Origin of the sequence: Planococcus sp. ISL-110 (assembly GCF_018613575.1) — a bacterium.
In the GTDB taxonomy this organism is placed as follows: Bacteria; Bacillota; Bacilli; order Bacillales_A; family Planococcaceae; genus Planococcus.
Genome location: NZ_JAGGPX010000020.1, coordinates 57,672 through 115,342 on the forward strand (window position 1 = coordinate 57,672; position 57,671 = coordinate 115,342).

At 46.8% G+C, this 57,671-nt stretch carries 57 protein-coding genes, 2 pseudogenes and 1 other annotated feature (1 of these 60 only partly in view); of the genes and pseudogenes, 48 read left to right on the forward strand and 11 right to left on the reverse strand.

The genetic code is table 11. The features are described from left to right. The 9 genes and pseudogenes from dxs to J7I83_RS13810 form a co-directional block, all read left to right on the forward strand. Positions 1 to 133: the 3' end of a 1-deoxy-D-xylulose-5-phosphate synthase gene (dxs, locus tag J7I83_RS13775; protein WP_215101783.1), read on the forward strand. It extends 1,772 nt beyond the left edge of the window; 133 of the gene's 1,905 nt are visible here — the last part of the coding sequence; its start codon lies off the left edge, out of view; it ends in the stop codon at positions 131 to 133. Beyond that, complete coding sequence (locus J7I83_RS13780) at positions 130 to 951, forward strand: TlyA family RNA methyltransferase (protein WP_215101669.1); 822 nt, start codon at positions 130 to 132, stop codon at positions 949 to 951. Before dxs ends, J7I83_RS13780 begins: the two co-directional genes overlap by 4 nt. 359 nt (positions 952 to 1,310) lie before the next feature. Continuing rightward, positions 1,311 to 1,760 carry a transcriptional regulator AhrC/ArgR gene (gene ahrC / locus J7I83_RS13785; RefSeq protein WP_142827854.1) on the forward strand — a complete coding sequence of 150 codons (450 nt, stop codon included), beginning with the start codon at positions 1,311 to 1,313 and terminating at the stop codon, positions 1,758 to 1,760. A 16-nt stretch (positions 1,761 to 1,776) separates the two neighbouring features. Next, entirely contained in the window at positions 1,777 to 3,474 is a 1,698-nt protein-coding gene (gene recN, locus J7I83_RS13790) for a DNA repair protein RecN (protein WP_215101672.1), read from the forward strand. Positions 3,475 to 3,562: 88 nt separating this feature from the next. Then, positions 3,563 to 4,336, forward strand: a complete 774-nt coding sequence (gene spo0A / locus J7I83_RS13795; protein WP_215101674.1) for a sporulation transcription factor Spo0A — start codon at positions 3,563 to 3,565, stop codon at positions 4,334 to 4,336. 288 nt (positions 4,337 to 4,624) lie between these two features. Then, on the forward strand, positions 4,625 to 4,756 hold the full coding sequence (locus J7I83_RS18015; protein WP_285228705.1) for a hypothetical protein: 132 nt from the start codon (positions 4,625 to 4,627) through the stop codon (positions 4,754 to 4,756). Between the two features lie 121 nt (positions 4,757 to 4,877). Then, positions 4,878 to 6,043: pseudogene (locus J7I83_RS13800) on the forward strand (IS3 family transposase). 352 nt (positions 6,044 to 6,395) lie between these two features. Beyond that, on the forward strand, positions 6,396 to 6,905 hold the full coding sequence (locus J7I83_RS13805) for a DUF6241 domain-containing protein (RefSeq protein WP_215101676.1): 510 nt from the start codon (positions 6,396 to 6,398) through the stop codon (positions 6,903 to 6,905). A 240-nt stretch (positions 6,906 to 7,145) separates the two neighbouring features. Beyond that, complete coding sequence (locus J7I83_RS13810; protein WP_251047654.1) at positions 7,146 to 7,880, forward strand: glycerophosphodiester phosphodiesterase; 735 nt, start codon at positions 7,146 to 7,148, stop codon at positions 7,878 to 7,880. Between the two features lie 10 nt (positions 7,881 to 7,890). Here J7I83_RS13810 and J7I83_RS13815 read toward each other — a convergent pair whose 3' ends face one another. Further along, positions 7,891 to 8,124 carry a DUF2627 domain-containing protein gene (locus tag J7I83_RS13815; protein WP_215101680.1) on the reverse strand — a complete coding sequence of 78 codons (234 nt, stop codon included), beginning with the start codon at positions 8,122 to 8,124 and terminating at the stop codon, positions 7,891 to 7,893. Positions 8,125 to 8,249: 125 nt separating this feature from the next. On the opposite strand from J7I83_RS13815, the gene J7I83_RS13820 reads away from it, so the two are divergent. The 14 genes from J7I83_RS13820 to J7I83_RS13885 all read left to right on the forward strand — a co-directional run bounded on the left by J7I83_RS13820 (position 8,250) and on the right by J7I83_RS13885 (position 26,374). After that, positions 8,250 to 10,295, forward strand: a complete 2,046-nt coding sequence (locus J7I83_RS13820) for a sigma-54 interaction domain-containing protein (protein WP_215101682.1) — start codon at positions 8,250 to 8,252, stop codon at positions 10,293 to 10,295. A 134-nt stretch (positions 10,296 to 10,429) separates the two neighbouring features. Next, complete coding sequence (gene yqiS, locus J7I83_RS13825; RefSeq protein WP_215101685.1) at positions 10,430 to 11,362, forward strand: phosphate butyryltransferase; 933 nt, start codon at positions 10,430 to 10,432, stop codon at positions 11,360 to 11,362. A gap of 2 nt (positions 11,363 to 11,364) precedes the next feature. After that, entirely contained in the window at positions 11,365 to 12,459 is a 1,095-nt protein-coding gene (locus tag J7I83_RS13830) for a Leu/Phe/Val dehydrogenase (RefSeq protein WP_215101687.1), read from the forward strand. Between the two features lie 297 nt (positions 12,460 to 12,756). Next, a complete protein-coding gene (gene buk, locus J7I83_RS13835; RefSeq protein WP_215101689.1) occupies positions 12,757 to 13,839 on the forward strand; it encodes a butyrate kinase in 1,083 nt (360 codons plus the stop codon). Between the two features lie 75 nt (positions 13,840 to 13,914). Further along, entirely contained in the window at positions 13,915 to 15,342 is a 1,428-nt protein-coding gene (gene lpdA / locus J7I83_RS13840) for a dihydrolipoyl dehydrogenase (RefSeq protein ID WP_215101691.1), read from the forward strand. A 14-nt stretch (positions 15,343 to 15,356) separates the two neighbouring features. Next, positions 15,357 to 16,361, forward strand: a complete 1,005-nt coding sequence (locus tag J7I83_RS13845) for a thiamine pyrophosphate-dependent dehydrogenase E1 component subunit alpha (RefSeq protein WP_215101693.1) — start codon at positions 15,357 to 15,359, stop codon at positions 16,359 to 16,361. Next, positions 16,361 to 17,344 carry an alpha-ketoacid dehydrogenase subunit beta gene (locus tag J7I83_RS13850; protein ID WP_215101695.1) on the forward strand — a complete coding sequence of 328 codons (984 nt, stop codon included), beginning with the start codon at positions 16,361 to 16,363 and terminating at the stop codon, positions 17,342 to 17,344. Before J7I83_RS13845 ends, J7I83_RS13850 begins: the two co-directional genes overlap by 1 nt. Positions 17,345 to 18,045: 701 nt before the next feature. Next, a complete protein-coding gene (locus J7I83_RS13855; protein WP_215101697.1) occupies positions 18,046 to 19,386 on the forward strand; it encodes a dihydrolipoamide acetyltransferase family protein in 1,341 nt (446 codons plus the stop codon). Between the two features lie 98 nt (positions 19,387 to 19,484). Beyond that, complete coding sequence (locus tag J7I83_RS13860) at positions 19,485 to 21,179, forward strand: methylmalonyl-CoA mutase family protein (protein WP_215101699.1); 1,695 nt, start codon at positions 19,485 to 19,487, stop codon at positions 21,177 to 21,179. Next, positions 21,180 to 23,327: a methylmalonyl-CoA mutase gene (scpA, locus tag J7I83_RS13865; RefSeq protein ID WP_215101701.1), complete on the forward strand. Its 2,148-nt coding sequence runs from the start codon at positions 21,180 to 21,182 to the stop codon at positions 23,325 to 23,327. It begins immediately after the preceding gene. Then, entirely contained in the window at positions 23,327 to 24,394 is a 1,068-nt protein-coding gene (meaB, locus tag J7I83_RS13870) for a methylmalonyl Co-A mutase-associated GTPase MeaB (protein ID WP_215101703.1), read from the forward strand. Before scpA ends, meaB begins: the two co-directional genes overlap by 1 nt. 65 nt (positions 24,395 to 24,459) lie before the next feature. Then, complete coding sequence (locus tag J7I83_RS13875; protein ID WP_142827878.1) at positions 24,460 to 24,900, forward strand: BrxA/BrxB family bacilliredoxin; 441 nt, start codon at positions 24,460 to 24,462, stop codon at positions 24,898 to 24,900. Positions 24,901 to 24,954: 54 nt separating this feature from the next. Beyond that, positions 24,955 to 25,947, forward strand: a complete 993-nt coding sequence (locus J7I83_RS13880; RefSeq protein WP_215101705.1) for an aromatic acid exporter family protein — start codon at positions 24,955 to 24,957, stop codon at positions 25,945 to 25,947. 13 nt (positions 25,948 to 25,960) lie between these two features. After that, positions 25,961 to 26,374: a hypothetical protein gene (locus J7I83_RS13885; RefSeq protein ID WP_215101707.1), complete on the forward strand. Its 414-nt coding sequence runs from the start codon at positions 25,961 to 25,963 to the stop codon at positions 26,372 to 26,374. Here J7I83_RS13885 and prli42 read toward each other — a convergent pair. Continuing rightward, a complete protein-coding gene (gene prli42, locus J7I83_RS13890; RefSeq protein WP_215101710.1) occupies positions 26,357 to 26,452 on the reverse strand; it encodes a stressosome-associated protein Prli42 in 96 nt (31 codons plus the stop codon). The two genes, J7I83_RS13885 and prli42, sit on opposite strands and share 18 nt — an antisense overlap. Positions 26,453 to 26,617: 165 nt before the next feature. Here prli42 and mce point away from each other — a divergent pair, with 165 nt between their 5' ends. The 5 genes from mce to rnz all read left to right on the forward strand — a co-directional run bounded on the left by mce (position 26,618) and on the right by rnz (position 32,009). Next, complete coding sequence (mce, locus tag J7I83_RS13895) at positions 26,618 to 27,016, forward strand: methylmalonyl-CoA epimerase (protein ID WP_215101712.1); 399 nt, start codon at positions 26,618 to 26,620, stop codon at positions 27,014 to 27,016. A gap of 14 nt (positions 27,017 to 27,030) precedes the next feature. Then, a complete protein-coding gene (locus tag J7I83_RS13900) occupies positions 27,031 to 28,572 on the forward strand; it encodes an acyl-CoA carboxylase subunit beta (protein WP_215101714.1) in 1,542 nt (513 codons plus the stop codon). A 20-nt stretch (positions 28,573 to 28,592) separates the two neighbouring features. Continuing rightward, positions 28,593 to 29,711, forward strand: a complete 1,119-nt coding sequence (locus tag J7I83_RS13905) for a M20/M25/M40 family metallo-hydrolase (protein WP_215101716.1) — start codon at positions 28,593 to 28,595, stop codon at positions 29,709 to 29,711. An 89-nt stretch (positions 29,712 to 29,800) separates the two neighbouring features. After that, positions 29,801 to 31,042 (forward strand): DNA polymerase IV, encoded by a 1,242-nt coding sequence (locus J7I83_RS13910; protein WP_215101784.1) that lies wholly within the window; start codon positions 29,801 to 29,803, stop codon positions 31,040 to 31,042. 7 nt (positions 31,043 to 31,049) lie between these two features. Then, positions 31,050 to 32,009 (forward strand): ribonuclease Z, encoded by a 960-nt coding sequence (gene rnz / locus J7I83_RS13915; protein ID WP_215101718.1) that lies wholly within the window; start codon positions 31,050 to 31,052, stop codon positions 32,007 to 32,009. 389 nt (positions 32,010 to 32,398) lie between these two features. Here the strand turns inward: rnz and namA are convergent, their stop codons facing one another. Both namA and proC read right to left on the reverse strand, forming a co-directional pair. Further along, positions 32,399 to 33,415: an NADPH dehydrogenase NamA gene (gene namA, locus J7I83_RS13920; protein ID WP_215101720.1), complete on the reverse strand. Its 1,017-nt coding sequence runs from the start codon at positions 33,413 to 33,415 to the stop codon at positions 32,399 to 32,401. 46 nt (positions 33,416 to 33,461) lie between these two features. Next, a complete protein-coding gene (gene proC / locus J7I83_RS13925) occupies positions 33,462 to 34,265 on the reverse strand; it encodes a pyrroline-5-carboxylate reductase (RefSeq protein ID WP_215101722.1) in 804 nt (267 codons plus the stop codon). Positions 34,266 to 34,314: 49 nt separating this feature from the next. Next, positions 34,315 to 34,520 (reverse strand) — a binding site (T-box leader). A gap of 119 nt (positions 34,521 to 34,639) precedes the next feature. On the opposite strand from proC, the gene J7I83_RS13930 reads away from it, so the two are divergent. The 8 genes and pseudogenes from J7I83_RS13930 to J7I83_RS13965 all read left to right on the forward strand — a co-directional run bounded on the left by J7I83_RS13930 (position 34,640) and on the right by J7I83_RS13965 (position 41,507). Further along, a complete protein-coding gene (locus J7I83_RS13930) occupies positions 34,640 to 35,587 on the forward strand; it encodes an MBL fold metallo-hydrolase (RefSeq protein ID WP_215101724.1) in 948 nt (315 codons plus the stop codon). Positions 35,588 to 35,685: 98 nt separating this feature from the next. Continuing rightward, a complete protein-coding gene (locus J7I83_RS13935) occupies positions 35,686 to 36,237 on the forward strand; it encodes a DUF3221 domain-containing protein (protein ID WP_215101726.1) in 552 nt (183 codons plus the stop codon). Between the two features lie 154 nt (positions 36,238 to 36,391). Continuing rightward, positions 36,392 to 37,627: an argininosuccinate synthase gene (locus tag J7I83_RS13940; RefSeq protein WP_215101785.1), complete on the forward strand. Its 1,236-nt coding sequence runs from the start codon at positions 36,392 to 36,394 to the stop codon at positions 37,625 to 37,627. Beyond that, positions 37,624 to 38,997 carry an argininosuccinate lyase gene (gene argH / locus J7I83_RS13945; protein WP_215101727.1) on the forward strand — a complete coding sequence of 458 codons (1,374 nt, stop codon included), beginning with the start codon at positions 37,624 to 37,626 and terminating at the stop codon, positions 38,995 to 38,997. The genes J7I83_RS13940 and argH overlap by 4 nt, the downstream gene beginning before the upstream one ends. A gap of 133 nt (positions 38,998 to 39,130) precedes the next feature. Further along, positions 39,131 to 39,600: pseudogene (locus J7I83_RS13950) on the forward strand (ATP-binding cassette domain-containing protein); the annotation flags it as partial. A gap of 355 nt (positions 39,601 to 39,955) precedes the next feature. Continuing rightward, positions 39,956 to 40,666 (forward strand): cytochrome c biogenesis CcdA family protein, encoded by a 711-nt coding sequence (locus J7I83_RS13955; protein ID WP_215101729.1) that lies wholly within the window; start codon positions 39,956 to 39,958, stop codon positions 40,664 to 40,666. A gap of 24 nt (positions 40,667 to 40,690) precedes the next feature. Next, on the forward strand, positions 40,691 to 41,014 hold the full coding sequence (locus tag J7I83_RS13960; protein ID WP_215101731.1) for a thioredoxin family protein: 324 nt from the start codon (positions 40,691 to 40,693) through the stop codon (positions 41,012 to 41,014). Next, a complete protein-coding gene (locus J7I83_RS13965) occupies positions 41,007 to 41,507 on the forward strand; it encodes a CcdC family protein (protein ID WP_215101733.1) in 501 nt (166 codons plus the stop codon). Before J7I83_RS13960 ends, J7I83_RS13965 begins: the two co-directional genes overlap by 8 nt. Before the next feature lie 14 nt (positions 41,508 to 41,521). Here the strand turns inward: J7I83_RS13965 and J7I83_RS13970 are convergent, their stop codons facing one another. Further along, positions 41,522 to 41,956 (reverse strand): DUF2621 domain-containing protein, encoded by a 435-nt coding sequence (locus tag J7I83_RS13970; RefSeq protein WP_215101735.1) that lies wholly within the window; start codon positions 41,954 to 41,956, stop codon positions 41,522 to 41,524. 119 nt (positions 41,957 to 42,075) lie between these two features. Here J7I83_RS13970 and J7I83_RS13975 point away from each other — a divergent pair, with 119 nt between their 5' ends. The 4 genes from J7I83_RS13975 (at position 42,076) to J7I83_RS13990 (ending at position 43,406) form a co-directional block, all read left to right on the forward strand. Next, positions 42,076 to 42,294 carry a DUF1659 domain-containing protein gene (locus J7I83_RS13975; protein ID WP_006831432.1) on the forward strand — a complete coding sequence of 73 codons (219 nt, stop codon included), beginning with the start codon at positions 42,076 to 42,078 and terminating at the stop codon, positions 42,292 to 42,294. Between the two features lie 23 nt (positions 42,295 to 42,317). Continuing rightward, positions 42,318 to 42,533: a DUF2922 domain-containing protein gene (locus J7I83_RS13980; RefSeq protein WP_215101737.1), complete on the forward strand. Its 216-nt coding sequence runs from the start codon at positions 42,318 to 42,320 to the stop codon at positions 42,531 to 42,533. 86 nt (positions 42,534 to 42,619) lie between these two features. Next, a complete protein-coding gene (locus J7I83_RS13985; protein WP_215101739.1) occupies positions 42,620 to 42,748 on the forward strand; it encodes a YvrJ family protein in 129 nt (42 codons plus the stop codon). 94 nt (positions 42,749 to 42,842) lie between these two features. After that, a complete protein-coding gene (locus J7I83_RS13990; RefSeq protein WP_215101741.1) occupies positions 42,843 to 43,406 on the forward strand; it encodes an SCO family protein in 564 nt (187 codons plus the stop codon). A gap of 8 nt (positions 43,407 to 43,414) precedes the next feature. Here J7I83_RS13990 and mscL read toward each other — a convergent pair whose 3' ends face one another. Further along, a complete protein-coding gene (gene mscL, locus J7I83_RS13995; protein ID WP_215101743.1) occupies positions 43,415 to 43,804 on the reverse strand; it encodes a large conductance mechanosensitive channel protein MscL in 390 nt (129 codons plus the stop codon). 148 nt (positions 43,805 to 43,952) lie between these two features. Between mscL and J7I83_RS14000 the strand changes: the two genes are divergently transcribed. Continuing rightward, positions 43,953 to 44,591 carry a lytic transglycosylase domain-containing protein gene (locus tag J7I83_RS14000; protein ID WP_215101745.1) on the forward strand — a complete coding sequence of 213 codons (639 nt, stop codon included), beginning with the start codon at positions 43,953 to 43,955 and terminating at the stop codon, positions 44,589 to 44,591. 39 nt (positions 44,592 to 44,630) lie between these two features. Here the strand turns inward: J7I83_RS14000 and J7I83_RS14005 are convergent, their stop codons facing one another. The 3 genes from J7I83_RS14005 to J7I83_RS14015 form a co-directional block, all read right to left on the reverse strand. Beyond that, on the reverse strand, positions 44,631 to 44,891 hold the full coding sequence (locus J7I83_RS14005; RefSeq protein ID WP_006831424.1) for a GlsB/YeaQ/YmgE family stress response membrane protein: 261 nt from the start codon (positions 44,889 to 44,891) through the stop codon (positions 44,631 to 44,633). Positions 44,892 to 44,980: 89 nt separating this feature from the next. Then, complete coding sequence (locus J7I83_RS14010) at positions 44,981 to 45,523, reverse strand: cysteine hydrolase family protein (protein ID WP_215101747.1); 543 nt, start codon at positions 45,521 to 45,523, stop codon at positions 44,981 to 44,983. Positions 45,524 to 45,800: 277 nt separating this feature from the next. Beyond that, positions 45,801 to 46,661: a site-specific integrase gene (locus J7I83_RS14015; RefSeq protein WP_215101749.1), complete on the reverse strand. Its 861-nt coding sequence runs from the start codon at positions 46,659 to 46,661 to the stop codon at positions 45,801 to 45,803. Positions 46,662 to 46,883: 222 nt separating this feature from the next. Between J7I83_RS14015 and J7I83_RS14020 the strand changes: the two genes are divergently transcribed. The 4 genes from J7I83_RS14020 (at position 46,884) to J7I83_RS14035 (ending at position 51,495) form a co-directional block, all read left to right on the forward strand. Beyond that, complete coding sequence (locus tag J7I83_RS14020) at positions 46,884 to 47,375, forward strand: DinB family protein (RefSeq protein ID WP_215101751.1); 492 nt, start codon at positions 46,884 to 46,886, stop codon at positions 47,373 to 47,375. A 141-nt stretch (positions 47,376 to 47,516) separates the two neighbouring features. Beyond that, complete coding sequence (gene acnA / locus J7I83_RS14025; RefSeq protein ID WP_215101754.1) at positions 47,517 to 50,231, forward strand: aconitate hydratase AcnA; 2,715 nt, start codon at positions 47,517 to 47,519, stop codon at positions 50,229 to 50,231. A 531-nt stretch (positions 50,232 to 50,762) separates the two neighbouring features. Continuing rightward, on the forward strand, positions 50,763 to 51,203 hold the full coding sequence (locus J7I83_RS14030; protein ID WP_215101756.1) for an acyl-CoA thioesterase: 441 nt from the start codon (positions 50,763 to 50,765) through the stop codon (positions 51,201 to 51,203). Then, positions 51,187 to 51,495 (forward strand): hypothetical protein, encoded by a 309-nt coding sequence (locus J7I83_RS14035; RefSeq protein WP_215101758.1) that lies wholly within the window; start codon positions 51,187 to 51,189, stop codon positions 51,493 to 51,495. The genes J7I83_RS14030 and J7I83_RS14035 overlap by 17 nt, the downstream gene beginning before the upstream one ends. A gap of 15 nt (positions 51,496 to 51,510) precedes the next feature. On the opposite strand, the gene J7I83_RS14040 is transcribed toward J7I83_RS14035, so the two are convergent. Further along, complete coding sequence (locus J7I83_RS14040) at positions 51,511 to 51,801, reverse strand: HesB/YadR/YfhF family protein (protein WP_215101760.1); 291 nt, start codon at positions 51,799 to 51,801, stop codon at positions 51,511 to 51,513. A gap of 22 nt (positions 51,802 to 51,823) precedes the next feature. Next, positions 51,824 to 52,414 (reverse strand): glycerol-3-phosphate 1-O-acyltransferase PlsY, encoded by a 591-nt coding sequence (gene plsY / locus J7I83_RS14045; RefSeq protein ID WP_215101762.1) that lies wholly within the window; start codon positions 52,412 to 52,414, stop codon positions 51,824 to 51,826. A 130-nt stretch (positions 52,415 to 52,544) separates the two neighbouring features. On the opposite strand from plsY, the gene J7I83_RS14050 reads away from it, so the two are divergent. The 3 genes from J7I83_RS14050 (at position 52,545) to parC (ending at position 57,471) form a co-directional block, all read left to right on the forward strand. Further along, a complete protein-coding gene (locus tag J7I83_RS14050) occupies positions 52,545 to 52,958 on the forward strand; it encodes a CoA-binding protein (protein WP_215101787.1) in 414 nt (137 codons plus the stop codon). 119 nt (positions 52,959 to 53,077) lie between these two features. Further along, positions 53,078 to 55,048 carry a DNA topoisomerase IV subunit B gene (parE, locus tag J7I83_RS14055; protein WP_215101764.1) on the forward strand — a complete coding sequence of 657 codons (1,971 nt, stop codon included), beginning with the start codon at positions 53,078 to 53,080 and terminating at the stop codon, positions 55,046 to 55,048. Then, on the forward strand, positions 55,045 to 57,471 hold the full coding sequence (gene parC / locus J7I83_RS14060) for a DNA topoisomerase IV subunit A (protein ID WP_215101766.1): 2,427 nt from the start codon (positions 55,045 to 55,047) through the stop codon (positions 57,469 to 57,471). The genes parE and parC overlap by 4 nt, the downstream gene beginning before the upstream one ends. Positions 57,472 to 57,671: the final 200 nt, after the last annotated feature.

The following is a 57,671-nucleotide window of genomic DNA, read 5'->3' on the forward strand; positions in this document are numbered from 1 at the left end:
TCCGGATCAATTTATCGAACATGGCGACGTCTCTGAATTGATGGATGAAATTCATTTGAACAGCGATGAAGTTGTCCGTGTCGTTAAAAAATTGACGCAAGCCCAAAAGCAGGCAGGTTCGACTATTCTATGAACAAACCTAAAAAAGAACGTGTAGATGTCCTGTTGGTTGAACAGGGCATCTGTGAAACGCGTGAAAAAGCAAAAAGGGCCATTATGGCCGGGATCATCTATTCGGGTTCCGAACGCATGAACAAGCCAGGTGAAAAAATCCTGGAAGATGCACCACTGCAGATGAAAGGCAACGACTTGAAATATGTCAGCCGCGGCGGCCTGAAGCTTGAAAAAGCCCTTCAGGAATTTGATCTTTCGGTGGACGGCAAACTGATGTTGGACATTGGCTCATCGACAGGCGGCTTTACGGATTGTGCTCTTCAAAACGGCGCTAAGCATTGCTATGCGCTGGATGTCGGCTATAACCAATTAGCCTGGAAGATTCGTCAGGATGAACGCGTGACGGTGATGGAGCGGGTGAATTTCCGCCATTCCAAACCCGAGGATTTTGTTCAAGGGCTGCCGGAATTTGCGACAATCGATGTTTCGTTCATTTCCTTGCGAATCATCTTTCCGGTCTTAAAGCAAGTGTTGGTTCCAGGCGGCGATGTAATTGCGCTGGTCAAGCCTCAGTTTGAAGCCGGTAGGGAAAATGTCGGAAAAAAAGGCATTATCCGCGATCCGAAAATCCATCGCGATGTGCTACTGAAAGTTGGTAAGTTTGCCGTCGATTCCGGCTTTCATGTAAAAAATATGTCGTTCTCACCAATCACTGGTGGAGAAGGCAATATTGAGTTTCTATTCCACCTTCAATCCGCTGCTGAAGGCAGTGAAATAGCCGGTGTCTCTGAGCCGTTGATCAACGAAACAGTAGCATCGGCACACAAAACATTGTAAACACATTCCAACAGGGATGTGTTTTCTTCTAGCTATATAAGTTGAACTAATGATCTTTCATTTCCGATATTCTGCAAAACAGCTGCGCTCCCAGGTCCACAGGGGGTGGTCATGCAGTTGGCGAGTACCAAACCTCCCCATTGTTCTGCTCCTTGCGGGGCCTTATCATGTGAGCCATGCGTGGTGTATAAAATGGTGATTTACGAGTTCAACTCATGGAGTGAACATAGCAATGAGGCCTGTTATTTCTTGATCAGACTCTAGAGCTGCATGAAGTCTTAGGCTTTTCTTGTCTTATGTATGAAATAACTGTAGGATATTAAGTATATGGAATAAATATTCACTCAAGGGGGAACACCATGAATAAGGGACAGCGCCACATTAAAATACGCGATCTCATTTCGAATCGTGAAATTGAAACGCAGGATGAGCTGGTGGACTTGCTGAAGTCGGCTGGGTACGAAGTGACACAAGCCACCGTATCGCGTGATATAAAAGAATTGCATTTGGTGAAAGTTCCACTTCAGGATGGCCGTTATAAATACAGTCTGCCTGCAGACCAACGCTTTAATCCCATGCAGAAATTGCACCGTGCGTTGACGGACGCTTTTGTCAGCATTGACGGAGCGAGCCATTTTCTGGTCATGAAAACATTGCCGGGCAATGCCCACGCCATCGGATCGCTTATCGACCATTTGGACTGGGAAGAGATTCTCGGGACCATTTGCGGAGATGATACGTGCCTGATCATCTGCAGAGACACCGAACATCGTGAAATTCTAAAACAGCGTTTAATTGAAATGCTTTAAGAAGAGGTGAACGGAAATGCTTCGGGAATTGGACATACGCAATTTTGCTATTATCGATGCCTTGACCGTCAGTTTTTCAGAAGGACTGACAGTATTGACAGGAGAAACCGGTGCCGGAAAATCCATCATCATTGACGCTGTCCATCTTTTGGCTGGCGGCCGCGGAAGCCAGGAGTTTATTCGGCATGGTGCCAAAAAGTCGGAAATCGAAGGGCTGTTTTCATTGGAAGACGAGCAGCATCCGGTATTTCGCAAGTTAGAGGAATTCGGCATCACTTGGAGTGATGGCGATATTTTGCTGCGCCGTGAATTGAACGACAAAGGGAAAAATGTTTGCCGCATCAATGGCAAGCTGGTGACCATTTCCATTCTTCGTGAGGTCGGTGCTTCGCTTATCGACATCCACGGCCAGCATGAGACACAGGAATTGATGGATGAAAAACAGCATCTCCATCTGCTGGATCAATTTGCTGGAAAAACCCTGATCAAATCAAAAGACAGCTACAGCCACACATTCGATAAATATACAAAATTAAAACGCGAGTTTTCATCTTATACGGAAAACGAGCAGCAAATTGCGCAACGCATTGATTTGCTGACGTTCCAGCTACAGGAAATCGAAGCAGCAGAATTGGTTATTGGCGAAGAAGAGGAACTAGTACAGGAACGCAAAAAGCTGCAAAATTTCAATAAAATCTATGAATCGATTTCAGCAGCACACGAAGCGATCCAGGGCGAAAGCAAAGGTCTGGATTGGGTAGGCTCGGCTATGTCTGAACTGGAACATGCTGCCGCAGTAGATGAAACCTTTACAGATTCTTCAGAAACCCTGTCGAGTGCTTTTTACCTGATTCAAGACACGGGAACAGAAATCAAGCGGATTTTGGATGATATGGAATTCGATCCTGCCCGGTTAAACGAAATCGAGCAACGCTTGGCCGTCATTCAGTCTTTAAAAAGAAAATATGGTGCTTCTGTTGAAGACATTTTGCTGTATCATGAGAAGCAGACAGATGAGTTGGATAAATTGGTCAACCGTGATCAACGCTATCAGCTGGATCAGGAAAAGCTAAAGGAGTTAACCGCAGATTTGCGAGTTGAAGCGGAAGAGCTGACAATTCTCCGCCGGAAAGCCGCGAAAAGCCTGGGCAAGGCCATCATGGAGCAATTAAAGGAATTACATATGGCTAAAGCATCGTTTGAAGTGAACTTTTCTGTATTGCCGAATGGCCGGTTTGACCGGAATGGCCATGATTCGATTTCCTTCTATATCTCGACAAATCTCGGTGAGCCACTGAAACCATTAACCAAAGTAGCATCAGGCGGAGAATTGTCCCGTATGATGCTGGCGTTGAAAACCATTTTTTCCAAGCACCAAGGCATTACTTCCATTATTTTCGACGAAGTGGATACTGGCGTCAGCGGTAGGGTCGCACAGGCGATTGCTGAGAAGATTGCAGCCATTTCGGTCCATTCCCAAGTGCTGTGCATCTCGCATCTGCCTCAAGTTGCGGCAATGGCCGATCAGCATTTATTCATTGAGAAGAAAGTCGATAAGCAGCGGACAACCACTGCCGTCAACGAACTGGATGGACGTGAACGAACAGAAGAAATGAGCCGAATGCTGTCAGGTGCCGAGATCACGGATCTGACCCTTCAGCACGCGGAAGAATTGCTGTCACTAGCAGCGGACCGGAAACTACTGATGAAATAAGCTGGTAGGCCAGTCTAGGAAAAGTCGATCCTATTGCCTGCCGGCTGCATCGTTATCTACCAGAGTCAGTCACCAAGGAGAGAGTCGAATGGACAAAATAAAAATCGCAATTGCAGATGATAATCGCGAATTGGTCGGACTGATGAAAGATTATTTAAATGCACAGCCTAATATGGAAGTGGTGGATGTTGCTTATAACGGCAAGACCTGCATTGAGATGCTGCAAAATCTGCCCCTCGATATCTTGCTGTTGGACATCATTATGCCTTATCTGGATGGCATTGCCGTGTTGGATGCCATTAAGGAAAACGGTGATTTGCAGGGCATTGACGTCATTATGCTGTCTGCATTCGGTCAAGAATCGATTATGAGCCAGGCAGCCGAATACGGAGCATCCTATTTCATCATGAAGCCTTTTGAAGCTGATCGATTGGTTGTGCAGATCAATCATATTATGAGTACACGGACCAGCATGTCGGGGCAACTGAGCAGCCGGCTGACAAAAGAGGATCGGATTACCAATATGGTCAAAGATATCGGGATACCACCGCATCTGAAGGGCTATAATTATTTGAAGGAAGCGGTCTCGCTCGTATTGGAGCAGCCTGAAATCCTCAATAAAGTCACCAAAGTGCTGTATCCCGGAATTGCCGCCAAATTTGACACGACCCCGACTCGAGTCGAAAGATCGATCCGACATGCAATCGAACAGGTGTGGAATCGCCATGAAACCGTCGATCATATCTCCAAAATCTTCGGTTACAGCGTTGCGCATCTTGAATCAAAACCCACTAATTCTGAATTCATTGCAATGGTCGCGGATAGCCTGCGGCTGGAAATGCGAAATGAAAAAGATCAATAAAATTTCACAAAACTTTCTGATCGCTATAACCGCGAAAAGAAAGTTTTTTTTGCATTCCGAGAAAATATTCAGCCTGAAAAAACAGCATATTCCAAGCTTTTCACAGCCGAATAACCAAATTGAGTTTGCCAGACGAGTGGATTTTCACTTTTAAAAGGAAGGAATATTGTTTAAGGATGGCGAAATAAAGGAAAAGGTTAAGACGCTGTTGTTCTGGTCAAAAGAAAAATAGACAGCAATATTAGTGCAAAACGGCAGATTCAGCATAGTGAAAAGAGGCGAGCGCAATTGCAATTGATCAGGCAAATTGATGACTACTTTTTAGGGAATGGCGAAGGAACTATCGTCGACCGGCTGTATTTTTACGGTGTTTATTGCGTTGCCATTTTGATTACTTTGTTTACTATGCTGTCTTTGTAATGAAACTAAAAAACTCACCTATAAATGATCCGGCCTAGACTAACATAATTAAATGGGACAATATAAAACACCTTCGAGATGGTACACTTTTAACAAGTACTCAAATCGGAGGTGTTTTTGCATGGGCAAAAACGTATATTCAAGCGAAACAAAATGGGCCGTTGTTAAAGATAAATTAACTGGCCAACTAACCAATAAGGAAATTATGGAGAAGTATGGGATTAAAAACGACTCCCAAATTAAGACATGAATGAGATGGTATCGGAATAATGAAATGCACCGTTTCGACCAGCCGATTGGAAAGCAATATACCTATGGACACGGGCCGGAATTCGCCAGTGAAATGGAAAAGAAAGATCGCCAGAATGCGCATTTAAAAATGGAGAATGACATCTTAAAAAAGTATTTGGAGATCAAAAAGGAGTTGAAAAAGGAGTAGTTCTCCAATTGGTGGAAACCTACCGCAAGAAGTATACCGTCACAGCGATTCTCTCTGCATTAAGCGTGCCACGCTCTACTTATTACCGGTGGCTGGCCGACGGCTCTACTAGTAAGTTGACGCAAGTGGAGAAAGACATTATCGCCATATGCAAGAAAACAAAATACCGCTTTGGCCATCGAAAAATCAAAAAAATACTCAATAAAGACTACAAGACCAACAAGCATCGCAATATGGTTCAGCGCATCATGCAAAAACACAACCTGCAATGTCGGGTCAAGAAGAAACGGAAATGGAAATCACAAGGCGAATCGGTCATTGTGGCACCCAACTTATTGGAACGGAATTTCAGCGCCGCTGCTCCAAACGAGAAATGGGTGACGGATATTACTTATATCCAATACGGAAGCTCGACGCTCTATCTGTCGACGATCATGGACCTGTACAACAACGAAATCGTTGCTTACAAGCTCTACGATCACCAGCAGACACCACTCGTCGTCGATACATTGAATGAGGCACTAGAATTGCGAGGCTACCCCGAGGGGATTATCATCCACTCCGATCAGGGAAGTGTCTACACGTCGTATGCCTATCAGGACTTGATCAAGGAGAAACACGCGGTGAGCAGTATGTCGCGACGCGGAAACTGTTGGGACAACGCAGTAATCGAATCGTTTCACTCGAATATCAAATCGGAAGAATTTCAGTACGTCAAATTCAATTCGTTGAATAATCTTCAAGTTGTAGAGAAAGTGATCGAATACATTCGGTACTATAATGAAGATCGGATTCTAGAAAAATTAGGCTACCTGGCACCCAAGGAATATGGGGCGCAAGCAGCCTAATGAAGGTGTTTTATATGTGTCTCAAATCGCTATGTCAGTCTAGCCAATGAGATTGCAGCTCATTGGTTTTTTTTATGGAAAGAAAGAGCAATTTTGAATGTCCCAATCCGGCAGCCACTCTTCGTTTTGATGCTTTTGGCAGACCAATCGATTGGGTGTCTCCACAGTTTTTCTCCATATTTTTATGGAAACAGCAGAAAAAAATAAGCACGTTTCAAATTCACTAAATTTCTTAGTGCTGGCGCGTTCCAAGCGGCCGACTGGAAAGCCCGTTATTTTTTTGGTATGGTGGTACTTAATGCCCTAATCAGAGGGAGAGAATATATGAAAATAGAACTGAGGGAGTTTGATGATGAAAAAAACAATAATATACGCCGCGATTGCATGTATTGCGTTAGCCTTTATCGGAATCGGATCTTTTAAAATTTGGGGAAGCCTGGAGAATGCATCCGGAAAACAGTCTGTCCAAGCTCCAGATGAAGATGCAATTGCAGAAAGCACTGAGAAAGTGGAAGGTCTGGAATATGCCCGAGCGGTGCCGGAAGATGCATCAGAAAAGGCTTTATTGAACATGATGCATAAGATGACCCATCAAAAGGTAGTCGCTTCCGAGAAATGGGGCTTGGTCCGCATGAATGAGGAATCGATAGCTAAAGCCAAACAGATTTTACAGGATTCTGACTTTAATTCTAAAGAGGATTTGCTGGAAATTATCGGACGTTGGGAAAGCGGACAATTCGATCGGGTAGACGAGGATCATAATTATATCTGGAATCTGCAAGGCGGCAGCATCGGTCGTGCTACGGGAATTTTGAGTGTCCAGCAGGAACAGGAATTCATCCGCAATAACTTTTCCGAGTAATCTGGGAGTTGGCCGAATTTGTTTGTTTCAATCTGTAAATGTAGTTTTTTACATAAGGTATTTATGGGAAAAGTCAAAAACGTAACAAGAAAAAGCCAACAATTACGTTATATTAAACGACAACGCTGTTACTTGGAGGCTTAAAATGATAAAGTAGAGGAACAAATTACGAATCCATGGACAGGTAAGAAGGTATTGAACCTGCTTTATCTATTTAATGGATTTCAGAAATGGAAGAGGATGATTTTATTGTCTGAAGTCAAAGTGTATGCACACCGAGGCGCTTCAGGATATGCACTGGAAAATACGTGGAACGCTTTTATCAAGGCGTGTGAATTCGGTGTTGGCATTGAACTCGACGTACAGATTACCAAAGACGGAGTTGTAGTCGTTTACCATGATGACAACCTGCGGCGCCTGACTGGTGTCAATGCAGGCATCGAAACCCTCGCTTACGAAGAAATAAAGGAACTGCGGGTGGGTAAAAAATGGCTGCGCAGCTTCCAGCACCATCAAATGCCACTGGCTTATGAGGTGTTTCAATGGGCGAAGAAAAAGAAGATTCCATTGAATGTTGAATTAAAGGGCTCTTTTGCGAAAAATCCGAAAGGACCGCAGATTCTTGCAGCCATGCTGGAAGGGATGGAGGATGTCCATTTGTCTTCATTCAACCCACAGCTGCTAAATGAGATGAAAAAATTGATGCCTTCAACGGAAATGGCCTGGATCATCAAAAAGAATGTTCAGCTGTCCCGTATAAAAGAAATGGACTGGGTGGATAGTATCCATCTCCATAAGCGGCTTCTTGCCAAGTCATTCTGGGCCGATATTTTAAAGTTGGACAAGAATGTTCGTCTTTATGGAGTGCTTGGGTCAGAGTCGCTTATAGATCGGCTTGATCCGCAGACGGTCGGAATCATCACCAATTATCCGGATCGCGTCAAAAGAAAAATTGCGTCTACCCTTGTCGGGTAGACGCAATTTTTTATTTCTGGAATCTTTTCGAAACGTTCCCTTTTTTGCGGTCGCGGTTCAACAGAAAGCCTGCAAAAAAACCAATTCCTACAACTACAAAAATGGTGCCGAACGTAAATTGAAGCCAAAGAGCCGGATATGGCTCAAGCAATTTATTGAACAAGGTATCGCGCATCAATTTGATGCCATACGCCGCCATGATCCCAGGAATCAGCAAGATGATAAACGCTAATAGACGACCCATACTTCCACATCCTTCATCGTCTATTGTTTCTAATTCTATTAAAGTTGTCAAGAAAACCTTCCTGATGTACGCTTAAAACATTCTTGCAATAACTTGCAAAACTCCGTGAGAAAGGTTGAATTAATTTGCGAAATGTATTGATTATAGGAGGCGGGGTCGGTGGCTCTGCTATTTTAAACCTTCTTTTGGAATCTGACTATTTACGTGTCTCCGGCGTGGTTGACCTGAATCCTGAAGCGGGCGCAATCGTGACCGCGAAATCGCATGGTATTCCGGTTGCAGAAGATTACCGGGAGTTCAGCAACGGAAATATTGAAATCGTCTTTAATGTGACCGGCAGCGATTCCCTTTACCAGGAACTGCAGGCACATTTCCTGAGAAAGACCGTCATCATTCCGGGGAGCCTTGCCAATGTTTTTGTCCGGCTGCTGGAGGAGAAAGAGCATTTTATCAATCGCCTCAGCAAAGAAAGCCACCGGGAGAAAATCATTCTCAATTCGATAGAAGAGGGCATGATTGGCATCGACAAAACAAGCCACATCACTTTTATTAACAAAAGTGCAGCGAGGATGCTGGAAGTAACCGTGGGTGAAACCATCGGCAGGCATATTCACGAGTTTATTTCGTTGAGCGAATTGCCGAGAATCTATGAAACCGGACGCATTGAACTCAACAAGGAACTAGAGCTGAAAAATGGCTCGAAAATTGTCACTTCCCGTTTTCCGATGATCGATGATAATGGGGAAACGATTGGAGCATTTGCGGTGTTCAAAGATATCACCGAAGTGGTGTCGCTTGCTGAAGAAATCACCGACTTGAAAGAAATTCAGACAATGCTGGAAGCCATCATCCAATCGAGTGACGATGCGATTTCAGTGGTCGATGAAAAGGGCAATGGCCTGCTCGTCAATCCGGCGTATACACGCATTACCGGTCTGCAGATGGAAGATGTTATTGGCCGGCCGGCATCAGCGGATATTTCTGAAGGGGAAAGCATGCACTTGAAAGCCCTGCAGACACGCAAACCGGTGAGAGGGGTCAACTTGAAGGTCGGACCGTCGAATCGGGAAGTGATTGTCAATGTTGCACCGATTATCGTCGACAATAAATTAAAGGGCAGTGTCGGCGTTATCCATGATACGACCGAAATCCGCTCCCTCATGAAGGAACTTGACCGTGCTCGCAGCATCATTCGGACGCTCGAGTCCAAATACACTTTCGATGACATTATCGGATTGTCATCCGAAATGCAATTGTCACTACAGCAGGCGAAACTGGCTGCCCAAACACTGGTCACCGTATTGCTGCGCGGTGAATCGGGTACCGGCAAAGAGCTTTTTGCGCATGCTATCCACAGTGCCAGCGAGCGGAAATACAATAAATTCGTGCGCGTCAGCTGCGCCGCCCTTTCTGAAGAACTGCTGGAAAGCGAGCTTTTCGGCTATGAAGAAGGAGCAATCCCCGGCGTCAAAACCGGAGAGAAACGTGGACTGTTTGAAGAAGCAAATAACGGCAGCATTTTCCTGGATGAAATCGGTGAGCTGTCCGCCACGCTGCAAAGCAAGTTATTGCGTGTGCTGCAGGAGCATGAAACCTTGCGGATCGGCGGCAGCAAACCCATTCCTGTCAACGTACGGGTCATTGCTTCAACAAATGCCAATATGGAAAAAGCCCTGCTGAACGGGAAATTCCGGGAAGATTTGTACTATCGCTTGAACCGGATGCCAATCCTCATTCCGCCTTTGCGCAACCGCAAGCAGGACATCCCACGGATTGTCGAGCGGCTGTTGCTGAAATTAAACCAGGAATACGGCCGCAGCGTTGAATCCGTTTCTGATAAAGCGCTGCAGTATTTGCGTGTCTATGACTGGCCGGGCAATGTGCGGGAACTGGAGAACGTTTTGAGCCGGTCCATGATTTTCATGCAGATGAACGACAGGGTCCTGACTGAAGAGCATATTCCGCTGAATATGCTCCGTGTTGCTGAAGCGAAAAACGAAGTGGTCATCCCGACTTCTGTTTCTTTGCAGGAGCAACTGGACACTGTTGAACGCGGAATTCTTCACCATGCATTAACTCAATCTAAAGGCAATAAATCAAAGACCGCTAAACAACTGGAAATCTCTTTGCGCACCCTTTATTACAAATTAGAAAAATACGGCTTGATGTAACCGTTATTGCAAGAACTTGCAGGGTTTTGCAATAATTTGCAAAGTATTATGGGTGAAATTGCAAATAAAACGCTTTCATCTCTTATATATGGCAACCTGTTCTGTTTTAATTAAGAAGAATGAGGTGAGCAGTCATGGCCACATTAAACCATTTAATCGAAAATGTTCCGAACGGTTCCGATCACACAGTGGCAGTTGCCGCTGCTGCTGATCTGGCTGTTTTGGAAGCTATTAGTATGGCTATAAGCCGCAAAATGGCGCGTTTTCGCCTGTACGACGATGAACTGGCAGTGACTGCAATGATGCGGGAACATTTCCCGCATCTGATCAATCACCCCGATGTTCAGCTCCATCATGTCAGCAGTGTGGAAATGGCCGCTGAACAAGCGGTGAAATCCGTGTTCATGAACGAATCCGATATTCTGATGAAAGGCCAGATTGCGACGGCAGTGCTGCTGAAAGCAGTGTTGAATCCGGATTATGGGCTAAGAACCGGGTCGGTCATGTCGCATATTGCCGCTTTTGAAGTTGCTGGCTTTGACAGGCTGATTTTTGTGACGGATGCGGGCATGAACATCAGCCCTGATTTGCCTCATAAAGTACAAATCATCCAAAATGCTGTTCAAATCGCACGTTCAGTCGGTGTTGAGATGCCGATCGTTGCTCCGTTAGCGGGAGTGGAAGTAATCAATCCGAACATGCAGGCCACTCTTGATGCTGCTGCATTGACTGCGATGAATCGGCGCGGCCAAATCAAAGATTGCATCGTGGACGGGCCATTTGCCCTCGACAATGCTATATCTGTCGATGCAGCCAAACATAAACGGATAGCGGGCGACAATGCCGGCAAAGCCGATATCCTGCTCGTTCCAACTATTGAATCCGGCAATATCCTGTATAAATCACTGGTCTTTTTTTCAAATGCAAAAGTCGGCAGTATCATCGCCGGTGCGAAAGCCCCGATTGTCTTATCATCACGCGCCGACAGCGCCGAAAGCAAGTTATATTCATTGGCTTTGGCGATTTGCTCATCGTTAACTTTAGGAACATATATTAGGAGGAATTGACAATGGAAATTTTCAAGAGAATGGAACAGGATGATTACGAACAATTAATTTTTTGCCAAGATAAAAACTCAGGGCTTAAAGCCATCATCTGCATCCACGACACAACGCTTGGGCCGGCACTTGGCGGCACACGCATGTGGAATTATGCAACAGAAGAGGAAGCAATTGAAGACGCTATCCGCCTTGGCCGCGGAATGACATATAAAAATGCTGCAGCCGGACTTAACCTTGGCGGCGGGAAAACGGTTATTATCGGCGATCCATTAAAAGACAAGAACGAAGAAATGTTCCGTGCATTCGGGCGTTTCATCCAGGGATTAAACGGCCGTTATATAACTGCTGAAGACGTTGGAACCACTGTTGCGGATATGGATTTGATCCACGAAGAAACGGATTACGTAACAGGTATTTCACCAGCCTTCGGTTCTTCAGGCAATCCATCACCGGTTACTGCTTATGGTTCATATATTGGCATGAAAGCTGCTGCTCTGGAAGCATTCGGCGACGACTCATTGGAAGGCAAGACAGTAGCAGTCCAGGGCGTCGGCAATGTGGCTTTCCCGCTTTGCGAATATCTTCATAAAGAAGGCGCTAAATTGATCGTGACAGACATTAATGAGGAAGCGGTGCAACGCGCAGTTAAAGCATTCGGCGCCACAGCAGTCGCTCCAAATGACATCTACTCACAGGAAGCGGATATTTTTGCTCCATGTGCGATGGGCGCGATCATCAACGACGACACGATTCCACAATTGAAAGTGAAAGTGGTTGCGGGTTCTGCCAACAACCAATTGAAAGAAGAGCGCCACGGCAATGAGCTTGAAGCGCGCGGCATCGTTTATGCACCGGATTTTGTTATCAACTCCGGCGGAGTTATCAACGTTGCGGATGAATTATATGGATACAACAATGAACGTGCGATGAAACGTGTTGAAACGATTTACGACAGCATCACAAAAATCTTTGAAATCTCGAAACGCGATAATGTGCCAAGCTATATTGCGGCAGATCGCATGGCTGAAGAGCGCATCGAACGCGTCCGTAAGTCAAGATCTCAATTTTTGAGAAATGAACACAATATTTTAAGCAGAAGATAAATACCGAACAGCAGGTGAGCCATTCATTTTCACCTGCTGTTGTTCTATGGAAATATTGTGGGTGCTGCGAAAATGAATGGCAGATAAGTTGAATTGATTATTTATAGTTGGTACTATTCTGCTCTATATCGGCTTTGAAGTTTGCGGGAAATACAAGAAGCTTTTTTTCTAAGTGGGTATTTCTGGCTCATGGAGGAAGCGATGCCCTGAGCATTGTATGCCCTGATGATTCTTATGTTCAACTTTTAAACGTAATACTTTTTTATAATAGAAAGATAAAAGAAACGGGGGATCGATGTGCAAAAACAGCTGAATCGTATTCTAGTCATTAACCCTGCTTCCACTTCGACTAAAATCGGCGTTTTTGACAACGATATCCTGATTATGGAAAAGACCATACACCACTCTGCAGAAGATCTGGGAGGATATTCAAGCATCGCCGACCAAAACATCTTTAGAAAAAATCATATTCTAGAAGCTTTGGACGAAGAAGGTATGAATGTTTCCAATTTGGCTGCAGTGTGCGGAAGAGGCGGCTTGCTTCGGCCGATCGAAGGCGGAACATATGCAGTCAATGAAAAGATGATAAAAGATTTGCAGAAAGGGTATTCAGGACAGCACGCTTCGAATTTAGGCGGTATCATCGCCTTTGAAATTGCGGATGGCCTGAACATTCCTTCGTTTATCGTCGATCCGGTAGTCGTTGACGAAATGGAACCGATTGCGCGGATATCCGGTTTTTCCTTGATCGAACGAAAATCCATCTTCCATGCTCTCAATCATAAAGCGGTCGCCCGGCGATACGCCAATAAAATTGGGCGCGCGTATGAGGATGTAAGCTTGATTGTCACGCATATGGGCAGCGGCATCACAGTCGGGGTCCATCAGAACGGGCGCGTCATCGATGTCAATAATGGCTTGCACGGCGACGGCCCATTCAGTCCTGAACGGGCCGGAACTGTACCGGCAGGAGATTTAGTGGAATTATGCTTTTCCGGCCAATTCAGCCGGCATGACATTATGACGAAGCTTGTGAGACAAGGCGGCCTGTTTGCTTATCTGGAAACAGATGATGTGGTGAAGGTGGAACAGCGCATTTTAAAAGGCGACAAACGAGCAGAATTGATTTACCAGGCAATGGCTTATCAAGTTGCCCGAGAAATCGGTGCTGCCAGCGCTGTCCTAAAAGGACAAGTAGATGCCATCATTCTGACCGGAGGGCTTGCTCACGGCAAAGGTTTTGTAGAAGCGATTACCGAGCGCATCAACTGGATTGCCGATGTGGAGGTCCAGCCGGGTGAAAATGAACTTCAGGCTTTGGCCGAAGGGGCTGCACGGGTATTAAATGGAGAAGAACAAGCGAAAACGTATTTGTGTTAACGGGTATGAAAACTTCAATCAGTGAGGAATATTGACATTCCCACTGCCTGAAGCAGAAAGAAGGAGGACAAATCCATGGCTCAAAATTATGATGTCGTCATTTTAGGCGGCGGAACAGGCGGTTATGTAGCAGCGATCCGCTCTGCACAGCTGGGCTTGAAAACAGCAATCGTTGAAAAAGCTGAACTGGGCGGTACTTGCTTACATAGAGGCTGTATTCCAAGCAAAGCTTTGCTTCGCAGCGCGGAAGTCTTCGCAACGACGAAAAATCACGCGGCTGATTTTGGCGTTCAGACTGGTGAAGTTTCACTGGATTTTGCGCGTGTCCAGCAGCGCAAACAGGGCATTGTCGATCAATTGCACGCAGGTGTACAAGGATTGATGAAAAAAGGCAAAATCGACGTCTATGAAGGCATCGGACGAATCCTCGGGCCGTCTATATTCTCGCCAAACGCCGGAACCATTTCTGTGGAAATGAATAACGGTGAAGAAAACGAAATGCTGATTCCGAACAATGTCATCATCGCCACTGGATCACGCCCGCGCACCCTGCCAGGCTTGACCATTGATGGCGAATTTGTCATGACTTCAGACGAGGCATTGAAAATGGAAAGCTTGCCACAATCAATCCTGATTGTCGGCGGCGGCGTTATCGGAATCGAATGGGCGGCGATGCTCAATGATTTCGGGGTTGATGTGACAGTCATCGAATACGCAGATCGTATCATTCCAACTGAAGATAAAGATATCTCCAAGGAGATGCTGAAGCTGCTGAAGAAAAAAGGCGTGACTTTTGCGACAAGCGCAAAAGTTATGGCGGATACATTGGAAACAGGTGAAAATGGCGTGGCGATCCAAGCGGAAATCAACGGCAAAAACGAAAGCTTTTCTGCTGAGAAAATGCTGGTTTCGGTTGGGCGTCAAGCGAATGTCGAAAACATCGGCATCGAAAATACGGACATCATTGTTGAAAAAGGGTTTGTTCAAGTGAAAAAATCCTTTCAGACAAAAGAGTCCCATATTTATGCAATCGGCGATGTGATCGGCGGCCTGCAGTTGGCGCACGTTGCTTCACATGAAGGCATCGCAGCCATCGAGCACATTGCAGGCAACAACCCACACGCCATAGACTACGACTTGGTGTCGCGCTGCGTCTATTCCAACCCGGAAGCGGCAAGTGTCGGCATTACAGAAGATCAGGCAAAAGAAAAAGGGCACGACGTGAAAGTCGGCAAGTTTTCTTTTAAAGCCATCGGCAAAGCGCTGATTTACGGTGAATCTGATGGATTTGTCAAAATTATCGCAGACAAAAAAACAAACGATATACTTGGGGTCCATATGATTGGGCCGCATGTTACGGATATGATCTCGGAAGCCGGACTGGCAATGGTATTGGACGCAACCCCATGGGAAATTGCGGAAACGATCCATCCGCATCCGACGCTTTCAGAGGTTATGGGCGAAGCGGCTTTGGCAGTTGACGGCAAAGCGATTCATAGTTAAAGGAGGAAAAAACAATGGCTTCTAAACATGAAGAAATCGGCTTGACAAATGATGATTTACTGAAAATGTACGAAACGATGTTGATGGCCCGCCGCGTGGATGAACGCATGTGGCTATTGAACCGCGCTGGGAAAATCCCCTTTGTGATTTCGTGTCAGGGACAGGAGGCCGCACAGGTTGGCGCTGCTTTTGCTCTTGATAACACAAAAGACTATATAGCACCTTATTACCGTGATATCGGTGTGGTCCTTCACTTTGGCATGACGCCAAAAGACTTGATGCTGTCAGCTTTTGCCAAAGCGGAAGATCCAAATTCGGGTGGCCGCCAAATGCCTGGTCATTTTGGGCAGAAAAGCAACCGCATCCTGACAGGATCTTCCCCTGTTACAACACAATTGCCGCACGCAGTCGGCGTCGCTTTAGCGGGCAAGATGAAGAAAAAAGATTTTATTACATTCACGACTCTTGGTGAAGGTTCTTCCAACCAAGGCGATTTCCACGAAGGCATGAACTTTGCCGGCGTCCACAAATTGCCGGTTGTCATCATGGTCGAAAACAATAAATACGCGATTTCGGTGCCAGTTGAACGCCAATTGGCCAGCAAGAACGTTTCAGACCGTGCGATCGGCTACGGAATGCCGGGTGTGACGATTGACGGCAACGATCCAATCGAAGTCTACAAGCATGTTAAAGAAGCTGCTGACCGTGCACGCCGTGGTGAAGGGCCGAGCTTGGTCGAAACCGTTTCTGAACGGATGACCGCCCACTCTTCAGATGATGACCATCGCCAATACCGTTCAGCGGACGAACTGGCTGCGCAAAAGTCGACAGATCCGATCCTGACTTTTGGTGCTTATCTGAAAGAGAACGGCATCCTGAACGATGAACTTGAAAAAGACATCAACGACCGCATCATGGTAACAGTCAACGAAGCGACTGATTATGCGGAAAATGCACCATATGCAGAACCCGAACATGCAATGAAGTATGTCTATGCCGAAGAAGGAGGAGACGAATAATGGCCATTATGTCTTATATTGATGCCATCACGCTTGCCATGAAAGAAGAAATGGAGCGTGACGAAAACGTCTTTGTTCTCGGAGAAGATGTCGGTAAAAAAGGCGGTGTCTTCAAAGCGACACAAGGTCTTTACGATCAATTCGGTGAAGACCGCGTTCTGGATACGCCTCTTGCCGAATCAGCAATTGCTGGAGTCGGAATTGGTGCAGCGATGTATGGATTGCGCCCAATTGCAGAAATGCAGTTTGCGGATTTCATCATGCCCGCCATCAACCAGATTATTTCAGAAGCATCCCGAATCCGTTACCGGTCAAATAACGATTGGTCATGTCCGATTGTTTTCCGCGCGCCTTTTGGCGGCGGCGTGCACGGCGCCCTTTATCATTCCCAATCTGTGGAAGCGATTTTCGCGAACCAGCCTGGCTTGAAAATCGTCATCCCGTCAACGCCATACGATGCAAAAGGTCTCCTGAAGGCCGCAATCCGCGATGACGATCCTGTGATGTTCTTTGAACACAAGCGCGCTTACCGCCTGATCAAAGGTGAAGTGCCGGAAGAAGATTACACGATTGAAATCGGCAAAGCGGATGTCAAACGCGAAGGCGAAGACATCACCGTCATCACCTACGGTTTAGCTGTACACTTTGCGCTGCAGGCTGCAGAACGCCTGGCGGAAGATGGGATTTCTGTCCACATCCTTGATTTGCGTACGATTTATCCATTGGACAAAGAAGGCATCATCGAAGCCGCTAAGAAAACCGGCAAAGTGCTGCTGGTCACAGAAGACAATAAAGAAGGAAGCATCATCGGAGAAGTGGCAGCGATCATCGCTGAAAACTGCCTGTTCGATTTGGATGCCCCGATCAAACGTCTCGCTGGACCGGATATTCCGGCAATGGCCTACGCGCCGACCATGGAGAAATTCTTCATGATCAACCCGGACAAAGTAGAAAAAGCAATGAGAGAGTTAGCGGAGTTTTAAAAAAGAAAAGCGTAAGCAGCCATGTAGATTCGACGGGCATAAGACAGACCAGCAGTGTGGTGCTCTTTGCCACGCAGCTGGGTTGACTTATGACCCTAGAATCTGGCTGCTGAAGCTGGACAATGAGAAAAGCTGAAGCGCCCGTGTAGCTCTGACGGGCATAAGACAGACCAGCAGTGTGGCGCTCTTTGCCACGCAGCTGGGTTGACTTATGACCCTAGAATCTGGGCGCTGAAGCTGGACAATGAGAAAAGCGTAAGCAGCCATGTAGATTCGACGGGCATAAGACAGACCAGCAGTGTGGCGCTCTTTGCCACGCAGCTGGGTTGACTTATGACCCTAGAATCTGGCTGCTGAAGCTGGACAATGAGAAAAGCTGAAGCGCCCGTGTAGCTCTGACGGGCATAAGACAGACCAGCAGTGTGGCGCTCTTTGCCACGCAGCTGGGTTGACTTATGACCCTAGAATCTGGCTGCTGAAGCTGGACAATGAGAAAAGCGTAAGCAGCCATGTAGATTCGACGGGCATAAGACAGACCAGCAGTGTGGTGCTCTTTGCCACGCAGCTGGGTTGACTTATGACCCTAGAATCTGGCTGCTGAAGCTGGACAATGAGAAAAGCTGAAGCGCCCGTGTAGCTCTGACAGGCAAAAGACGCTCCCATCGAATAACACGATACCATCAAGTAAAGGAGGAACTCCCTTGGCTATAGAAAATATCAAAATGCCCCAGCTGGGCGAAAGTGTAACAGAAGGAACCATTGAAAAATGGATCGTCCAGCCAGGCGATCACGTGAATAAATACGATCCGCTCGCTGAAGTCAATACGGATAAAGTGACTGCGGAAGTCCCTTCATCGTTTACTGGGACAATCAAGGAATTGGTCGCTTCAGAAGGTGAGACTTTGGCAGTCGGCGAAATCGTCTGCACCATCGAAACAGAAGGCGGCGACGCTGCACCTGTAGAAGAAGCAAAACCTGCCAGTGGAGACAAAGCGACAGAAATGCCGGCAGCAGGCTCAAAGCCGACCGGAAAGTTGGAAGGGACGGAAGGGTCTTCCCAGCCTATTAAACCGTCGGGATCGAAAGGCCGTTACTCGCCTGCAGTACTCCGCTTAGCTCAGGATAACGACATCGACTTGGCTCAAGTGGAAGGGTCAGGAAACGAGGGGCGCATTACCCGCAAGGATTTGATGCAGCTGATTGATAGCGGCAATATCCCGAAAGCGGGAGATGCTCCGGCAGCCCAAGCCCAGGCTCCACAGCAGGAACAGCCAGCAACGCAAACCGCACCTGCGCAAGAAGCGCCGAAAGCCGCTGCTGCACCGATTGAAAGTGCTCCTGGGGACATTGAAATTCCGGTCAGTGGTGTCCGCAAAGCGATTGCTGCGAATATGCTGAAGAGCAAACACGAAGCGCCGCATGCATGGATGATGATCGAAGTGGACGTAACTAATCTTGTTCAATACCGTGATTCCATCAAAGGCGAATTCAAGAAAAAAGAAGGCTTCAATATCACGTATTTCGCTTTCTTCGTCAAAGCTGTTTCACAGGCTTTAAAAGAATTCCCAATGATGAACTCCATGTGGGCTGGAGACAAGATCATCCAGAAAAAGGACATTAATATTTCCATCGCTGTTGCTTCAGACAGTGCCTTGTTTGTGCCGGTCATCAAAAATTCTGATGAGAAATCGGTTAAAGGCATTGGCAAAGAAGTGAATGAACTGGCGCTCAAAGCACGTTCAGGCAAACTGAAATCTGCGGATATGCAGGGTGGAACGTTTACGGTCAACAACACCGGGTCGTTCGGTTCTGTCCAGTCGATGGGCATCATTAACCATCCACAGGCAGCTATTATGCAGGTAGAGTCGATTGTCAAACGTCCAGTCATCATGAATAACGGCATGATTGCTGCCCGCGATATGGTCAACCTTTGCCTATCGCTCGATCACCGCGTTCTTGACGGCCTTGTCTGTGGACAATTCCTGGCTCGCGTCAAAGAAATATTAGAAAATATGTCAAAAGAAAATACATCTGTTTATTAAAAAAAGCTTGGAGTCTCTGGACTCCAAGCTTTTTTTTCTTTAATGTCGGCGTCCAGTCATGTAAAATGAAGATAGATAGCCTTTGAGGAGGGAATAGTTTGACAATCGAGTCGATGAAAAAAACGAAATTTCCAACGCGTATATACAGTGAATGGCAGCAAGCCGCTGAAAAAGCGATTAAAGGCAAGCCTTTTGAAGCAACTTTGAAAACGCCTACAATTGAAGACGTGACCCTTGAACCTTTATATACCAAAAACATGCTTGATCAATTGGGTAGCTATGTACCGGCACAAGTGGCCGCAATACAGCATGGCAAGCATCAGCCGAGCTGGCTTGTTTCCCAGGAAGTGATGGCGGATTCCGCACAGGAATATCTGGCATTGATGAAAGACGACATTCTCCGTGGAAATGAAACCGTTGTCTATAAGGAATTCCGTAAATTCCAATGGACAGACGAGCAATTGAGTGAACTGGCCGGACTGATTGTCCAATACCCTCTTTACTTTAAATTGATCGGTGAAGACCGGAACATTTTGCGGGTTTTCGATTTTGTATCTCCAGATCAGCTTTCACAGGTTCAAGGCGTCATCTTCTCTGAAGAAGCGATAGAAGCACCGGAAAACGTCCGTACCCAATTAGTGGATACTATTCCCATCCATCATGCAGGAGGGACGGCCGTACACGAACTCGGAGTCGCACTCAGCATCTTATCAGAACGGATGGCAGATGCCGATTTTTTGAAGACCGCTAAAAACACCTGGATCCGCTTTGCGGTAGATACCCAATTTTTCCAGGAAATCGCTAAACTGCGCGCGTTCCGTGTATTATGGCAAGCCTTCAGTTCTGCTTTCGGAGAAGAAGCACCTACGATTCCGCTGTTTACGGAAACTTCAGTCCGCTCTTATTCGAAACTGGATCCTTACGTGAATTTATTGCGTGCAGGAAATTCAACATTTGCGGCAGTCCTCGGCGGGACCGATGCGCATACCGTACACCCGCATGACTTTTTGACCGAACCAGACCTATCGAGCCGGCGCATTGCCCGCAACGTCCAGCTGGTCATCAAAGAAGAAGCGCATGTGTCCCATGTGGTCGATCCGTCAGCAGGTTCTTACTTTATCGAGACCTTGACGAAGGAATACGTGGATGCTGCATGGAGCTACTTTCTGGAAATTGAAGAGGCAGGAGGCTATTCCGAAGTCGTCAAATCGGGCTGGCTGACAGATGATATTCAAGCCAAATGGATCGAGCGGGAAAACAACGTGGCAACGCGCAAACAATCGCTGATCGGCACCAACATTTACGCGAATCCACAAGAACCGGTCAAAGACGCGAAAATCGACGATGGCCATTTGGAATACATGACTGCCAAACGGTTGGCGACCCCTTTTGAAAATCTTCGCGCACAAAGCAAAGTGACAGGCTTGAAATCAGCAATCGTCCTGATTGAGCCATTGAATAAGACTAAAGCGCAAGCCGATTTCGTTTCCGGATTCCTGGCGGTTGGCGGAATCGAACCACTGGTTAGTCTGCATTTGGCGACTGCCGAAGAAATCAACCAATTCCTTGCTGAGGAAAAGATTGGTTATGCGGTTCTGTGCGGATCGAAAGAAGCTGTTGCAGCTGTCGTGCCTGGTTTGAACACGCAAGCCAGCATCGATCTCGCAGGCAAATACCCAAAAGAACAACTTTCTGAATGGATGGAATTTGGCATCAACGACACAATATATTCCGGCAAGCATATAACTGCAAAACTCGAGAAGATTCTCGCTCTAGGAAAGGAGGCGCTATAAATGGCTAAACCCGATTTTTCCAAAGTCACGCTCGATGAGTTAGCCGTTGCTGCTCAAGCGGTTAAACAGCAAAGCGCCTTTACGACGAATGAAGGTATCGACATCAAACCGGTATACACGCAGCAGGACATAGATTTTTTGGAAGAAAGCATGCCTGGATTTGCGCCCAATGTCCGAGGGCCCTATCCGACCATGTACGTTTCGCGTCCATGGACCGTGCGCCAGTATGCCGGATTCTCGACAGCGGAAGAAAGCAATGCCTTTTATCGACGCAATTTAGCGATGGGTCAAAAAGGCTTATCGGTCGCCTTTGACCTGGCGACGCACCGCGGCTATGACTCGGATCATGAGCGCGTGGTCGGGGATGTGGGGAAAGCCGGCGTTGCCATTGACAGCGTTGAAGACATGAAAATCCTGTTTGACGGCATTCCGCTGGACCAGATGTCAGTATCGATGACCATGAACGGCGCGGTAGTGCCGATTATGGCGTTCTTCATTGTGGCAGCCGAAGAACAGGGCGTTCTGCCTGACCAACTGGCGGGAACGATCCAAAATGACATTTTAAAAGAATACATGGTGCGCAATACGTATATTTATCCACCGGCGATGTCCATGCAGATCATCGCGGATATCTTCAAATACACATCTGACCACATGCCGAAATTCAATTCGATTTCCATTTCAGGCTATCATATCCAGGAAGCAGGAGCGACAGCGGACCTTGAGTTGGCCTATACGCTGGCAGATGGACTTGAATACGTCCGCACTGGACTGGCCGCGGGCATCGACATCGATCATTTTGCCCCGCGCCTGTCGTTTTTCTGGGGCGTCGGCATGAATTACTTTATGGAAGTGGCAAAAATGCGTGCCGGACGTGAAATCTGGGCAAAAATGATGAAAACCTTCGATCCGAAAAATGATAAAGCCTTGGCGCTGCGGACACATTCCCAAACCTCAGGCTGGAGTTTGACTGAGCAGGATCCATTCAACAACGTCACCCGTACTTTGATTGAAGCAAATGCGGCGGCTATGGGGCATACCCAATCGCTTCATACCAACGCACTCGACGAAGCAATCGCGTTGCCGACAGATTTTTCTGCACGGATTGCCCGCAATACGCAATTATTCCTGCAGGAAGAAACCATGATGACTAATGTCATCGATCCCTGGGGTGGTTCATATTATGTGGAATCACTGACCAAGGAATTGATGGAAAAAGCATGGGATTTGATTGAAGAAGTGGAAGAACTGGGTGGGATGGCAAAAGCCATTGAAACCGGTTTGCCGAAAATGCGCATCGAGGAAGCGGCTGCGAAAAAGCAGGCACAAATTGATTCTAATGAAGAAGTGATCATTGGGGTTAACCGCTATCGTCTTGACCAGGAAGATCCGATCGATATCCTAAACATTGATAATACGATGGTCCGCAAAACCCAAATTGAACGGCTGGACCGCATGAAAGCCGAACGCGACAGCGAAAAAGTGGCGGCGGCATTGGAAGCCTTGGCAGAAGCTGCGAAAAGCGGCGAAGACAATATTTTGGCCTGTGCCATCGAAGCGGCGCGGCACCGGGCATCACTTGGTGAAATCTCCGATGCGATCGAGAAAGCATCCGGAAGACATAAGGCGGTGATTCGTTCAGTGAGCGGAGTGTACAGCTCGAACTTCTCAAACCAGCAGGAAATGGAAATTGTCAAAGAAATGACGGAAGACTTTATTGAAAACGAAGGGCGCCGTCCGCGTATCCTGATCGCCAAAATGGGGCAGGATGGACACGACCGCGGAGCGAAAGTCATCGCCACAGCATTTGCTGATTTGGGCTTTGATGTCGATATTGGTCCGTTGTTCCAGACACCGGCGGAAACGGCTCAACAGGCAGCAGAAAATGACGTCCATGTGATCGGAGTCAGCTCGCTGGCAGCAGGGCATATGACATTGGTGCCGGATCTTAAGGCAGAGCTTGCGAAAATTGGCCGGGAAGATATTCTCATCGTGGTCGGCGGCGTCATTCCGGCACAGGATTACGAATTCCTGCGCAATAACGGTGCCAGTGCGATTTTTGGTCCTGGCACGGTAATCCCGGTAGCGGCACAAAAAGTCATTGAAGAAATCTATGTGCGCCTTGGTTATGAGGAAGTGGCAGACTGATGAGCCGCGAAAAAAACTCCAGGCGCGTAATGGAGGGCGTTCATGAAAAACATGACGGCATGAAGGCCCTGCCACGGAAAAAATTCAAGAAGCCGGCTGCTGAAACCTTGGACATCCAGAGCATTGCCGCAGGAGTCCGGAGCGGATCGCGCCTGTATCTTGGGAAAGCGATCACTTTACTGGAAAGTTCAAATCCCGAACATAAACAGAATGGCCAGGAATTGCTGAACCAATTGCTGCCGTTCACCGGCAACAGCATCCGCATCGGTATCACCGGTGTGCCGGGAGCGGGGAAAAGCACGTTTATCGAAACCTTCGGCGAAACGCTGACTGGGCTTGGGCACCGGGTTGCCGTTCTGGCGATCGATCCGAGTTCGTCGCTTACCGGCGGCAGCATTCTCGGGGACAAGACCCGAATGGAGGAACTTGCGCGCAACCCGGAAGCGTTTATCCGCCCTTCGCCTACGGCAGGTACGCTCGGCGGTGTCCATAAAAAGACGCGCGAAACGATGCTGCTGTGTGAAGCAGCAGGATACGATGTCATTTTGGTGGAGACGGTCGGCGTCGGCCAAAGTGAAACGCTGGTACGGGGCATGGTCGACATGTTCCTGCTGCTGGTATTGACTGGTGCAGGAGATGAACTGCAGGGCATGAAAAAAGGGATCCTCGAACTGGCAGATGCCATTGTTGTACACAAAGCGGACGGAGAAAATGCCCGCCTGGCGAAAAAGACGGTTGCGGAATACAAGCAGATGCTGCATTTTCTACAGCCGGCAACTGAAGGCTGGACAACCCGGCCGGTTGCCGTCTCTTCTCTTGAAAACATTGGCATCCCGGATATTTGGGAAATGGTGCAGGAATTTGAAACAATGGTGAAAAGCAGCAGCTACTGGAAAAGACGCCGACAGGAACAGACCAAAGACTGGTTCCGTTCAATGATTACGGATGAACTGCATAGCCGCTTTTTTGATGATGCCGATCGCCGGCAACTGGTCAGGGTCCTGGAAAAACAGGTGTTGGATGACGAACTCACTGTGGCACAGGCAATCGCCCGCCTTTTTGAGTAAGCTTTTTTGCAAGTCCGTGGAACACCTGCTATGATTAAGAAAGCACGTATAAGGAGTGATATTTGATGAGCATGGATTTTAACTTCCTAATGAACGATATAGCTACACAAGCCCGCCAGGAATTGATTGACGGTGGATATACACAACTTGAAACAGCTGAAGCAGTAAATGAAGCATTTTCTCAAAAAGGCACGAGCCTTGTCATGGTCAACTCGGTATGCGGATGCGCAGGCGGCATTGCACGCCCAGCTGCATTGCATTCGATCCATTATGACAAACGCCCGGACAACCTGTTCACGGTTTTTGCCGGACAGGACAAAGAAGCAACTGCTCAAGCACGCGCAATTTTTGGTGACGACCATTTGCCGTCTTCGCCATCATTCGTCTTTTTAAAAGATGGAAAAATGGTTGATGAAATTGGGCGCCATGAAATCGAAGGCCATGATCCGATGTCTGTTATCACGCATATTCAAGCAATATTCGAACAGCATTGCGATGAAGTTTAAGAAAGAATGCCTCTTTTGGGGGCATTTTTTTCATGCCAAAATTTGGAGGGGACAATGAAGCTGAATTTGAAGCCTTATTCGATTGGTTACCGCACGATGAAAACCGCATTGGGCGTCGCGATCGCGATTTATCTCGCTCAACTGCTGCAGCTCGACTACTATGTATCTGCGGGAATCCTGACCATCCTGTGTATACAACCGACAAAGAAAAAGTCGATTCGGGCAGCTTTTTCCCGCTTTATCGCCAGTTTGATCGCGATCTTATACGCCTTTATCTTTTTTGAAGGAATCGCTTACCACCCGATCATGATCGGCATCCTCATTGTTCTTTTTATTCCACTTTTGGTAACATTGAGGTTCCAGGACGGTTTTGTATCAAGTTCCGTTATCCTGCTGCATCTGTATGATGCCAAAAACTTGAATTTTGATTTGCTCGTCAATGAATTGATTTTGATGCTGGTAGGATTCGGCACGGCGCTGGCAGTCAATATGTACATGCCAAGCATCGAGAAAAAGCTGGCAAACTACCGCCATGAAATTGAAAATTTGTATGCGTCCATTTTTCGGGAAATTGCCTTCTATTTGCGCAATAGGGAGTCGGCATGGAGCGGCAAGGAATTGATGGAAGCCCGGATACTATTGGAAAAAGCCAAAGCACTGGCTTACCAGGATGTTGAAAATCATATTACCCGCCATGAAAACAAGTACTATCACTATTTTGAAATGCGTGAACAGCAGCTTGAGATCATCGAACGCATTTTGCCGAAGATTACCGCGTTGCCGGTCATTGTCGACCAGACGGATCTGGTCGCCGATTTTCTGGAAGACTTATCGGAACATGTTCATTCAGGCAATACGGCGTATCGGTACATTTCGAAACTGGACAAAGTCAAAGAGAATTTTGCTGCCTTGCCTTTGCCCGATCGCCACGAAAAATTCCTGGCAATGGCCGAGCTGTACCAGGTCATTCACGAAATGGAATCCTATTTGGAGATCAAACAATCCTACAAAGGATTTCACACAAGAAAAGAGGAAGAAGCCGTGTAGATTCGACGGGCTTATGACCCTAGAATCTGGCTTCTGGAGTCTGGACAAAAAGAAAGGCGGAAGCGCCCGTGTAGCTCTGCCGGGCATAAGACAGACCAGCGAAGTGGTGCCTTTTGCCACACAGCTGGGTTGGCTTCTGACCCTAGAATCTGGCTTCTGGAGTCTGGACAAAAAGAAAGGCGGAAGCGCCCGTGTAGCTCTGCCGGGCATAAGACAGACCAGCGAAGTGGTGCCTTTTGCCACACAGCTGGGTTGGCTTATGACCCAAAGAGCTGGGCGCTGGAGTCTGGACAAAAAGAAAAGCGGAAGCGCGCGTGTAGCTCTGACGACGCCCGACGGACATCAAAAAAACTTCCGCATTAAAAAAACAGCAGAAGCCCCCGAGGCTTCTGCTGTTTTTGCTAATCTATTAAATTACAAAGCTTAATCCCATCAATAAACTTGATAACAGCATGATGCCGATCATCGTGTAGACAATAAACTTGCGGAAAGCCGCATTTCTCATTAGTGGTAAACTCCTTTGTCATTCAGATCTATGTAAAATCATATCATATTTTCGCTGAGAGTTGAAGAGACACGCTGGCTGTTTTCCAAATATTCGCTAACAACTAGAGTTTTTGACAGTGAATCTGTACAATAAGATAGAAGTCAAAAAAGGAAGTGAAAAAGGATGAAGAAAGTAGATCATATCGGAATCGCTGTACGGGATCTGAATGCTGTCCTTCCTTACTATACGGATACACTCGGGCTCCCACTGATGAAAATTGAAGAAGTCGAATCGCAAAAAGTACGCGTCGCATTTATCGATGCCGGCAATGTTAAGCTGGAGCTGTTGGAACCAATGGATAATGAAAGCGCCATCTTCAAATTTCTGGAGAAAAAAGGTGAAGGCATCCATCATATTGCATTCGGAGTTGTCGATATCGAACAGCGGATGGAAGAGCTGCGTGAAAACGGGGTGCTCCTGCTGAGCGACAAGCCGAATCCTGGAGCCGGAGGAGCTATGGTGGCATTTTTGCATCCAAAATCATCGAATGGGGTATTATACGAACTTTGTGAAAAAGAGTGATTGGGAGTGGAAAAATGGATATTTACGAAAGAATCAATGAATTGTACGACCGTAAGCGTGAGATCGAGCTAGGCGGCGGCGAGGAACGCATTGCCAAGCAGCATGAAAAAGGCAAGCTGACAGCACGTGAACGTATTGATTTATTGTTGGATAAAGGTACTTTTGTTGAATTGAGTCCTTTTGTAGAGCATCGCACGACGGATTTCGGCATGGCAGAAGGTCCTGGTGAAGGGGTTGTGACAGGCTACGGCAAAGTGAATGGCAGAGCCATCTATTTGTTTTCACAGGATTTCACCGTTTTCGGTGGAGCCCTGGGCGAGATGCATGCCAAAAAAATCGCCAATGTCATGGATATGGCGGCGCGCAACGGCGCGCCGTTCATCGGCTTGAACGATTCAGGCGGTGCGCGTATCCAAGAAGGCGTCCTGTCACTTGATGGCTACGGCCAGATTTTTTACCGTAATTCCATTTATTCAGGTGTCATACCGCAGATTTCCGTCATCCTGGGACCTTCTGCAGGCGGTGCGGTTTATTCTCCTGCCATCACGGATTTTGTGTTCATGGTTGACAAGACGAGCCAGATGTTCATTACAGGTCCTAAAGTGATTGAAACGGTAACGGGTGAAAAAATTTCCTCTGAAGATCTTGGGGGATCGAGGGTACATACAGCGATCAGCGGAAATGCCCATTTCCGTGGCGATACAGAACAGAAAGTGCTTGAAATGGTGCGCCAACTGATCAGCTACCTGCCGCAAAACAACCAGGAAATGCCGCCGCGCTTGGACGGCGGAGAAGACGATGATTATCGACCGGATTTGGCTGATGTCGTCCCTTATGAAGCGATTCGCCCCTATGACGTGCGAAAAGTGGTCGAACAAGTGGTGGACAAAGAAAGCTTCATGGAAGTGCAGCCGGAGTTTGCCCGCAATATTGTTGTCGGACTTGCGCGCATCAAAGGCGAAACAGTCGGTCTTGTCTGCAACCAGCCAAAAGTTATGGCGGGCGGGCTGGATATTGATTCTTCCGATAAAGCGGCGCGCTTTATCCGATTCTGCGACTCGTTCAATATTCCGTTGATTACGTTTGAGGACGTTACGGGCTTTTTCCCAGGAATCAAGCAGGAACATGGCGGCATCATCCGCCACGGAGCGAAGATTCTCTATGCTTATTCTGAAGCGACGGTCCCTAAAATGACGGTCATTTTAAGAAAAGCCTACGGCGGCGCATATGTGGCCCTGAATTCAAAATCAATCGGCGCCGATTTGGTGTATTCATGGCCAAATGCTGAAATTGCGGTTATGGGACCGAATGGTGCTGCCAACATCATTTTTGCCCGCGAAATTGCGGCAAGTGATAATCCGGAAGAAACCCGCGCAGCGAAGATCGAGGAATATCGCGTGAAATTTGCTAATCCTTACGTTGCTGCCGCGCGCGGCATGGTCGATGACGTTATCGATCCACGCGAAACACGCATTAAACTGATTCAGGCGTTGGAAATGATGCGCAATAAAAAAGATACACGTCCAGCCAAAAAACACGGCAATATGCCGCTGTAAGTATAAAAGAGGTGCTTTAGATGAACAACGAAAGACTGATGAACGAATTTATGGAATTGCTTCAAATTGATTCTGAAACAAAACACGAAGGTGAAATCGCCGCTGTATTGCAGACCAAATTGGAAGCGCTGGGTTTCCATGTAGCAATCGATGAATCGGCAGCAGTTACCGGCCACGGCGCGGGCAATATTATCGCCACGCTTCGCGGAACATTGAGCGAAGTTCCGGCTATTTATTTTACTGTCCATATGGACACGGTCACGCCTGGCGTCGGCGTTAAGCCGGAAATCCGTGGCGGCTATGTCTACTCGGATGGCACGACCATTCTGGGTGCTGATGACAAAGCCGGCATTGCCGCTTTGTTTGAAATGATCCGTGTGCTTCAGGAACAGCAAGTCGATCATGGCGATATTCAATTGGTGATTACAGCGGGAGAAGAAAGTGGCCTGGTTGGTGCAAAAGAACTGGACTTATCTTTGTTGATTGCCAAATACGGCTACGCTGTGGACAGCGACGGCAAAGTGGGCGGCATTGTGACAGCTGCTCCGAACCAAGCGAAGTTATGGACCACTATCCATGGAAAAACAGCACATGCCGGTGTTGCACCTGAAAAAGGCATTTCGGCCATCACCATCGCTGCAAAAGCCATCGCTAAAATGACGCTTGGCCGTATCGATGAAGAAACAACGGCCAATATTGGGCGTTTTGAAGGTGGAGGAGCCACCAATATCGTTTGTGACGAAGTCAATATTTTGTCGGAGGCGCGATCAATCAGTGAAGACAAGCTGGCGGCACAGACCACTCATATGGAGTCTGTCTTTAAACAGTCAGCGGAAAACCTCGGTGGACGTGCAGAAACGGAAGTAAAGCTCATGTATCCGGGATTCCATTTTGATGACATGGATCCGGTCGTAGAAATTGCCCAAAGAGCAGCAGCGAAAATTGGCCGCCCTTCACCGGTTCTGACAAGCGGCGGCGGCAGCGATGCCAATATCTTCAATGGCTTTGGCATCCCAACCGTCAATCTATGTGTCGGATATGAAGAAATCCATACAAAAAACGAACGCATGCCGATCGAGGAACTTGAAAAGCTGGCCGAATTGCTGGTTGAAATTGTCAAAGAATCAACCCTTAATTAAATAACGAGAGCTTATCAAAAAGAGGGAACAGGATGTATGTTCCCTCTTTTTTTGATACACTGAAAGAAAACGGAAAGAAGAGCGATTTCATGGCCAGCCGAATCATCTTTCATATTGATATGAATAGCTTTTATGCGTCTGTCGAACAATCGCATAATCCAGAACTGAAAGGCAAAGCAATTGCCATCGCCGGCAATCCGAAAGAGCGGAGAGGGATCATTGTCACCTGTTCCTACGAAGCACGGGCACATGGCATTTATACCACCATGCAAGTGCATGAAGCCAAACGGAAATACCCGGGACTCCTGCTCTTGCCGCCGAATTTCGAACGTTACCGGGCCGCATCCAAAGCGATGTTCGAAATTCTCCGTTCCTATACCGAAATGGTGGAACCGGTATCGATTGATGAAGGTTATGTGGATGTCACGGAATTGACTGAGCAGCGGCATGCACTGGAAATCGCCGATGAAATTCAGCAGCGGCTGCTTGCTGAATTGGATCTGCCATGTTCGATAGGCATTGCCCCAAATAAATTCCTGGCAAAAACGGCTTCAGACATGAAAAAGCCATTGGGCATCACCGTTTTGCGGAAGCGTGATATTCAGGCTTTGCTGTGGCCCAAACCGGTGATTGAGATGCACGGCATCGGCGACAGTACGGCAGCCCGGCTGAAAAGCTTAAAAATTGAAACCATCGGTGAATTGGCCACAGCGAACGAAGGATTGGTCAAGGAAAAGATGGGCAAAAATGGCGTTCGCCTGCAGGCACGCGCGAATGGGATCGACGACCGGCCGGTAGATCCCGATTCGATCTATGACACAAAAAGCGTCGGCACTTCCACAACTTTGCCGGTGGACGAAACGGATGAACAAAATCTGAAGGCGTTGTTTCTCCAGCTTAGTGAAAAAGTGGCCAATCGGTTGGAAGCAAAAGAATTGGCCGGGCCCACGGTAAGCATCCAGACCCGCAGCTCGGATTGGAAAAACAGGACCCGCAGCATCACTTTGAACAATACTGTCTGGAAAGCAGACGACATTCATCGGAACGCTTGGCAGTTGTTCACCAAACATTGGAATGGAGAACCACTAAGGCTGATTGGTGTTACGGTATCGAATGTCGCCGATAAAGGCGACATGACAGAGCAGTTATCGATTTTCAATTTCCAGGAACATGTACGTGAAGAACCAATCCTTGATTTGATGGCACAACTGGAGAGCCGGTTTGGCAAAAGTGTCCTGACACGGGGAACCAAAATCAAAAAAACGAATTATGATTCGAAAACAAGTTTCAGCAAAGATTTTCTGGACGACCACGATCATGAGAGAAAGTAGGGAAAGCATGCAATTATTATTTTTGGGCACCGGTGCCGGAATGCCTTCTAAACAACGCAATACTTCTGCGCTGGTGCTGAAATTGCTTGAAGAGCGGGGAACAGTTTGGTTGTTCGACTGCGGAGAAGCGACGCAGCACCAAATTCTCCATACGACAGTAAAGCCGCGCAAAATCGAAAAAATCTTCATTACCCATCTGCACGGGGACCATATTTTTGGTTTGCCCGGTTTGCTCGGTTCCCGTTCATTCCAGGGAGGCGACGAGGCACTGGATGTTTATGGGCCTGCAGGAATCAAAGAATTTATCGAAATGGCCTTAACGCTAAGCCGTACCCATTTGACGTATCGGGTTGTCTACCATGAACTGGAAGAAGGAGTGCTGTTTGAAGACGACCTGATGACGGTGGAGACGCGACTGCTGAACCATGTAATCCCATCCTATGGCTTCCGTATCACCCAAAAGCCATTGCCGCCGAAACTGTTGGTCAATAAGGCGCTGGCGCTTGGTGTCCCGAAAGGCCCGTTGCTGGCGAAACTGAAGAACGGGGAAGATGTGGAAATCGCTGACGGCCAGTGGGTCCGGAGCGGAGATGTCACAGAACCGGAAGAGCCCGGATTTATTGTCACCATTCTCGGTGACACACGGTTTTGTGAAGCCGCTGTAGAATTGGGGCGCGGCGCAGATGTTCTGGTCCATGAAGCGACATTTGATGGAACCGCCAAAAAAATGGCTGGTGAATATGGCCATTCAACCGTTTATGATGCGGCCAAAACAGCCCATTCAGCCGGTGCGGATACCTTGATCATGAACCACATCAGTGCCCGTTTTTTGCCGGAGGATGATAAGCTGCTGCTGAAACAGATGAAGGAAATTCACCCGCGCGGATGGATTGCTCATGATTTTGCTGAATTCGACTGGGTGCAGCAGGATAAAAAAATCAGGAAAAAACAGGTAAGCCGTCCTTAAAAGATGGCTTTTTTTAGTAAATTCTAAAATAATTTATGGAAATATTAGAACATACGTTCTTTTTGTGATAAAATAAAGTTACAGCTGTATGAGGGCGGTTTGGCCATTCCCCAGGAAAGGGGGTGGTAACATGACCATCACAGAATCATTCGGTCTCGTATTTACGAGTATCGGTTTAACGATCAGCGCTTTGACTCTTGTCGTTTCCATGATTTTGGTCATCAACAAAAAAAAATAACCGTCCCATGTGGCGTGGAATGACGGTTATTTTTTAAGCCTGTATTCCAGCCAACCGCTCTCGTGGCGGCATACAGCTGGCCGAATGCTTACGCATTCGGTTTTTTTACGTTACCTTAAGTATACTAAATCTGAATTATTTTGCAACCGCCTTATATCCAACCGCGCTTATACGGCGCTGGAGCCGTGATATCAGCGTGTAGCTCCTTGGCAGCTGTGTATGCCCAATAAGGGTCTCGAAGCAGTTCACGGGCAAGGAAGACCATATCTGCGCGGTTATTTTGAAGGATTTCCTCTGCGTGCAAGGGGCTGGTGATTAAGCCGACCGCCCCAGTCGCTATCGGGGTTTGCTTTTTAATCATTTCTGCAAATGGCACCTGGTAACCGGGGTATACAGGAATTTGAGCGGGTACGACAGCACCGGAGCTGACATCGATCAAATCAACGCCTTGCTGTTTCATCCATTGGCACATTTCTACATACTGTTCCGGTATCATGCCACCTTTGCTGTAATCATGTGCAGAGATACGGACAAACAACGGCCCCTCCCATACTTCATTGACAGCATCGATGACCTGGCCCAACAGGCGGTAACGGTTTTCTGCACTGCCGCCATAATTGTCGGTGCGCCCATTTGTTAAAGGCGACAGGAATTGGTTGATCAAATAACCGTGTGCCGCATGGAGTTCGACAACATCGAAACCGGCTTTTTTTGCGCGGACAGCCCCATTTTTAAATGCCTTGATCGTTTTTTCAATATCTTCTAAAGACATTTCTTTAGGTATTTTATAATTCTCATCAAAAGCGATGGCGCTTGCTGAATGGATCTCTCCATCAATTGTCGCTTTTCTGCCAGCATGTGCCAATTGAATACCGGTTTTGGCACCGTTCTGTTGCATCAATCGGACAATTTCGGCTTGTCCGTCAATGTGGCTGTCATCCCAAATCCCGAGATCCCTTGATGAAATGCGCCCTTCTGGCTGGACAGCTGTCGCTTCGGTGATAATGAGGCCTACGCCACCAACTGCCCGTGTCGGGTAGTGGACACGATGCCAGTCAGTTACTTGGCCATCTTCCTGATCACTTTGGTACATGCACATCGGCGCCATTACGATACGGTTTTTAAATATGGTTTTTTTAATCGCATAAGGTTCAAATAACTTTGCCATAAACTTCCTCCTCGTAGATATACAGCTGCAATACATACAGAAAAATTTATTTGAATTCTTTTCCGAGCTCTTTTGATCGCTCGGAAGCCTGGGTTACGCATTCACCAATGATTTTCTTAAAATGATTTTCTTCCAGGGAGTTCAACCCTGCTGCGGTCGTCCCGTTCGGGCTGGTCACTTTTTTGCGCAGCTCTGCAAAATCCTCTTGTTGAAGCATTTCAGCTGCCCCGGCAAAGGTTTGGCGCACCAGTTTTTTGGCATCCGCACTAGACAGGCCATTGGCTACTGCGGCTTCGGTCATCGCTTCCGCAAAATAATAGATATAAGCCGGTCCGCTTCCCGCCACTCCTGTAACGGCATGCAATTGCTCTTCTTCCACGACGGTCACACTGCCGATCGAAGTCAGCAGATTCCGCAACTCGTGCTGCTGCTCAAGCGAAACATGTTTGCTCCAAGCTACACCTGTAGCCGACTTACCGATTTTTGCAGAAGTATTGGGCATTGCACGTGCTACTGCAAAATCCCCGACATGCTTTTGGATGGTATCGATGGAAACGCCTGCTGCGACTGATAAGATGACCGTATTGCCGGTTAGCTTGTCTTTAATGCCGCTGAGGGCTGCTTCCACATCTTTCGGTTTCATTGCGAGCAGAATAAAATTGGCGTCCTTCAACTCAGTTTTGTCCTGACAGACGATATTGACTCCATATTCGTCGCTCAAAAATTCCAAGCGATCCTGGTCTGATCGGTTCATCACAGAAATTTCTTCCGGTTTCATAATTCGCTTATTGATCCAGCCATGAATCATAGATTCTGCCATTGACCCGGCTCCTACACATACTATTTTCATATAACTCACTCTCTTTCCTCAAATTAAAAAGCGCAATCATCCCTGTTTATACAAGGACGAAAACGCTCTGTTTCCGCGGTACCACCTAAGTTTGCCATAAAGACACCACTCGATATCCATAACGCGGACAGACGGCCGTGTTTTCACGGCAGCTCAAAAGCAGGTTCCACAAAGGAGAGGGGGTGCGCATCTCAGCTGCAGCTGCACTCTCTTTACACCTTCACTTTGTGTACTGATCTTTATCTTCGCTCACATATGTTTTTAAATTATAGAGTACAGAGGGGTCTTTTGTCAAATGGCCTAAAGAAGTGACGGTATCCGATTTTCCATGTATGATGGATGAATAGTGATTCATTTTAAAGGAGAGAGCTAATTTGACTTTACATAAGATTATTATTCCTACACCGTTTGCAGTTGGTGACGTCAATTCATACTTGTTGAAAGGCGATATGCTGACCTTGATCGATGCTGGCCCGAAAACGCCAGAAGCCTGGTTGGCCATAAAGGCTGGACTGAAAGAGTTTGGTGCAGAACCCGGGGACATTGAACAAGTGGTGCTGACGCATCATCATCCCGATCACGCCGGGTGGGTAGACGGCTTTGAAAATGCGAAATTATATGGCCATCCGTACAATGATCCATGGCTGCGCCGCGATCAGAGTTTCTTTGATTACCATGACGCGTTCTATTTAGAACGGTTAAAGGAAGAAGGGGTTCCGGGCGATCTGCAATTCTGGGTCAAAAAGATGAAGCGCCCACTGAACCTGATGGGAAGCCGCCCTTTGGACATGTCCATCACTGAAGGCGATACACTGCCGGGCCACCCGGAATGGGAAGTTCTCGAAACGCTTGGCCATGCACAAAGCCATCTATCATTCTGGAACAAAGAAACTGGGGAAATGATTGGAGGCGATCATGTCATTGCGAAGGTATCGTCCAATCCACTGATCGAACCGCCACTCGATCCGGTGCAAGGGCGCCCGAAGTCGCTCCTTCAATACAATGCGTCTCTTAGCCGTCTCTTGAAAATGCCGGTCGACGTAATCTACAGTGGGCATGGAGAAGAAGTCCGCGATGTCAGTAAACTCATCACTGCTCGACTGGCAAAGCAGCACCAGCGGGCTATGAAGGCCCTTGGCATGATTGGTGAAGGGGAATGCACCGTTTATGAGCTGACAAAAGAATTGTTTGCCCATGCCTATGAAAAAGAGCTTGGGCTCACCTTATCGGAAACAATCGGCCAAATCGATTACTTGCAGGAAGAAGGGCTAATTGCAGAACGTTTAGGCGACGACGGCATCTTCTACTATAATAAGGCATAAATCCAAGGCTGATAATTGCAACTATTCCATCCAACAGGTAAAATTAGCTCGACAGTGTTTAAAACATCACGAATATACAGGAAAAGGATTGGGTAGCTTTGAAAAAAAGGAGTTTATTTTTAGCCAGCGTCATGCTGCTAGCAGCGTGTTCAAATGAAGAAGCTGAACCGGCTGAAAAGGAAAAAGCCGATAAAGCGGAAATGGCCGTCGAACAGAAAAGCATGACTGAAGAAGGATTTATTACACAAGTCAGTGGAGAAAGTATTCTGGTCAACAATATTTATTTCAGCATCCCTGAAGATGTCAAGGTGCAATTCAATGACGGGGCAGAAACGACCGAAGGCGTGATCCGTGACATCCGTACGGGTATGAAAGTCAGTATGGACTATGAAGGGCCACTGGCAGAATCTTTCCCGATGCAAGGAGAAGCAGAAACCATTACGATTTTGAGTGATGAGGAGTCCATCAAACAGTCGGAAGCGCTTGAAGCGTTCATCAATCAAGAGCAATTGCCGAGATTGATCATGATGGGGCAGCCGATTGTCCGCGATAACGAGATCGGTTTTTTGTTCAGCAATATGGAAACAGGGGAAATGTCCGAAGTTCGGATCGATCTTGATACACATGAATATACAATTGACGGAGAATAAAATGAAGCGACAATAGAGCAACAAAGAAAAAAGCGGTTTGTACCGCTTTTTTTTCATGAAAAATTATGATTGTATCGCTTGCACTGGACAAAAATCCATGATATAGTTTGTATATTCATTTCAAACATTGCATAAAAATACATTGGAGGTTTTCATATTGAATAAAAAGATTGTACTCGCATACTCAGGTGGATTAGATACATCAGTGGCCATTCCATGGCTGAAAGGACAAGGCTACGACGTCGTAGCTGTTTGCCTGGATATCGGGGAAGGCAAGGATTTGGACTTCATTAAACAAAAAGCGCTTCAGATTGGAGCGGTTGAAAGCTATATGATTGATGCGAGAGACGAATTTGCGGATGAATATGCATTGATTTCATTACAGGCTCATACATTATACGAAGGCAAGTATCCATTGGTATCTGCACTGTCGCGTCCGTTGATTTCGAAGAAATTGGTTGAAATTGCAGAAGCGACTGGATCAGCTGCTGTCGCACATGGCTGCACAGGAAAAGGCAACGACCAGGTGCGTTTTGAAGTTTCCATTAAATCATTGAACCCGAACCTTGAAGTGGTAGCGCCAGTGCGTGCGTGGGCTTGGTCACGTGATGAAGAAATCGCTTATGCAAAAGAGCATAACATTCCAATTCCCGTTAATTTGGACAGCCCATTCTCGATCGACCAAAACCTATGGGGCCGTGCCAATGAATGTGGCGTCCTGGAAGATCCGTGGGCTACGCCGCCGGAAGAAGCTTACGACATCACCTCTTCATTGGAAAACACACCGGATACGCCGGATATTGTCGAAATCGAATTTGTTAACGGTGTTCCGACTCAATTGAATGGCGTTTCGTACTCATTCTCTAAATTGATCCTTGAACTGAATGAAATTGCCGGCAAACACGGCGTGGGTAGAATTGACCATATCGAAAACAGACTGGTCGGCATCAAATCACGTGAAATCTACGAAGCTCCTGCAGCAATGACATTGATTGCAGCGCATAAAGAGCTTGAAGACATTACGTTGGTAAAAGAAATGGCACATTTCAAACCGATCATCGAGAAGAAATTGACCGAATTGATCTATGAAGGCCTTTGGTTCTCGCCGTTGCGTGTTGCATTGGAAGCATTCTTGAAAGAAACGCAGGCTTTTGTCAACGGAACGGTACGTGTAAAACTGTTTAAAGGACATGCCATCATCGAAGGCCGTAAGTCACCCAACTCCCTTTACAGCGAGCAATTGGCCACTTACTCTACAGATGATACGTTCAACCATGCATCTGCAGTCGGCTTTATCGAATTATGGGGCCTTCCGACAGTCGTCAACTCCATGGTCAACAAGAAAGAGGTTGCGGTTCCTGAAGACTTGAAAGAGAAGGTGAAAGCATGACCAAACTGTGGGGCGGCCGTTTTCAAAAATCGGCCGAACAGTGGGTCGATGAGTTCGGTGCTTCAATTTCCTATGATCAAAAGCTGGTAATGGAGGATCTGGAAGGCAGCACAGCGCATGTGAAAATGCTGGCCGCCTGCCAGATTCTTTCTGAAGAAGATGGGAAGCTTATCTTGTCTGGCCTCGAGACGCTGAAACAAAAAGCACAGGACGGCGATTTGGAATTCAGTGTATCGAATGAAGACATCCACTTAAACTTGGAAAAGCATTTAATCGATGAAATCGGTCCGGTCGGCGGCAAACTGCACACAGCAAGAAGCCGCAACGATCAGGTTGCGACCGATATGCACCTATATTTGAAAAATCGTGTCCAGGAAATTATCGAAGCCATCACTGCTTTCCAGGACGCCATCGTGACACAGGCAGAAGCGCATGTGGAAACGATAGTTCCAGGCTATACGCATTTGCAGCGTGCTCAGCCGATTTCATTCGGCCATCACTTGATGACGTATTTCTGGATGCTCCAGCGTGATAAGGAACGGTTGATGGAATCGGTGAAACGCATCGATATTTCCCCGCTTGGAGCGGGGGCGATGTCGGGCACGACTTTCCCGATCGACCGCGAAATGTCAGCCGAATTGTTGGGCTTTTCAAACGTCTACCAAAACAGCTTGGATGCTGTCAGCGACCGTGATTTCATCCTTGAATTTCTCAGCAATTCGTCCATGCTGATGATGCACCTGTCGCGTTTTGCCGAAGAAATCATCTTGTGGTCGAGCGAAGAGTTCCGTTTTATCGAGCTGGATGATACCTTCTCGACAGGCTCAAGCATCATGCCGCAGAAAAAAAACCCGGATATGGCGGAACTGATCCGCGGCAAGACCGGGCGCGTCTACGGCAACCTGTTCGGGTTGCTGACGACTTTGAAAGGCCTTCCGCTGGCCTATAACAAGGACATGCAGGAAGATAAGGAAGGCATGTTCGACACGGTCCACACCTTGATGGGCTCATTGCCGATTTTCGAAGGCATGATCCGCACCATGACGGTCCGTACGGATTCCATGGAAAAAGCGGTGCATTCCGATTTCTCCAATGCGACCGAATTGGCGGATTATCTGGCTGCGAAAGGCATGCCGTTCCGCGAAGCGCATGATGTGACCGGGAAACTGGTCTTCACTTGCATCCAGCGCGGTTATTTCCTGAAAGACTTGCCGCTCACTGATCTTCAGGAAGCGAGTCCACTGATCGATGAAGACATTTACAATACGCTGATGCCGAGAACTGCAGTAGAGCGAAGAAACTCACTGGGCGGCACAGGTTTTGAACAAGTACATCATCAATTGGGACTTGCCAAGCAACTCATCGGGTAAAAAGTCCATACTATAAAGCCGTTGGCGCTTGGTACCCGCCTTCGGTCAATAAAAGCCAATTTTCCTCTTCCCCTATGGAAAATTGGCTTTTATTTTTTTGTCTTTTTTTCGAAGTGATGCTGTATCGTCAATCCTCTTTTATGGAGCGATCGAGAGTAATATCAGGCTCTATGATCAAACCATTACGGAAGCAGCTGTCTGCGAAGCAGCCGAATTTGTGCAGGCAAACCGTTTTATCGAAGCATTGCCGGATGGCTACAGCCAAAAGTGACGGAGCGGGGCTCCACTTTTTCAAGCGGCCAGCGGCAGTTGGTGGCTTTTGCACGGACGATGGGGAACAACCCGAAAATTCTGGTGCTTGATGAAGCAACGGCCAATATCGATACCGAAACGGAAGTGGCCATCCAAACCAGTCTCGAGCGCACGCGGCGCGGACGGACGACCATCGCCATCGCACACAGGCTCAGCGCCATTCAAGATGCTGAACTGATTTTGGTGCTGCACCAAGGTGAAATCGTGGAGCGGGCCACGCACCAGCAATTGCTCCAGCAGCAGGGCTTGTACCATAAAATGTATTTGCTGCAAAACGGCATCGTGGAGTAAACAGGAGGGACGGCTCAGGCTGTTTTTTTGTGTGCAATAAACAAGGTCAGCTTGTAAATAAAAATCGAAAAAGTGCTTGCAGTTACTTACTATGTAACAAACTACAAAAGGTTTTACTCAAAAGTTCAAAACCGTCAACAAGAAAAAAGTGAGTGAACAAAAACTGAATATAATGAAAAGAAAAGCACCGATGTAACACTGGCTGTTCCAAAAGCATAAGTTGCACGGCAGCGGTTCGTTAATTGCAGTAGCATCAACGAGCTGGCTATTTGTCCACAAAGATTTCACAGACGCAGGGGCAGTGTTTCGGTTGGAAATTTGGTAAGATGGAGGAGCACAGGAAGGAGAATTACTAGTGGCATCTGATATCAATTTATTTTTGGCTTTTGGAGCCGGCTTTTTAAGCTTTATTTCGCCATGTACGCTGCCTTTGTATCCTGCATTTTTATCCTATATAACGGGTATGACCATGGATGAAATCAAGAACGATAAAAAAGTCATGCAACGGCGGGGGATGTTCCATACGTTGTTTTTCCTATTAGGATTTTCAACCATTTTCATTGCTCTCGGTTTCAGTACATCGTTCTTCTATGAATGGTTTATCCGTTATGATGAACTGATCCGTCAGGTAGGCGCAATATTCATTGTCCTGTTCGGACTGATGATTGTCGGTGTTTTTACACCGAAATTTCTCATGCAGGACCGGAAGTTCTCGTTTAAGAACCGGCCGGCCGGATTTTTGGGAACATTCTTCATCGGTCTGGCGTTCGCTGCTGGCTGGACACCCTGTACAGGTCCGATAACTGCGGCGATTTATGCACTTGCTGCGACTAATCCGGGATCCGGCATCTGGTATATGGTGGCATATGTACTCGGCTTTGGTATTCCATTTTTCGTTTTGTCATTTTTCGTGGCACGCATGGGCTGGCTGCGCAAACATAACCAGAAGATCATGAAGGCTGGCGGCTATGTTATGATTGGAGTCGGCATCTTATTGTTTTTCGATGGCCTCACGTATTTAATCCGTATTCTGAGTCCGTTCTTTGGTGATTTTCAAGGATTTTAAATTGACATTAAGCAGGTGACAAAGATGGAGACCATTTCTAAGATAGAAGAATACCAATCAAAAATTGGTGAAGAGCAGTCGTTTTTGCTTTTTGTGAAAACGGATAATTGCTCAGTCTGTGAAGGTTTGCGTCCCCAGGTCGAAGCTTTTGAAGACGATTACCAGCTGCCTTTCTACTTGGTAAATGCAGCACAAATGCCGGAACTGGCAGGGCAGTTGATGCTCTTTACAGCACCTGTTGTCCTTTTGTTCCGGCAAGGCAAGGAAATTCATCGTTTTGCACGGTTTGTACCGACTGAAGAATTGCGCCGCAGGTTGGATGAGCTGGAGGGGAGTTTAGATGTTTAATCAAATCCCCACTGAAGTTTATTTAATCGTTACTACCGTTGGTGCCTTTGCAATGGGATTGCTGGCCATGTTCGTTCGTTCAAAATCGGCTAAAAAACCGGCTTCGGCCAAAAAAATCATCTTGCCGCCGTTTTTTATGTCAACCGGCGCATTTATGTTCATTTTCCCGTTTTTCCGTGTTGCACCTTTGCAGATTTTCGAAGCATTGGCCGTCGGCATCCTCTTTTCAACTGTTTTGATCTGGACCTCCAGATTTGAAGTTCGTGATGGCGACATTTACTTGAAGCAGTCAAAGGCATTTGTCTTTATCTTGTTTGGGCTTTTGCTGGTGCGCGTCCTTGGCAAAGTGGTATTGAGTTCAAGCATTGATATCGGCGAACTGGCAGGCATGTTCTGGATCTTGGCGTTCGGTATGCTGTGGCCATGGCGGCTCTCTATGCTGTGGCAATACAAAAAAATCGCAGCAAAAGATAAAAGCGCTATTCCCACTTAAGGGAATGGCGCTTTTTACTGTTCAAAATATTGTTCGTACGGACGAACATCAATCTCCATCTCAGCTAACTTTTTTCGCAGAAATTTATGATCGCGTTTAGGAGTCGCAAGAATATAGCCGCGGATGATGTGTTCCAGCTGCATCTTTTTGACTCCTTCTTCAAGCATGACCTGTCCGATCCTGCCGGCGATTTTCTGTTTTGCCACCGGACGGAATAAATCAGGAACCGGCTGTACCAACTCATTCAACATTGCTTTTTCTTCATCGCCCCATAAATGGATCGTTTTATCGACGTAATATTCTTCCCAGTTCAAATCTGAAAGGCCATCTTCTTTCGGCATGGACTTCAGGAACTTTCTGAACATGAAATATCCGCCAATTGCGAAAAGCCCCACCAGCACGACTACCCAAAATAGGATAAACCACAAAAACCAGCCACTCAGTTCCATATTGTTTCACCTCATTTTTCCATTACTTCTATTATAGAAGGGTTTGAAAAGAAATTCATTAAAAATGTATCTCTTTTTTTCATCTGTGTCTATATAGCGAATGAAAGGAGGTGAAGAACATGGCCTTTAGTGATTTTAAGAACGCCAGCATCCGCTGCACGTACGATAACGGCTTGGATGCCAACGGCAAAGTGAAGAGAAAGTTCAAATCGTACCACAACGTCAAAGAAGCAGCAGCTGCAGACGGCATTTTTGAAACAGCAGCTGTACTGACGAACTTCGGAACCAAGACATTGATGGATGTTGAAAAACAATCCGCAATGACGATCTATCAGTAAAAAGCATAAAGGGGGAATAAGGAATGGCTAAAACATTGGAATTGATTTTTACGACCACTGCTGGAAAAGACGTCACATTGACTGTGGACGAACCGCGTGATAATGTCACAGATGCCGAATTGCTGGCGGGCATGCAGGCAATCATCACGCAGGATGTTTTTGAAGTGGAAGGTTCTTCACTTGGAACGATAAAAGGCGCCCGAATCGTCGAACGGAATATTGTAGAGTACGCAATCTAGGCAAGAAGCTCTCCTGATTCGGGAGAGCTTTTTTAGTAGGGAAATTTTGCTGCACTTACGCTTTTCTAGATAGGGGGATGAAAACAATGGAAGAGTGGATGCAATGGGTTCAAGAACTCGGATTCCCCATTTTTGTGTCTTTTTATTTGATGCATCGCGTGGAGACGAAATTGGTCGCCATTCATGACGCTTTAATTACATTGAAGCTGTCCTGACTTCACAAATTCGTGACAATGGCGGTTTAAGATGTATTGTGCAGATTCCATACTTTCGCTATGATTAAAAGGACGAAAGAGTGGAGGCAATCTCATGCGATTTATTTCTTTGACAGTTTTGCTGAGCCTGGTGCTATTTTTAGGGGCATGCGGCAGTGCTGCAATTGAAGATTTTTCCTATACCGATCACCGGGGAGATCCCGTTTCTTTGGAAGATTTGAAAGGTACACCTTGGCTGGCAACATTTGTTTTTACAAACTGTGAAACGGTTTGTCCACCGATGACATTCAATTTGAGCGGAATTCAGGAAGAGCTGGAAGCGGAAGGTTTGGAAGACTACAAAATTGTGGCGTTCAGTGTGGACCCGAGTGTCGATACACCGGAAACGATGCAGAAATATTTGGCGCAGTATTCGGTTCCAGACGAATCCAAATGGCATTTGCTTACGGGGTATAAACAGTCGGAGATAACAGAGTTTGCGAAAGATAATTTCAATTCCTTTGTGCGCAATGATCCCGAAAGCGACCAGGTCATACACGGAACAACTTTTTATCTGGTGGATCAGGATGGAGTTGTCGTCAATAATTACGACGGCTTCGAAAATGTGCCAGTGGAAGATATTAAGAACGATTTGCGCGGATTAATTGAAGGAAAGTAAAAAACCGGTCATAGACCGGTTTTTTGTTTGCCCAAAAGATCTCTGATTTCGATAAGAATTTCTTGAGTTTTGTCCAAGACTTCCGGCTCTTCTTCGGCAGGTACGTCTTTTTTGCGTTTTAGATTGGTGAAAATGCGGATAACCATGAAGATCGAGAAAGCAATGATGAAAAAGTCGATAATCGATTGTATAAATAATCCATAATTCAACACCACATTTTTGAACGTGTAACTCCAATTCACGACGCTGATTCCACCGGCTACTATTCCGACCATGGGCATAATGATGTCTTCCACTAAAGAAGTGACCACTTTCCCGAAAGCAGTACCAATAACAACTGCTACAGCAAGATCAAGGACATTGCCCTTTAATGCGAATTTCTTAAAATCATCCCACATAAGATTCACCTCCCACTGTTAATTTTACCAGAAAAATTTTGTAGCCATCGTTGAATATAATATCAATACTAAGCAGTTTATTGGTGAGAACGGCAAGGGAAAGGAAGATATGCTACACTGAAACAAATGAAAGATTAGGTGTGGAGAAATGAAAAAAAAGAAGATACCCAAAAAATATAAACGTCAAATAGGCTGTCTGATTCTTTTAGTACCAGCTGCAATCGTTGCTGGCACCCTTGGAATCCTTCTTTTTATGATGTTCAATTCGGTTTCAGTCATGGATACGCTCAAGGAAGCGCCAAGCCGAATAATTGAACTGGAAGTACCGGAAGAAAACATTCCACTTTACAAAGAAGCCGCCGAGGTCTATAGCATTCCGTGGACATTGCTGGCAGCCCATCACCGGATTGAGACCCGGTTTTCGACCATGGACCCTTTGCTGTCTCCGGTCGGAGCAGAAGGGCACCTTCAATTTATGCCATGCACTTTTGTCGGTTGGAGCCATCCCACCTGTTCTGGCCAAGGCCAAGGTGAAATCAGTGAAGAAGACAAAACAAATCTTGATGTGATTGCCTACTATGGGGGCTATGGGGTTGATGGCAACGGAGACGGCATAGCGGATCCTTACAATTTAACGGATTCTCTATACAGTGCAGCGAATTACCTGTCGCAAAATGGTGCAGCGGAAGGCGAGTTGGAAAGCGCAATTTTCCAATATAACCACAGCGAAGAGTATGTAGCTGATGTTCTTCATTACTATCATTTATACGAAGAAGAATTCAATTAAACGCAAAAAAAGAGTGGACATTTGTCCACTCTTTTTTTATTAAGCTTTACGGCCTTTTCTCATAGATCCCATAATCAGGCTAAGAACGAATACAAAGATCAAAGCACCAATTAATGCTGGGATGATTGCTACGTCCCAAATGACAGGACCTAAATCTCCAAGAATTAATCCACCTAACCAGGCACCAACGATACCTGCGATGATGTTACCGATAATGCCGCCTGGAACATCTTTACCTAAAATCATTCCTGCGATCCAACCGATGATACCACCCATAATAAGATACAAAATAAAACCCATTTTTTCCAGCTCCTTTAGAGTAATGTATAATTGCTACACTCTAGGTATAACCAGATTCAGGACGATTGAAACATAAAAAGATAAAAAGCTTATAAAATATGTGCGCCCAAGGTTGTGGCGAAGTGGCGCAAAGCCCACTCATGCCCCGCCTGATCAAAGCTGGCGACGCCATCCTCATGGATGAAAATCGTGTATCCTCTATTGTAGGCATCCACCGCAGTGTGCAGGACGCAGATATCCGTACAGACCCCGACAAGATGGATTTCTTCTATATTGCGCTCCCGCAGCAACAATTCCAGATTGGTGCCGGCAAATGCACTGTACCTGGTTTTGTCCATCCAAATGATACGGTCCGCATACGCTTTATAAACATCTGCAAGGCGCCCGTATAGTTCTCGGCCGGCTGTTCCCCTTATATTATGGGGAGGAAAGAGCTTTGCTTCCGGATGATAGGCATCGTCCTTGTCGTGCAGATCGACCGGCATGACCACCAGCTCGCCGTCCGTGAGAAAATCCTCTGTCAGTTTGCAAATCGTCTCTTCAATCGCTTGGCCAGGCTTGCCACAAGTCAACGCACCATCCTCAGCTACAAAATCCACCGTATAGTCAACCACCAATAATGCTTTTTTCATCCCATCCACTCCTTTTCTTTGATTATAAACCTAAAGTCAAAAGTAGCCTAAGGAAACAATGCTTGCCACAGGCTTGAATTTTCAGTATAATCAGACTATTAAGAGAGAAGGGGTGGTCCTGATGCAATACGAAAATATTGAGAAGCTCAACCGGCAGGCAACGATCTTTGTCGTCATTCATACTTTGCTCATTTTTAATTTTGCTTTGGATTTCGGTTTCTTCCTATGATCGGAAACAAAAAAAACAGCCTATCCCGATTTCATGGGATAGGTTGTTTTAATGTGTGCCCCGTTTTAGGCGGGTTAGGGAATCCTTGAGGATCCGCGATGCGGAATCCAGCGAAACGCCCAATATTTCCTGGATTTCCTCCAGGTTTTTATGTTCTACCGAATAAAGGTAATGGACATAGGCAAAACGGATATCGCCCGAGCGCATCGGCATGCCGACAAAAGAGGAAAGTGCCTCCGTATAGTCGGACAGCGACCCCATCTGAAACATCGTGTATTCATTTTTTACTTTGGACGACAGCAAATATGGGGTACCACGGAAGACTGCCCGTTCAATTCCCTCAAGCATGACGGGAATCTCTTTGCCAGTAAAAGTCAGGATGCATTGGTAGCCATCTTTCTTTTCAACTGCTAATGTCAATTTCCCGCCCCGGTCATCAAAATTGTCTACATCAATCGTCACCATGTCACGAAGACGAAGTCCTCGCAGGTACAAGATATATAGGATTTTTGCATTCAAAGACAACTGGTCAGCTTCGAGCACGGCATCTTTCTTCTTCAACAGATCTTCATAATCCAAGTATATATCGGAAGGCGTCAAATCCAGTTTTTCACTGAACTTGAACTTGGGCATAAAATCGTTCGGGATGCGCCCAATCTGCCACATATAATCAAACCATCTTCTAATGTAAATCAGTTTTCGGTTTAACGTGCTGTCCTTGATGCCGGACGCGTGCTGATCCATCAGAAACTGCTGGATATCGGAAGGGCGGATGTCATGCGGTTCCACCGGTTTTTTGTACGTGTGCCTCAGAAATGCGAAGAGCGAGCGGATCAATTGGACTTCATGAACAACCGTGTTCGGACTAATACCGTTGTCCAGCCGGAATTTCTCATAACCATAAAGCATTATGCGTCACCTCTTCTTAAGGGATTTCCTTAAATTATACCATTCATCCAGGTAAATAGAACATATTTTCCCTTATGTAGAGCGGCTTAGGCTCGTCATTTCGGGCTAATGGGGCGATAGAAGCGGAGAAAAAAACAGGTCCAATCAAATGTATATAATTCATGCAGATTAGGGTATGTTAATAAGGATAGTAAAACAGATGAAATGAAGGTGGATGCCAGCATGTTCAAAGAAGACAACGCAAAAATCAGAAACCAGATTCTTCAGGCAGTGGAGGGGATGACTGATGAACAATTAAACCAGAAACCATCAGCGCAGGAATGGTCACCTATTCAGATTTTGGATCATCTTCAGTTAATGGAGTGTACCATTGCGAAGGGTGTATCCCATGAACTGACGAACGAAACGAGCGAAAAGGCTTTGAAAAAACCGATAGCGCTGACGGTCAGTCGGTCCTTTAAAGTGGAAGCGCCAAAACACGTTGTACCGACTGGCGAATTCGTCACGCTCGAAGAGATGAAAGAACGATTGAACGCTTCGCACAATTTCCTGTATGAAGTGTATGGTCGGGCAACACCTGAGCAGCTCAAGCAAAAATCAATGGCCCATCCGGTGTTCGGAAAAGTTCCGCTGATCCAGTGGTTTCCATTTGTCGGTCTACATGAAAAACGGCATTTCAAGCAATTGGAAAAAACATTAAGCAAACTCGATTGAATCATAAGATAGTCATTCGAAAAACTTATCACATTATATAATTTTAATGTAATTTACTTATGCTCCTACTTTCGGTATGATGGAGGAGGAGAAAAGCGCTGTCACGGGCCTTTTCATAAGATTCAAAGGAGGAACACACACATGGCAAAGAGCAGTTTGCACAACAGCCGCACTTCTTTTGAGCTAAATGGCAAAACGTATAACTATTATCGTTTAGCTGCATTAGAAGAAGCAGGGATCGCTAAAGTATCGCGCCTTCCTTATTCAATTAAAGTTCTATTGGAATCCGTATTGCGTCAGCACGACGGATATGTCATCAAAGACGAGCACGTTGAAGAATTAGCAAAATGGGGCAAAGATGCCAACAAAGAAGCAGAAGTGCCATTTAAGCCTTCACGCGTTATCCTTCAGGATTTCACAGGCGTACCCGTAGTCGTTGATTTGGCTGCACTTCGTTCAGCAATGGCTGAAATGGGTGGAGACCCGAACAAAATCAACCCTGAAATTCCAGTGGATCTTGTTATTGACCACTCGGTTCAAGTTGATAACTACGGCACGGAAGATGCACTTCGCATCAACATGGAACTTGAGTTTGACCGCAATGCGGAGCGTTACCAGTTTCTTAGCTGGGCTCAAAAAGCTTATGACAACTACCGTGCGGTTCCACCTGCAACCGGTATCGTTCACCAAGTAAACCTTGAGTACTTGGCAAACGTTGTCCATGCAGTTGAAAATGCTGATGGCACATTCGAAACATTCCCTGATACATTGGTCGGAACAGATTCACATACGACAATGATCAACGGAATCGGCGTTCTTGGATGGGGCGTTGGCGGTATTGAAGCTGAAGCCGGCATGCTCGGACAGCCTTCTTACTTCCCAATTCCGGAAGTTATCGGCGTTAAAATGACTGGTGAACTTCCAAACGGCGCTACTGCGACCGATTTGGCGTTAAAAGTCACTCAAACTTTGCGTAAAAAAGGCGTAGTTGGCAAATTCGTTGAGTTCTTCGGACCTGGCGTTACAACATTGCCTCTTGCTGACCGTGCAACGATTGCCAACATGGCTCCAGAATACGGCGCAACTTGCGGATTCTTCCCAGTTGACGAAGAAGCACTTGACTATATGCGTTTGACTGCACGTGATGCAGACCAAATCGCTGTAACTAAAAAATATTTGCAGGAGAACGACATGTTCTTCAAGGTTGAAAACGAAGATCCAATCTATACGGACCTTGTGCAAATTGATCTTTCTGATATTGAGCCAAACCTTGCAGGACCGAAACGTCCACAGGATTTGATTCCTATGTCTCAAATGAAGCCTGAGTTCAACAAAGCTGTAACCGGCGAAGAAGGACCACACGGCTTTGCACTTGATGCAGCTGAAATTGCGAAGACAGCAACAGTCAACTTCAAAGACGGCAGAACTGCTGAAATGAAGACTGGCGCCTTGGCGATTGCGGCAATTACATCTTGTACAAATACTTCCAATCCATACGTAATGCTTGGAGCTGGACTAGTAGCGAAAAAAGCAGTTGAAAAAGGTTTGACTCCTCCTGCTTACGTGAAAACTTCATTGGCTCCAGGATCTAAAGTTGTTACAGGTTACTTGAACGATGCGGGCTTGTTGGAATACATGAACCAAATTGGCTTTAACCTGGTTGGCTACGGCTGTACAACATGTATCGGTAACTCGGGTCCATTGCTTCCTGAAATTGAAGAAGCGATTTTGAACAACGATTTGCTGGTTTCATCTGTATTGTCAGGTAACCGTAACTTTGAAGGACGCATCCACCCGCTTGTAAAAGCCAACTACCTGGCATCTCCAATGCTAGTTGTTGCTTATGCACTTGCTGGAACAGTCGATATTGACTTTGCAGTTGAGCCGATTGGCACAGACAAAGAAGGCAAAGACGTATTCTTCAAAGACATTTGGCCATCAACTGAAGAAATCAAGAAAGTCGTTAAAGACACTGTCACTCCAGAATTGTTCCGCAAAGAGTACGAGCATGTATTCAACGAGAACGAAGCATGGAACGCGATTGAAACAAACGACGATTCTTTGTATGAGTTTGATGCAACATCAACTTATATCCAAAACCCGCCGTTCTTTGAAGGTCTTTCAAAAGAGCCTGCTCCGATCCAACCATTGTCTGGTCTTCGTGTAGTTGCGAAATTCGCAGATTCTATCACGACTGACCACATTTCACCAGCTGGTGCCATCGGCAAAGATACGCCAGCAGGATTGTACCTTCGTGAAAACGGCGTAGAGCCACGTAACTTCAACTCTTACGGATCTCGCCGTGGTAACCACGAAGTCATGATGCGTGGAACATTCGCCAACATCCGTATCCGTAACCAGGTAGCTCCAGGAACAACTGGCGGTTACACGACTTACTGGCCAACAGGCGAAACAATGGCAATTTACGATGCTGCCATGAAGTATCAGGAACAAGGTACAGGACTTGTGGTATTGACTGGTAAAGATTACGGCATGGGATCTTCACGTGACTGGGCTGCTAAAGGAACATTCCTTCTAGGCATCAAAACTGTCATTGCTGAAAGCTATGAGCGTATTCACCGTTCAAACCTTGTGATGATGGGCGTTCTGCCATTGCAATTCGTCAACGGCGAAAGCGCAGATTCACTTGGATTGACTGGGCACGAAACCATCAGCGTCAACTTGTCTGATGACGTGAAACCACGCGACATCCTAACTGTTACAGCTACTGCTGAAGACGGTAAAGTGACTGAGTTCAAAGTATTGGCACGTTTCGATTCCGAAGTGGAAGTGGATTATTTCCGCCACGGCGGCATCCTGCAAATGGTGCTCCGCAACAAATTGCTAGAAGTATAAGAACTATAAGAAAAGGCTGCCGGGAAATTTCCCGGCAGCCTTTTCAGTTTGTTGAAAAAGTCTTCATACTTTCATTTCGTTCTAGGCGGGTGCGTTCCACGGACACGGCTTCTGCCGCTCTCTTCTCTCTGCTCAGTCCAGTGTAGCTCCAGTTCTTGTCGCTTCACTGTTCCCGTTGGAGTCTCCACTGATTTGCTTCAACTCTTTTATGATTACAGTGGATAATCATAGGCTCACTTTAGATTCACTAAATTTCTTAGCACCGGCGCGTCCAAGGGCTGGACGAATCAAGAAGACAGGCAAAAGACGTGTGTCTTCTTACGGGAAGCCAGAAGTCCTAGGCATTCCTGTGACTTCATTTGCGGCGAGCTTGCGCAGGAGCAATCGTCTTTGCTCTACCCAGAGCGGCCGAAACGTTGGGTAAAAGCTAGTTTCTTTAGTTGAACTTATATAGTTAGAAGTTTCTCCACAGTCTTTTCTCTTACATCTAAAAACAAATTTCTTGTATACTGGTAAAGAGGTGAAATGAACATGTACATAAGCGAAAAAGAAATAGAGATCCGTTACGCGGAAACCGATCAAATGGGTGTCGTCTATCATGCCAACTACATCATTTGGCTGGAAATTGGGCGTACCAAGCTGATTGAAGACTTGGGATTTACCTATGCGGGTATGGAAAAGGATGGCTATTTGTCTCCTGTGACCGATATTTCCATTCAATATAAAGCGGCTCTCCGCTACGGGCAAAAAGCTTTTGTCCGGACATGGGTGGAAGAGCATGGCCGTTTGCGTACCAAATATGGCTACGAAATCGTCCATGAAGATGGTGCAATTGCCGCAACCGCCATCTCCGAACACGTTGTTGTCAAAAAAGACACGTTCCGGCCGGTCTCTATCAAGAAAATCTATCCGGAATGGCATAAAAAATACGAAGAAATCAAAAAGCAGGTACCTGATGGCGTTCGGAATTAAGCGGGACGAGCTGGAGAGCTGGAAACAAGGGGTCGCTGGAGGACATATCTCATTTTTAACCCATTACTGGGTGGATGACCGCTTTCCGGGATGCAGCACGGTCACAAAAGTAGGGTGCTGCGACCTCGACAAGCTCGAATCCTGGGGCCGGCAGTATGGGTTGCAGCGTGAATGGATGGATTTGCGGGGCAATTATCCGCATTATGACTTGTTTGGCGATCGCCAACGGTCCATCCTGCAACGTGAAGGCCAACTGGAGCAACTGAATAAATTGCAAAATAAAAAAGCATGAATAGCTCATGCTTTTTTATTTTTCGTATGAATAATCGAGTTCGTGCAAGTCATCGTTGACGCTGACCTGAAGATTATGCCCATCAAAATACCAGACATCGCTTTGTTCAATAAAATAGGTGACTTGATCCTGTTCCACCTGGACCGCCATTTCATGCGGCTGATCCTTGGTTACGCCCAGCGAAAATCCGGGCTGCAGCTTGCTGGAACCGCCATAGCGGACGAAAAAGCGAACAGCTTCTCCAGGAGCCACTTCCATTTCTTTCTTAAACCAATTGAATGCGTCATTGCTGATATTAATCTGCATATCACACGTCCTTCCACTGGTGTTACCAGTTGATTTTCGGCTCTGTACCTGCTCGGATTCGGGCAATATTGGAACGGTGGCGGAAAATGATGAACAAGGCCAGGATGTAAATGACGATCATGAACAGGTAGTCTTCCGTGAAAATTGCATAAATAGTGGTGTAGATGATTGCTACGACCGACAAAATGATTGAAGACAATGATACCATCTTGGTGATCTTCAGTGCAATCAGCAACACTGCGACCGCCATGATGAACAAGGGCCACTGATAGCCAAGCAGGATGCCACCTGAAGTAGCAACAGCTTTTCCGCCTTTGAATTTGGCGAACACTGGATAAATATGGCCTATGACCGCGATAACACCGAATACCAGCGGATGGATATCGGTAGCGATATAAAGGGGAATCAGCGTTGCGGCCGTCCCTTTCAGGATATCCAACAGGGTGACGGCAATCCCGGCCTTCTTGCCGAGCGTCCGGAATGTATTGGTAGCGCCTAAGTTTCCGCTTCCTTTGGTTCGGATGTCGGTGTTGTAGAACAGTTTTCCGACCCATAAGGCAGACGGAATCGAGCCGAGCAGGTAAGCTAGTAGAATGGGAAGCAGTATAGTCATTATGGACTCCTTTAAAACAACCTTATTTTATAGTTTCAGTTTACCATGACTGAAGTTCTTTGAACAATAGTCGTCGGATTATTCAACAGGCAGGACAGAATCGTGTATGATAGAATAAAAAGGACAGGTGATTATCTTGAACAACCCGAGCCGCGAAAAAATCAAAAACGTCCTCGATCACGCGAAAACCATTGCTGTAATCGGCCTTAGCCCGAACCCGAGCCGCACTTCCTATATCGTATCGGAATCTATGCAGCGGGCCGGCTACCGCATCATCCCGGTCAATCCACAGACGGATGCCGTACTGGGTGAAAAAAGTTACGCTTCTTTGAGTGATATTCCAGAAAAAGTGGATATCGTCAACGTTTTCCGGCGCAGTGAGTTTCTGGAGGATATTGCTGATGAGTTCATGAAAATCGATTGTCCAGTATTTTGGACACAATTAAATGTAGTTGATGAGAACGTATTTAATCGGTTGGCTGATGCGGGGTATACAGTCATAATGGATCGTTGCATCAAAGTGGAACACGCCATTCTGAAATAAGGCATTACCGCTAAAGGGCGCCCAGCGCTCTTTTTCTATGAAGTTTGACAGATGCACAAGAAATAGAATACGATAAAGAGAGATAAAAACACGAACAAATGTTTGATGGAGGGAATTAAATGGCTAAAATTCAAAATACGGCATACAACGAAGAAGCGATCCAGGTACTCGAAGGCTTAGATGCCGTCAGAAAACGGCCGGGGATGTATATCGGTTCGACGGATGCACGCGGACTTCACCATTTGGTCTATGAGATTGTCGACAACTCGGTTGATGAAGCGCTTGCAGGACACGGAGACAAAATCACCGTCACCATCCATGAAGACAACAGCATCAGTGTCCGGGATTATGGACGCGGCATGCCTACAGGAATGCACCGCAGCGGCAAACCGACACCGGAAGTCATCTTGACGGTTCTGCACGCTGGCGGGAAGTTCGGCCAGGGCGGCTATAAGACAAGCGGCGGCCTTCATGGCGTCGGCGCGTCTGTCGTCAATGCACTGTCCAAATTCCTGGAAGTGACAATTTACCGCGATGGCAAGAAGTACCGCCAGCGTTTTGAAAACGGCGGCAAGCCGGCTACGACATTGGAAGAAATCGGTTCGACGAAAGAAAGCGGCACATTGATCCACTTTCTCCCGGACGAGTCCATTTTTTCCGTGTTCAAATACAATTACGAGACCCTTTCAGAACGCCTGCGCGAATCGGCCTTCTTGTTAAAGGGACTGAAAATTGAACTGTTTGACCAACGGACAGAAGCCAAGGACATTTTCCATTATGAAACAGGAATCGAGGCCTTTGTTGCCTATCTGAACGAAGAAAAAGACGTACTGCATCCAGTGGCCTATATCGAAGGCGAGCAGGATGAAATGGAAATTGAATTTTCGTTCCAATTTAACGACGGCTATTCCGAAACCATCCTGTCATTTGTCAACAACGTCCGGACACGCGACGGCGGAACGCATGAAACTGGTGCCAAAGCGGCTATGACACGTGTTTTCAACGACTATGCGAGAAAGATCAACTTACTGAAAGACAAAGATAAAAATCTGGAAGGCTCCGACATCCGCGAAGGGTTGGCGGCCATTGTTTCTGTCCGCATCCCTGAAGCGCTGCTGCAATTTGAAGGGCAGACGAAAAGCAAATTGGGAACCAGCGAAGCGCGAAGCATCGTCGATTCAGTCGTTTCCCAGAAGTTGATGTACTTCCTGGAAGAAAATGCAGACCTCAGTGCTTCTCTCGTACGAAAAGCAATACGGGCATCACAGGCTCGACTAGCTGCCCGAAAAGCACGGGAAGACGCGCGAAACGGCAAAAAGCGAAAGAAATCGGATGCCTTGCTGTCGGGTAAATTGACGCCTGCCCAGTCACGCAACGCTTCGAAAAACGAATTGTACCTGGTGGAGGGAGATTCGGCAGGCGGTTCTGCAAAACAAGGACGCGACCGGACTTTCCAGGCCATCCTGCCACTTCGCGGAAAAGTCGTCAATACCGAAAAAGCGAAACTTGAGGAAATCATGAAGAACGAAGAGATTTCAACGATCATCCATGCCATCGGCGGCGGCGTATCTTCCGATTTTTCGATTGACGACATCGCCTACAACAAAATCATCATCATGACCGATGCGGATACCGATGGCGCACACATCCAAGTGCTGCTGTTGACATTCTTTTTCCGTTACATGAAGCCATTGATCGAGGCAGGCAAAGTGTTTATCGCGCTGCCGCCGCTGTACAAAGTATCCAAAGGCATCGGCAAAAAAGAAGTGGTCGACTATGCCTGGACCGAAGCGGACCTGGATGCATCGATCCAAAAAGTTGGCAAGGGCTATACGCTGCAGCGCTACAAAGGTTTGGGCGAGATGAACGCGGACCAGTTATGGGAAACGACCATGAACCCAGAAAGCCGTACGCTGATCCGCGTCACAATCGAAGACAGTGCACGCGCAGAACGCGGCATCACCACCTTGATGGGTGATAAAGTGGAACCGAGACGCCGCTGGATTGAAAACAATGTCGATTTCGGAATGGAAGACGACAGCAATATTCTTGAAAATGATTTGATTCACGCTGAGGAGGAACTTGTATGACACAAACCGAACGATATCAAGATTTGCCACTGGAAGAAGTCATCGGCGATCGGTTTGGCCGTTACAGCAAATACATCATCCAGGACCGGGCGCTGCCGGATGCCCGTGACGGGTTAAAACCTGTTCAGCGCCGAATTTTATATGCGATGTACCACGAAGGCAACACCAATGACAAAGCGTTCCGTAAATCGGCCAAAACCGTTGGTAACGTTATCGGCAACTACCATCCACACGGAGACAGCTCGGTATATGAAGCAATGGTTCGCTTGAGCCAGGACTGGAAAATCCGGCACATGCTTGTTGAAATGCACGGCAATAACGGTTCGATGGACGGCGATTCGCCTGCTGCGATGCGTTACACAGAAGCCCGTCTGTCTGCTATTTCTTCCGAACTGCTGCGCGATATCGACAAACGCACCGTGGATTTTATTTCGAACTTTGATGATTCCGATATGGAACCAACTGTTTTGCCAGCCCGTTTTCCGAACCTTCTGGTCAACGGATCAACCGGAATTTCTGCCGGTTACGCGACCGATATTCCTCCGCATGCGCTTCATGAAGTGCTCGATGCGGTATTGATGCGAATGGATAATCCGCAGGCGACCGTCGCTGAACTGATGACCGTCATCAAAGGACCAGATTTTCCGACAGGCGGCACCATCCAAGGCGTGGACGGCATCCGGAAAGCCTATGAAACCGGAAAAGGCAAGATTATCGTCCGTTCAAAAGCCCGGGTGGAACCGTTAAAAGGCGGAAAAGAGCAAATCGTCATTACGGAAATCCCTTTCGAAGTCAATAAAGCCAATATGATCAAGAAAATCGATGACCACCGCTTTGACCGCAAACTGGAAGGTATCTCTGAAGTACGGGATGAATCTGATAGAACCGGATTGCGCATCGTCATCGAATTGAAAAAAGATGTGCAGGCTAACGGAATTTTAAGCTACCTCTACAAAAATACCGATCTGCAGGTCAGCTACAATTTCAATATGGTCGCCATCTACAAGCGCCGCCCAACCATGATGACTTTGCAGACGATGCTGGATGCCTATATCGAACACCAAAAAGAAGTCATCACTAAGCGCTCGGAGTTTGATCTGCAAAAAGCCAGCGACCGCATGCACATTGTGGAAGGTTTGATGAAAGCCTTGTCGATTCTGGACCAAGTGATCAAAGCCATCCGTTCTTCAAAAGACAAACGCGATGCCAAGAACAACCTGATTGCGTCATTTGATTTCTCGGAAGCGCAATCGGAAGCGATTGTTTCCTTGCAACTATACCGATTGACCAATACAGACATCACTGACCTGCAAAAAGAAGAAAGCGATCTGAAAAAACTGATCACTGAACTGACGGGCATCCTGACCAGCCCAACCAAATTGAAAAACATCATCAAGAAAGAACTGGCCAGCATCCGCAAGCAATTCGCGGAACCCCGCCGTTCAGTCATCGAAGACAAGATCGAAGAAATCACCATCACCCGCGAAATCATGATTCCGAGTGAAGAAGTAGTTGTGACGGTGACGAAGGAAGGCTATGTCAAGCGGACCAGTACACGTTCGCATGCGGCTTCAAACGGCAAGGACTTTGCGATGAAAGAATCAGATCACCTGCTGTTCGAAGGCAATTTGAATACGCAGCACACCATCCTGATCTTCACCACCGCAGGGAACTTCGTTTATCAGCCAATCAACGAACTGCCAGATATCAAATGGAAAGATCTCGGACAGCATTTATCCAGCATCGTACAATTGGATGCCAATGAATCCGTTCTTGCGGTCTATCCATTTGAGAATTTTGATGCAGATGCCAGCATTCTGACCGTTTCGAAGCTGGGCCAGGTTAAACGCTCAGCTTTGAAGGATTACCAGATTCAGCGTTATTCACGCGCTATCAAGACCATGAATCTGAAATCAGAAGATGCCATGATTTATGCAGCATTGGTGACCAAGGAAACCGAATTGTTCATCGGCACGAAACAAGCCTATGGCGTCCGTTTCCCAATGGAAGAAGTGCCACTGACCGGGCTTCGCACCGGAGGGGTCAAAGGCGTTAATTTGAAGGACGGCGACGAAGCCGTTTCTGCTGTCATGATTGACCCGGAAGTGAAGCAGGAGCTTGTGCTGATCACTCACCGCGGGGCGGCGAAGAAAATGAAATTGCAGGAATTTGAAAGCGGCAGCCGTGCGAAGCGCGGCGTGGTCATGCTTAGGGAGTTGAAGTCGAACCCCCACCGTGTAGTGGCGGTCATTGGCGCAACTGGAAAAGAAGAAATCATTCTGGAAACCGATAAAGGGATCCGGATGTCTTTAGTGGCCAATTCATTGAAAAATGTGGACCGTTATTCAAATGGCTCATTCATTGCAGACGAAGCGACAGACGGCAAAGTGATAGCTGCTTACCGATTCGATAAAAAAGAATAAATGCATAACCCCCATCCTTCACCGAAAAGGATGGGGGTTTTTTGTATTCGTTAGGTAGGCATTAGCTATCATGAAAGTGAGTTATTCATCTTTTTATTTTTATTCATTATTCATTCTAATTATTTTATATTTGAATATAAATGAATGACTAGGAGGTGGATGTCCTCATCTGGATTTTCAGTGGCGGTGGACCGGCAAGA

What these genes read in the sequence shown, in the direction of transcription:
- J7I83_RS13960 (WP_215101731.1), top strand. Translation starts at nt 40,691, where the DNA reads ATGGAGACCATTTCTAAGATAGAAGAATACCAATCAAAAATTGGTGAA.
- proC (WP_215101722.1), bottom strand. Translation starts at nt 34,265, where the DNA reads ATGAAAATAGTATGTGTAGGAGCCGGGTCAATGGCAGAATCTATGATT.
- J7I83_RS13985 (WP_215101739.1), top strand. Translation starts at nt 42,620, where the DNA reads ATGGAAGAGTGGATGCAATGGGTTCAAGAACTCGGATTCCCCATTTTT.
- parE (WP_215101764.1), top strand. Translation starts at nt 53,078, where the DNA reads ATGGCTAAAATTCAAAATACGGCATACAACGAAGAAGCGATCCAGGTA.
- J7I83_RS13965 (WP_215101733.1), top strand. Translation starts at nt 41,007, where the DNA reads ATGTTTAATCAAATCCCCACTGAAGTTTATTTAATCGTTACTACCGTT.
- J7I83_RS13875 (WP_142827878.1), top strand. Translation starts at nt 24,460, where the DNA reads ATGAGCATGGATTTTAACTTCCTAATGAACGATATAGCTACACAAGCC.
- J7I83_RS14005 (WP_006831424.1), bottom strand. Translation starts at nt 44,891, where the DNA reads ATGGGTTTTATTTTGTATCTTATTATGGGTGGTATCATCGGTTGGATC.
- argH (WP_215101727.1), top strand. Translation starts at nt 37,624, where the DNA reads ATGACCAAACTGTGGGGCGGCCGTTTTCAAAAATCGGCCGAACAGTGG.
- plsY (WP_215101762.1), bottom strand. Translation starts at nt 52,414, where the DNA reads ATGACTATACTGCTTCCCATTCTACTAGCTTACCTGCTCGGCTCGATT.
- J7I83_RS13990 (WP_215101741.1), top strand. Translation starts at nt 42,843, where the DNA reads ATGCGATTTATTTCTTTGACAGTTTTGCTGAGCCTGGTGCTATTTTTA.
- J7I83_RS13975 (WP_006831432.1), top strand. Translation starts at nt 42,076, where the DNA reads ATGGCCTTTAGTGATTTTAAGAACGCCAGCATCCGCTGCACGTACGAT.
- scpA (WP_215101701.1), top strand. Translation starts at nt 21,180, where the DNA reads ATGGCTAAACCCGATTTTTCCAAAGTCACGCTCGATGAGTTAGCCGTT.
- J7I83_RS14035 (WP_215101758.1), top strand. Translation starts at nt 51,187, where the DNA reads ATGGCGTTCGGAATTAAGCGGGACGAGCTGGAGAGCTGGAAACAAGGG.
- parC (WP_215101766.1), top strand. Translation starts at nt 55,045, where the DNA reads ATGACACAAACCGAACGATATCAAGATTTGCCACTGGAAGAAGTCATC.
- namA (WP_215101720.1), bottom strand. Translation starts at nt 33,415, where the DNA reads ATGGCAAAGTTATTTGAACCTTATGCGATTAAAAAAACCATATTTAAA.
- J7I83_RS14020 (WP_215101751.1), top strand. Translation starts at nt 46,884, where the DNA reads ATGTTCAAAGAAGACAACGCAAAAATCAGAAACCAGATTCTTCAGGCA.
- J7I83_RS14000 (WP_215101745.1), top strand. Translation starts at nt 43,953, where the DNA reads ATGAAAAAAAAGAAGATACCCAAAAAATATAAACGTCAAATAGGCTGT.
- J7I83_RS13970 (WP_215101735.1), bottom strand. Translation starts at nt 41,956, where the DNA reads ATGGAACTGAGTGGCTGGTTTTTGTGGTTTATCCTATTTTGGGTAGTC.
- spo0A (WP_215101674.1), top strand. Translation starts at nt 3,563, where the DNA reads ATGGACAAAATAAAAATCGCAATTGCAGATGATAATCGCGAATTGGTC.
- J7I83_RS13810 (WP_251047654.1), top strand. Translation starts at nt 7,146, where the DNA reads ATGATTTTATTGTCTGAAGTCAAAGTGTATGCACACCGAGGCGCTTCA.
- J7I83_RS13905 (WP_215101716.1), top strand. Translation starts at nt 28,593, where the DNA reads ATGAACAACGAAAGACTGATGAACGAATTTATGGAATTGCTTCAAATT.
- lpdA (WP_215101691.1), top strand. Translation starts at nt 13,915, where the DNA reads ATGGCTCAAAATTATGATGTCGTCATTTTAGGCGGCGGAACAGGCGGT.
- J7I83_RS13910 (WP_215101784.1), top strand. Translation starts at nt 29,801, where the DNA reads ATGGCCAGCCGAATCATCTTTCATATTGATATGAATAGCTTTTATGCG.
- mce (WP_215101712.1), top strand. Translation starts at nt 26,618, where the DNA reads ATGAAGAAAGTAGATCATATCGGAATCGCTGTACGGGATCTGAATGCT.
- yqiS (WP_215101685.1), top strand. Translation starts at nt 10,430, where the DNA reads ATGGCCACATTAAACCATTTAATCGAAAATGTTCCGAACGGTTCCGAT.
- J7I83_RS14030 (WP_215101756.1), top strand. Translation starts at nt 50,763, where the DNA reads ATGTACATAAGCGAAAAAGAAATAGAGATCCGTTACGCGGAAACCGAT.
- prli42 (WP_215101710.1), bottom strand. Translation starts at nt 26,452, where the DNA reads ATGAGAAATGCGGCTTTCCGCAAGTTTATTGTCTACACGATGATCGGC.
- J7I83_RS13900 (WP_215101714.1), top strand. Translation starts at nt 27,031, where the DNA reads ATGGATATTTACGAAAGAATCAATGAATTGTACGACCGTAAGCGTGAG.
- meaB (WP_215101703.1), top strand. Translation starts at nt 23,327, where the DNA reads ATGAGCCGCGAAAAAAACTCCAGGCGCGTAATGGAGGGCGTTCATGAA.
- ahrC (WP_142827854.1), top strand. Translation starts at nt 1,311, where the DNA reads ATGAATAAGGGACAGCGCCACATTAAAATACGCGATCTCATTTCGAAT.
- J7I83_RS14040 (WP_215101760.1), bottom strand. Translation starts at nt 51,801, where the DNA reads ATGCAGATTAATATCAGCAATGACGCATTCAATTGGTTTAAGAAAGAA.
- mscL (WP_215101743.1), bottom strand. Translation starts at nt 43,804, where the DNA reads ATGTGGGATGATTTTAAGAAATTCGCATTAAAGGGCAATGTCCTTGAT.
- acnA (WP_215101754.1), top strand. Translation starts at nt 47,517, where the DNA reads ATGGCAAAGAGCAGTTTGCACAACAGCCGCACTTCTTTTGAGCTAAAT.
- J7I83_RS13885 (WP_215101707.1), top strand. Translation starts at nt 25,961, where the DNA reads ATGACCCTAGAATCTGGCTTCTGGAGTCTGGACAAAAAGAAAGGCGGA.
- J7I83_RS13780 (WP_215101669.1), top strand. Translation starts at nt 130, where the DNA reads ATGAACAAACCTAAAAAAGAACGTGTAGATGTCCTGTTGGTTGAACAG.
- J7I83_RS13980 (WP_215101737.1), top strand. Translation starts at nt 42,318, where the DNA reads ATGGCTAAAACATTGGAATTGATTTTTACGACCACTGCTGGAAAAGAC.
- rnz (WP_215101718.1), top strand. Translation starts at nt 31,050, where the DNA reads ATGCAATTATTATTTTTGGGCACCGGTGCCGGAATGCCTTCTAAACAA.
- J7I83_RS13880 (WP_215101705.1), top strand. Translation starts at nt 24,955, where the DNA reads ATGAAGCTGAATTTGAAGCCTTATTCGATTGGTTACCGCACGATGAAA.
- recN (WP_215101672.1), top strand. Translation starts at nt 1,777, where the DNA reads ATGCTTCGGGAATTGGACATACGCAATTTTGCTATTATCGATGCCTTG.
- J7I83_RS13850 (WP_215101695.1), top strand. Translation starts at nt 16,361, where the DNA reads ATGGCCATTATGTCTTATATTGATGCCATCACGCTTGCCATGAAAGAA.
- J7I83_RS14010 (WP_215101747.1), bottom strand. Translation starts at nt 45,523, where the DNA reads ATGAAAAAAGCATTATTGGTGGTTGACTATACGGTGGATTTTGTAGCT.
- J7I83_RS14015 (WP_215101749.1), bottom strand. Translation starts at nt 46,661, where the DNA reads ATGCTTTATGGTTATGAGAAATTCCGGCTGGACAACGGTATTAGTCCG.
- J7I83_RS13830 (WP_215101687.1), top strand. Translation starts at nt 11,365, where the DNA reads ATGGAAATTTTCAAGAGAATGGAACAGGATGATTACGAACAATTAATT.
- J7I83_RS13805 (WP_215101676.1), top strand. Translation starts at nt 6,396, where the DNA reads ATGAAAAAAACAATAATATACGCCGCGATTGCATGTATTGCGTTAGCC.
- J7I83_RS13845 (WP_215101693.1), top strand. Translation starts at nt 15,357, where the DNA reads ATGGCTTCTAAACATGAAGAAATCGGCTTGACAAATGATGATTTACTG.
- J7I83_RS13815 (WP_215101680.1), bottom strand. Translation starts at nt 8,124, where the DNA reads ATGGGTCGTCTATTAGCGTTTATCATCTTGCTGATTCCTGGGATCATG.